General features: G+C 62.0%; 54 protein-coding genes, 7 pseudogenes and 1 riboswitch (1 of these 62 cut by a window edge). Of the genes and pseudogenes, 37 read left to right on the top strand and 24 right to left on the bottom strand.

Annotated elements, in window-relative coordinates; genetic code table 11:
• A partial coding sequence (locus tag U0C82_RS17625; RefSeq protein ID WP_322189007.1) for a helix-turn-helix domain-containing protein occupies positions 1 to 274 on the bottom strand: 274 nt, incomplete at its 3' end.
• 98 nt (positions 275 to 372) lie between these two features.
• Between U0C82_RS17625 and U0C82_RS17620 the strand changes: the two genes are divergently transcribed.
• Entirely contained in the window at positions 373 to 798 is a 426-nt protein-coding gene (locus U0C82_RS17620) for an outer membrane protein (RefSeq protein ID WP_322189005.1), read from the top strand.
• Positions 799 to 912: 114 nt separating this feature from the next.
• Positions 913 to 1,524, top strand: a complete 612-nt coding sequence (locus U0C82_RS17615) for a phosphatase PAP2 family protein (RefSeq protein ID WP_322189003.1) — start codon at positions 913 to 915, stop codon at positions 1,522 to 1,524.
• A 171-nt stretch (positions 1,525 to 1,695) separates the two neighbouring features.
• Here U0C82_RS17615 and U0C82_RS17610 read toward each other — a convergent pair whose 3' ends face one another.
• The 4 genes from U0C82_RS17610 to sorT form a co-directional block, all read right to left on the bottom strand.
• Positions 1,696 to 2,334: a DedA family protein gene (locus U0C82_RS17610; RefSeq protein ID WP_322189001.1), complete on the bottom strand. Its 639-nt coding sequence runs from the start codon at positions 2,332 to 2,334 to the stop codon at positions 1,696 to 1,698.
• A 458-nt stretch (positions 2,335 to 2,792) separates the two neighbouring features.
• Positions 2,793 to 3,257 carry a DUF411 domain-containing protein gene (locus U0C82_RS17605; RefSeq protein ID WP_322188999.1) on the bottom strand — a complete coding sequence of 155 codons (465 nt, stop codon included), beginning with the start codon at positions 3,255 to 3,257 and terminating at the stop codon, positions 2,793 to 2,795.
• 334 nt (positions 3,258 to 3,591) lie between these two features.
• Positions 3,592 to 3,927, bottom strand: coding sequence for a SorU family sulfite dehydrogenase c-type cytochrome subunit (sorU, locus tag U0C82_RS17600; RefSeq protein ID WP_416186715.1), 336 nt, complete (start codon positions 3,925 to 3,927; stop codon positions 3,592 to 3,594).
• 265 nt (positions 3,928 to 4,192) lie between these two features.
• Positions 4,193 to 5,374, bottom strand: a complete 1,182-nt coding sequence (sorT, locus tag U0C82_RS17595) for a SorT family sulfite dehydrogenase catalytic subunit (RefSeq protein WP_322188997.1) — start codon at positions 5,372 to 5,374, stop codon at positions 4,193 to 4,195.
• 301 nt (positions 5,375 to 5,675) lie between these two features.
• Here sorT and U0C82_RS17590 point away from each other — a divergent pair, with 301 nt between their 5' ends.
• Complete coding sequence (locus U0C82_RS17590) at positions 5,676 to 6,722, top strand: YeiH family protein (protein WP_322188995.1); 1,047 nt, start codon at positions 5,676 to 5,678, stop codon at positions 6,720 to 6,722.
• Between the two features lie 13 nt (positions 6,723 to 6,735).
• The gene (locus tag U0C82_RS17585; RefSeq protein WP_322188993.1) at positions 6,736 to 7,338 is read left to right on the top strand and encodes a uracil-DNA glycosylase; all 603 of its coding nucleotides are present in this window, start codon (positions 6,736 to 6,738) and stop codon (positions 7,336 to 7,338) included.
• Between the two features lie 305 nt (positions 7,339 to 7,643).
• Here the strand turns inward: U0C82_RS17585 and U0C82_RS17580 are convergent, their stop codons facing one another.
• From U0C82_RS17580 to U0C82_RS17570, 3 genes are all read right to left on the bottom strand, one after another.
• Positions 7,644 to 7,841, bottom strand: coding sequence for a hypothetical protein (locus U0C82_RS17580; RefSeq protein ID WP_322188991.1), 198 nt, complete (start codon positions 7,839 to 7,841; stop codon positions 7,644 to 7,646).
• Between the two features lie 630 nt (positions 7,842 to 8,471).
• Positions 8,472 to 8,957: an RNA polymerase sigma factor gene (locus U0C82_RS17575; protein ID WP_322188989.1), complete on the bottom strand. Its 486-nt coding sequence runs from the start codon at positions 8,955 to 8,957 to the stop codon at positions 8,472 to 8,474.
• 86 nt (positions 8,958 to 9,043) lie between these two features.
• Positions 9,044 to 9,865, bottom strand: coding sequence for an extracellular solute-binding protein (locus tag U0C82_RS17570; RefSeq protein WP_322188987.1), 822 nt, complete (start codon positions 9,863 to 9,865; stop codon positions 9,044 to 9,046).
• Between the two features lie 352 nt (positions 9,866 to 10,217).
• Between U0C82_RS17570 and U0C82_RS17565 the strand changes: the two genes are divergently transcribed.
• From U0C82_RS17565 to U0C82_RS17530, 9 genes and pseudogenes are all read left to right on the top strand, one after another.
• On the top strand, positions 10,218 to 11,201 hold the full coding sequence (locus U0C82_RS17565) for a malate dehydrogenase (RefSeq protein WP_322188985.1): 984 nt from the start codon (positions 10,218 to 10,220) through the stop codon (positions 11,199 to 11,201).
• Between the two features lie 158 nt (positions 11,202 to 11,359).
• A riboswitch (Fluoride riboswitch) is annotated at positions 11,360 to 11,426 on the top strand.
• Between the two features lie 86 nt (positions 11,427 to 11,512).
• Positions 11,513 to 11,851: pseudogene (gene crcB / locus U0C82_RS17560) on the top strand (fluoride efflux transporter CrcB); the annotation flags it as partial.
• A 354-nt stretch (positions 11,852 to 12,205) separates the two neighbouring features.
• Positions 12,206 to 12,511, top strand: coding sequence for a molybdopterin-dependent oxidoreductase (locus U0C82_RS17555; RefSeq protein WP_210190503.1), 306 nt, complete (start codon positions 12,206 to 12,208; stop codon positions 12,509 to 12,511).
• Positions 12,508 to 12,876 carry a molybdopterin-dependent oxidoreductase gene (locus U0C82_RS17550; protein ID WP_322188983.1) on the top strand — a complete coding sequence of 123 codons (369 nt, stop codon included), beginning with the start codon at positions 12,508 to 12,510 and terminating at the stop codon, positions 12,874 to 12,876. The genes U0C82_RS17555 and U0C82_RS17550 overlap by 4 nt, the downstream gene beginning before the upstream one ends.
• Before the next feature lie 66 nt (positions 12,877 to 12,942).
• On the top strand, positions 12,943 to 13,290 hold the full coding sequence (locus tag U0C82_RS17545; RefSeq protein ID WP_322188981.1) for a molybdopterin-binding protein: 348 nt from the start codon (positions 12,943 to 12,945) through the stop codon (positions 13,288 to 13,290).
• A 9-nt stretch (positions 13,291 to 13,299) separates the two neighbouring features.
• Positions 13,300 to 13,704, top strand: a complete 405-nt coding sequence (locus U0C82_RS17540) for a YidH family protein (protein ID WP_322188979.1) — start codon at positions 13,300 to 13,302, stop codon at positions 13,702 to 13,704.
• Between the two features lie 329 nt (positions 13,705 to 14,033).
• Positions 14,034 to 14,654, top strand: a complete 621-nt coding sequence (locus U0C82_RS17535) for an IS110 family transposase (RefSeq protein ID WP_322188977.1) — start codon at positions 14,034 to 14,036, stop codon at positions 14,652 to 14,654.
• Between the two features lie 28 nt (positions 14,655 to 14,682).
• Positions 14,683 to 15,075 (top strand): annotated as a pseudogene (locus U0C82_RS18995) (transposase); the annotation flags it as partial.
• A gap of 148 nt (positions 15,076 to 15,223) precedes the next feature.
• Positions 15,224 to 15,511, top strand: a pseudogene (locus U0C82_RS17530) (multicopper oxidase domain-containing protein); the annotation flags it as partial.
• On the opposite strand, the gene U0C82_RS18990 reads toward U0C82_RS17530, so the two are convergent.
• From U0C82_RS18990 to U0C82_RS17510, 4 genes are all read right to left on the bottom strand, one after another.
• Positions 15,510 to 15,806 (bottom strand): iron transporter, encoded by a 297-nt coding sequence (locus U0C82_RS18990; protein ID WP_416186716.1) that lies wholly within the window; start codon positions 15,804 to 15,806, stop codon positions 15,510 to 15,512. The pseudogene U0C82_RS17530 and the gene U0C82_RS18990 sit on opposite strands and share 2 nt — an antisense overlap.
• A gap of 577 nt (positions 15,807 to 16,383) precedes the next feature.
• Entirely contained in the window at positions 16,384 to 16,509 is a 126-nt protein-coding gene (locus tag U0C82_RS17520; protein WP_280173790.1) for a hypothetical protein, read from the bottom strand.
• A 112-nt stretch (positions 16,510 to 16,621) separates the two neighbouring features.
• Complete coding sequence (locus U0C82_RS17515) at positions 16,622 to 17,011, bottom strand: type II toxin-antitoxin system VapC family toxin (RefSeq protein WP_322188973.1); 390 nt, start codon at positions 17,009 to 17,011, stop codon at positions 16,622 to 16,624.
• Positions 17,011 to 17,289: an AbrB/MazE/SpoVT family DNA-binding domain-containing protein gene (locus tag U0C82_RS17510; RefSeq protein WP_244556902.1), complete on the bottom strand. Its 279-nt coding sequence runs from the start codon at positions 17,287 to 17,289 to the stop codon at positions 17,011 to 17,013. Before U0C82_RS17510 ends, U0C82_RS17515 begins: the two co-directional genes overlap by 1 nt.
• Before the next feature lie 260 nt (positions 17,290 to 17,549).
• Between U0C82_RS17510 and U0C82_RS17505 the strand changes: the two are divergent.
• From U0C82_RS17505 to U0C82_RS17490, 4 genes and pseudogenes are all read left to right on the top strand, one after another.
• A pseudogene (locus U0C82_RS17505) lies at positions 17,550 to 18,134 on the top strand (recombinase family protein); the annotation flags it as partial.
• A 199-nt stretch (positions 18,135 to 18,333) separates the two neighbouring features.
• Positions 18,334 to 18,771, top strand: coding sequence for a hypothetical protein (locus tag U0C82_RS17500; RefSeq protein WP_322188971.1), 438 nt, complete (start codon positions 18,334 to 18,336; stop codon positions 18,769 to 18,771).
• Between the two features lie 256 nt (positions 18,772 to 19,027).
• A complete protein-coding gene (locus U0C82_RS17495) occupies positions 19,028 to 19,309 on the top strand; it encodes a type II toxin-antitoxin system RelE/ParE family toxin (protein ID WP_322188969.1) in 282 nt (93 codons plus the stop codon).
• The gene (locus U0C82_RS17490; RefSeq protein WP_416186714.1) at positions 19,284 to 19,628 is read left to right on the top strand and encodes a HigA family addiction module antitoxin; all 345 of its coding nucleotides are present in this window, start codon (positions 19,284 to 19,286) and stop codon (positions 19,626 to 19,628) included. The genes U0C82_RS17495 and U0C82_RS17490 overlap by 26 nt, the downstream gene beginning before the upstream one ends.
• A 50-nt stretch (positions 19,629 to 19,678) precedes the next feature.
• Here the strand turns inward: U0C82_RS17490 and U0C82_RS17485 are convergent.
• Positions 19,679 to 19,984: pseudogene (locus U0C82_RS17485) on the bottom strand (transposase); the annotation flags it as partial.
• A 226-nt stretch (positions 19,985 to 20,210) separates the two neighbouring features.
• On the opposite strand from U0C82_RS17485, the gene U0C82_RS17480 reads away from it, so the two are divergent.
• Positions 20,211 to 20,561 (top strand): antitoxin Xre/MbcA/ParS toxin-binding domain-containing protein, encoded by a 351-nt coding sequence (locus U0C82_RS17480; protein WP_322189013.1) that lies wholly within the window; start codon positions 20,211 to 20,213, stop codon positions 20,559 to 20,561.
• A 49-nt stretch (positions 20,562 to 20,610) separates the two neighbouring features.
• Positions 20,611 to 21,120 (top strand): RES family NAD+ phosphorylase, encoded by a 510-nt coding sequence (locus U0C82_RS17475; RefSeq protein ID WP_322188965.1) that lies wholly within the window; start codon positions 20,611 to 20,613, stop codon positions 21,118 to 21,120.
• 104 nt (positions 21,121 to 21,224) lie between these two features.
• On the opposite strand, the gene U0C82_RS17470 is transcribed toward U0C82_RS17475, so the two are convergent.
• The 6 genes and pseudogenes from U0C82_RS17470 to U0C82_RS17450 form a co-directional block, all read right to left on the bottom strand.
• Entirely contained in the window at positions 21,225 to 21,449 is a 225-nt protein-coding gene (locus tag U0C82_RS17470; protein ID WP_416186713.1) for an integrase core domain-containing protein, read from the bottom strand.
• 82 nt (positions 21,450 to 21,531) lie between these two features.
• Positions 21,532 to 21,753: pseudogene (locus tag U0C82_RS17465) on the bottom strand (IS110 family transposase); the annotation flags it as partial.
• A 35-nt stretch (positions 21,754 to 21,788) separates the two neighbouring features.
• Positions 21,789 to 21,881 (bottom strand): annotated as a pseudogene (locus U0C82_RS18985) (hypothetical protein); the annotation flags it as partial.
• 110 nt (positions 21,882 to 21,991) lie between these two features.
• The gene (locus U0C82_RS18980; protein ID WP_416186712.1) at positions 21,992 to 22,303 is read right to left on the bottom strand and encodes a transposase; all 312 of its coding nucleotides are present in this window, start codon (positions 22,301 to 22,303) and stop codon (positions 21,992 to 21,994) included.
• 272 nt (positions 22,304 to 22,575) lie between these two features.
• Entirely contained in the window at positions 22,576 to 23,169 is a 594-nt protein-coding gene (locus U0C82_RS17455) for a hypothetical protein (RefSeq protein WP_322188963.1), read from the bottom strand.
• Positions 23,170 to 23,323: 154 nt separating this feature from the next.
• Complete coding sequence (locus U0C82_RS17450; protein WP_322188961.1) at positions 23,324 to 23,608, bottom strand: hypothetical protein; 285 nt, start codon at positions 23,606 to 23,608, stop codon at positions 23,324 to 23,326.
• Positions 23,609 to 23,805: 197 nt separating this feature from the next.
• On the opposite strand from U0C82_RS17450, the gene U0C82_RS17445 reads away from it, so the two are divergent.
• From U0C82_RS17445 to U0C82_RS17415, 7 genes are all read left to right on the top strand, one after another.
• A complete protein-coding gene (locus U0C82_RS17445; RefSeq protein ID WP_322188959.1) occupies positions 23,806 to 24,162 on the top strand; it encodes a hypothetical protein in 357 nt (118 codons plus the stop codon).
• 67 nt (positions 24,163 to 24,229) lie between these two features.
• Positions 24,230 to 24,892 carry a lytic transglycosylase domain-containing protein gene (locus U0C82_RS17440; RefSeq protein ID WP_322188958.1) on the top strand — a complete coding sequence of 221 codons (663 nt, stop codon included), beginning with the start codon at positions 24,230 to 24,232 and terminating at the stop codon, positions 24,890 to 24,892.
• A complete protein-coding gene (locus U0C82_RS17435; protein WP_322188956.1) occupies positions 24,889 to 25,182 on the top strand; it encodes a TrbC/VirB2 family protein in 294 nt (97 codons plus the stop codon). The genes U0C82_RS17440 and U0C82_RS17435 overlap by 4 nt, the downstream gene beginning before the upstream one ends.
• A gap of 18 nt (positions 25,183 to 25,200) precedes the next feature.
• Positions 25,201 to 25,479 carry a VirB3 family type IV secretion system protein gene (locus U0C82_RS17430; RefSeq protein WP_322188954.1) on the top strand — a complete coding sequence of 93 codons (279 nt, stop codon included), beginning with the start codon at positions 25,201 to 25,203 and terminating at the stop codon, positions 25,477 to 25,479.
• The gene (locus U0C82_RS17425; RefSeq protein WP_322188952.1) at positions 25,469 to 27,826 is read left to right on the top strand and encodes a VirB4 family type IV secretion/conjugal transfer ATPase; all 2,358 of its coding nucleotides are present in this window, start codon (positions 25,469 to 25,471) and stop codon (positions 27,824 to 27,826) included. Before U0C82_RS17430 ends, U0C82_RS17425 begins: the two co-directional genes overlap by 11 nt.
• Complete coding sequence (locus tag U0C82_RS17420; RefSeq protein ID WP_322188950.1) at positions 27,823 to 28,002, top strand: hypothetical protein; 180 nt, start codon at positions 27,823 to 27,825, stop codon at positions 28,000 to 28,002. Before U0C82_RS17425 ends, U0C82_RS17420 begins: the two co-directional genes overlap by 4 nt.
• Entirely contained in the window at positions 27,995 to 29,194 is a 1,200-nt protein-coding gene (locus U0C82_RS17415; protein ID WP_322188948.1) for a lytic transglycosylase domain-containing protein, read from the top strand. The genes U0C82_RS17420 and U0C82_RS17415 overlap by 8 nt, the downstream gene beginning before the upstream one ends.
• Here U0C82_RS17415 and rhlB read toward each other — a convergent pair.
• Positions 29,187 to 29,399, bottom strand: a complete 213-nt coding sequence (gene rhlB, locus U0C82_RS18975; protein WP_416186711.1) for an ATP-dependent RNA helicase RhlB — start codon at positions 29,397 to 29,399, stop codon at positions 29,187 to 29,189. The two genes, U0C82_RS17415 and rhlB, sit on opposite strands and share 8 nt — an antisense overlap.
• On the opposite strand from rhlB, the gene U0C82_RS17410 reads away from it, so the two are divergent.
• From U0C82_RS17410 to U0C82_RS17370, 10 genes are all read left to right on the top strand, one after another.
• Positions 29,380 to 30,078 carry a type IV secretion system protein gene (locus U0C82_RS17410; protein WP_322188946.1) on the top strand — a complete coding sequence of 233 codons (699 nt, stop codon included), beginning with the start codon at positions 29,380 to 29,382 and terminating at the stop codon, positions 30,076 to 30,078. The two genes, rhlB and U0C82_RS17410, sit on opposite strands and share 20 nt — an antisense overlap.
• A 126-nt stretch (positions 30,079 to 30,204) precedes the next feature.
• A complete protein-coding gene (locus U0C82_RS17405) occupies positions 30,205 to 30,882 on the top strand; it encodes a VirB8 family type IV secretion system protein (RefSeq protein WP_322188944.1) in 678 nt (225 codons plus the stop codon).
• A complete protein-coding gene (locus U0C82_RS17400; RefSeq protein WP_322188942.1) occupies positions 30,882 to 31,607 on the top strand; it encodes a TrbG/VirB9 family P-type conjugative transfer protein in 726 nt (241 codons plus the stop codon). The genes U0C82_RS17405 and U0C82_RS17400 overlap by 1 nt, the downstream gene beginning before the upstream one ends.
• On the top strand, positions 31,604 to 32,953 hold the full coding sequence (locus U0C82_RS17395) for a TraB/TrbI/VirB10 family type IV secretion system protein (RefSeq protein WP_322188940.1): 1,350 nt from the start codon (positions 31,604 to 31,606) through the stop codon (positions 32,951 to 32,953). Before U0C82_RS17400 ends, U0C82_RS17395 begins: the two co-directional genes overlap by 4 nt.
• Positions 32,953 to 33,948, top strand: coding sequence for an ATPase, T2SS/T4P/T4SS family (locus tag U0C82_RS17390; protein WP_322188938.1), 996 nt, complete (start codon positions 32,953 to 32,955; stop codon positions 33,946 to 33,948). The genes U0C82_RS17395 and U0C82_RS17390 overlap by 1 nt, the downstream gene beginning before the upstream one ends.
• Positions 33,878 to 34,117 carry a DUF4177 domain-containing protein gene (locus U0C82_RS19060; RefSeq protein WP_472924705.1) on the top strand — a complete coding sequence of 80 codons (240 nt, stop codon included), beginning with the start codon at positions 33,878 to 33,880 and terminating at the stop codon, positions 34,115 to 34,117. Before U0C82_RS17390 ends, U0C82_RS19060 begins: the two co-directional genes overlap by 71 nt.
• A gap of 44 nt (positions 34,118 to 34,161) precedes the next feature.
• Positions 34,162 to 35,178 (top strand): TrbL/VirB6 family protein, encoded by a 1,017-nt coding sequence (locus tag U0C82_RS17385; RefSeq protein WP_322188936.1) that lies wholly within the window; start codon positions 34,162 to 34,164, stop codon positions 35,176 to 35,178.
• Between the two features lie 204 nt (positions 35,179 to 35,382).
• Complete coding sequence (locus U0C82_RS17380; RefSeq protein WP_322188934.1) at positions 35,383 to 35,898, top strand: DUF6932 family protein; 516 nt, start codon at positions 35,383 to 35,385, stop codon at positions 35,896 to 35,898.
• Entirely contained in the window at positions 35,895 to 37,184 is a 1,290-nt protein-coding gene (locus U0C82_RS17375) for a helix-turn-helix domain-containing protein (protein WP_322188932.1), read from the top strand. The genes U0C82_RS17380 and U0C82_RS17375 overlap by 4 nt, the downstream gene beginning before the upstream one ends.
• Entirely contained in the window at positions 37,171 to 38,262 is a 1,092-nt protein-coding gene (locus U0C82_RS17370; RefSeq protein ID WP_322188930.1) for a beta family protein, read from the top strand. Before U0C82_RS17375 ends, U0C82_RS17370 begins: the two co-directional genes overlap by 14 nt.
• Here the strand turns inward: U0C82_RS17370 and U0C82_RS17365 are convergent.
• The 4 genes from U0C82_RS17365 to U0C82_RS17350 form a co-directional block, all read right to left on the bottom strand.
• Complete coding sequence (locus U0C82_RS17365; protein WP_322188929.1) at positions 38,216 to 38,830, bottom strand: sce7726 family protein; 615 nt, start codon at positions 38,828 to 38,830, stop codon at positions 38,216 to 38,218. The two genes, U0C82_RS17370 and U0C82_RS17365, sit on opposite strands and share 47 nt — an antisense overlap.
• Before the next feature lie 227 nt (positions 38,831 to 39,057).
• Entirely contained in the window at positions 39,058 to 41,121 is a 2,064-nt protein-coding gene (locus U0C82_RS17360) for a type IV secretory system conjugative DNA transfer family protein (RefSeq protein WP_322188927.1), read from the bottom strand.
• Positions 41,114 to 42,868: a relaxase/mobilization nuclease domain-containing protein gene (locus tag U0C82_RS17355; RefSeq protein ID WP_322188925.1), complete on the bottom strand. Its 1,755-nt coding sequence runs from the start codon at positions 42,866 to 42,868 to the stop codon at positions 41,114 to 41,116. Before U0C82_RS17355 ends, U0C82_RS17360 begins: the two co-directional genes overlap by 8 nt.
• Positions 42,869 to 43,014: 146 nt before the next feature.
• A complete protein-coding gene (locus tag U0C82_RS17350; RefSeq protein ID WP_322188924.1) occupies positions 43,015 to 43,644 on the bottom strand; it encodes a hypothetical protein in 630 nt (209 codons plus the stop codon).
• Between the two features lie 660 nt (positions 43,645 to 44,304).
• Between U0C82_RS17350 and U0C82_RS17345 the strand changes: the two genes are divergently transcribed.
• A protein-coding gene (locus U0C82_RS17345; RefSeq protein WP_322188923.1) for a nucleotide-binding protein crosses the window boundary here: on the top strand, positions 44,305 to 44,830 show its 5' portion. The gene runs 170 nt beyond the window's last position; 526 of the gene's 696 nt are visible here — the first part of the coding sequence; the start codon lies at positions 44,305 to 44,307; its stop codon lies beyond the right edge, outside the window.

Here is a 44,830-nt window from a genome sequence, read left to right as displayed (position 1 = left end):
TGAACCCAAGAGCGACGAGATCGGCATGCAAGTGGGTCAAAGGCCGGCGTTGCTTGCGTGACTTCGATGCTTCCGTCTTCAGCCAGGCCGCGAGCTTGTCGGCGAACGGGTCCAGCTTGCTCGCCCGTTCCGGCACCGAGAACTTCGGCTCGATCGTGCCGGCCTTCAGATACTTCTTGATGGTGTTGCGGGAGAGCCCGGTCCGCCTGGCGATCTCCCGGATCGGCAGCTTCTCTCGCAAAGCCAGGCGGTGGATGACGTTCAAAAGTCCCACGTGGATCACTCCATAGCCCCCTTCGCTCTCGCTCGGGGGAAAGGCTCACATGGGTCAAATCTCAGTGGAAATCAGGCAGCTTCCCGGGTCAGTTCCGGGTGGAAATCAACAATCGAGGGTTTTCCGTCGGTGGCGTGAACTTCTCCACCAAGGACAGGATCGACTATCTGGGGACTGTCAGGGGCCGTATCGGTTATGCCTTCGACGATCTGCTTGTCTACGGCACCGGCGGCTTCGCCTACGCCGGGAGAAGCCAGTCGACCAGTGTTTTCGGTCCCTTTGACGGGGCCTTCTCCGAGAACAAGGACAAGTTCGACACCGGTTACACGGTCGGCGGTGGCATCGAATATCTCATCGATCCACATGTCTCGCTCGGGCTCGAATACCCCTACACCGACCTCGGCAAGAGCGACTGGTCGGCGACGGGGCGGAACGCTGCTGGCATCGTCGACTTCAACGCTAAAACGAACGACCGGACCGATTTCAGCACCCTCTGGGCGACGATCTCCTATCGCTTCGACTGACGGTTGGGTCTTAGTGCGGCGCATCCTGCGCCGCACCGTTACCGATCCGTATAGTTCCGGCCACGCGGCAGCGAACCTTTTCCGCGATCATCGGGCATCCATCGAGAGGATGTCATGCCTACCCAGTTCGACCTTTCACTGTTCCCTTTCATTCACGGCTTCGCCGCCGAAACGTTGGCGCCGTTCGAAACCGGAGCGGCGGACTGGCTGATCGCGCTCGTTCCGTTCGTCCTGATCGCGCTCTGGCTTCGCGACAGGAACGGTGACCGGACAGACGGAGCCACTGCGGCGATCGCCGCAGGCATGGCTCTGGCCTTGTCCGGACTGATCTCGTTTCTCGTTTTCGAACCGAGACCCTTCATGATCGGTCTTGCGGGGAACGTCCTCGACCATGCCGCCGACAGTTCGTTCCCGAGCGACCACGTGGCCGTCATGGCAGCGGTGACCGCGAGCCTCACCTTTGCCGGGCGTTCCCGGATCGCCGCGATCCTCGCGACGGCGACCGTTTTCGTTGGCTGGTCGCGGGTCGCTCTCGGCGTGCATTTCCCGACAGATGTCGTTGCCGGCGCGTCGATCGGCGTCTGTGCAGCGGGGTTTCTCCGATCCGGCTTGCTAAGCCCGTTCGTCGCGTTCGTCGTCCGCGTCGGAGAAACGGTGTCCGCAATGATGGGGCTCGACAAGGTCTCCGACTTCATCCGCAAACCTTCCTTTCTCCGCTCCCGTTGAGATTGTCTATGCCGCTAAGCCGTATCGACCTGCTCGCACTTGCCGTAGCCTCCGGTTTCGCGGGCGAAGAAGCAAAATGGTTGCTCTCGCTGGGTGGCGATCCGCGCACCCCCGTCGAGACGACCGACCGAGGTTCCGCCTCTTCGGGTCGGTTTAGCGCTCGCGCCGAACCTACGATGCTTTCTCATCCGTTCGATGCTCCCGCTGTTTCTTCTGCCGTCGCCCGAACGTGACGACCCGGTAGACGTAGCCGAGGACAAGGAACGCGACGACCGCCTGCGTGACGGGATCGAGCCAGCCGGCAACAAGGTCGTACTGGGACTGGAGAACGTAGCCCGCGAGCGTCAGGAACGTAGTCCATATTACCGTTCCGAGCGCCGACCAGGCTAGGAACCGCACCATTCCCATCCGATTGATTCCCGCCGGCACAGAGATCAGGGTTCGCACGGTCGGGATGAGCCTTCCGAAGAAGACCGCGCTCGCGCCATAGCGTCGGAACCACGACGATGCCGTGTCGACATCGTCGGAAGTCATGGTCAGCCATCGCCCGTGGCGATCTGCGAGGCGCTTGAGCCGGTCGAGCTTGAAGTAATACCCGGCGTAGTACCAAGGTAAGGCACCGAGAAGAGAGCCGATCGTGCCCGCGACCAGCACGCCGATCAGCGACAGATCGCCCTCGGCGGCGGAAAAGCCGGCGAGCGGCATGATGAGTTCGGAGGGAATCGGCGGAAAGATGTTCTCCGCGAACATCAAGAACGCGATGCCAAGATAGCCCGATTGCGTGATAAACCCCGTGATCCAGTCGAACATTGTCTTAGCCCCCGCTGTAAATTTTTTATAAAAATAAGATTATCTATCAAGCGTTCCACATTCGAAGTATACGAATTGGTATAGTTCTAGCTGCCCGCGTTTCTTCGAATGCGAGGGCGGAGCCCATCCAGCCCCCCGAAAAGACCGGTTTCGTACATGCTTAGAAAGTCAGAAGCGCAGAAGATCTCGTAGCAGCATTGCGCCCGATCGCCGGCGCTTCGATTGCCGCAGAGATCGCATGAAAGCAGGATTCGCTGTAATATTAATTCACGCCGAAACCGCGCGATGTAACGGTACGGACCAGCGATTTGTCTCTGGCATTGGTAAGCCTTTCATACCCAAACCAATGGGGTTCTTCGCAAGGAGGCTGTCCGACCGGGACTCGCAGGTAGCTGCTCGCAGATCCACTGCCTGTCCGCATTTAAGGGACATGGTGGCCATGAAATCTATGCGAAGGCTCAACGCGGATAGCTCGCGAACACCTCGGTGGAGCCGTCCGCTTTGACGAGGAGTACGTCGTAAGGCGTGTCGCCGGATCCCATCCCCGGCGCATCCGCCGGCATGCCAGGAACCGACAGACCGACCGCGTCGGGACGTTCGGCAAGAAGCCGCTTGATCTCCGCCACCGGCACGTGGCCTTCGATGGCGTAACCGCCGACGAGGCCGGTGTGACAGGAGGCGTGCTGCGGCGAGAAACCCGCCTCCTTCTTCTTGGCGTAGAGGTCAGCCGAGGCGAGGTGCTCGACCGTCACGTCGTAGCCGGCGTCCTCGACATGGCGGACCCAGGCGGCGCAGCAGCCGCAGGTCGGCGACGAATAGACCTTCATTACCTCCCCGGCTTCGGCAAGAAACGTCGTCGAGAAAAATGCGATCGCACCGGCGCCAAGAAGGGCTCCGAGGGTCGTCTTCTTCGTAGCTGTCATGATCGGTTTTCCTTAGAATGAATGTCTCTATAGGGCTCGGTCTCTACTGATGGGAGAGACCGAGCTTGCAGTGTCGGATCGGAGGACCTGGCGCCTTGTCGCATCGGGCCCCCGCCGAGGCGTCACTTCATCTCTATGACGGTCAGCTTGCCGCGGACGCGCTCGGCAATGGACTTGACCGTCTGGCACGCCTTCGCCTTTGCGAGCATCGCCGGTCCCGGTCCCGGTCCCGCCGTCGCCGATGCTCAAGAGCCGTATACAAAACCAATGGTCCGATGACGTCCCAACGTTGTGCGCTTCGACTGATCCGAAACGGCGGGCCTAGCGCCATGCGCTACTTCTTTCCGGCGACCTCTGCCACATAGGCCGAAACAGTCGCGATCTTGTCGGCCGTCAGGCTGTCTGCGAACGCCGGCATCACGCCGATACCGCTCTTGACGGCCGCGGCGACGCGGTCCGCGCTCGGTTTCAACTCGTCGAGGTTCGGGCCGACGGCACCGGACGCATCGGCATCGGCGAGCGTGTGGCAGACGGCACAGGCTGGTTCGGCCTTCTTGGTGAAGATTTCACGACCCTCCTCGACATTGACCGAGGGATCGGCGGCAAGGGTTGGGAAACTCGCGAAACACATCGCAAGAACGGCGAAGAGTGGTGTCGATCTGATGGGCATAGCTTTCAGGTCCTTTCGAAAGCGATTTAAGGGGTCCGTCCGTGACATTCGGCGAAGGTGCGCGGGAACCAGGCGTGCATGGCAGCAGCGTCCCGCCACTCGGTCGCGGAGCAGCTTCGGGAGTGCATCGAATGTCGGTCGTCATACCCTACGTCGGGTTCGGGCCTCTGGCATACGAGGCCCGAACCCAATGATGAAGAGCAAGATGCTCGAGGGTGATGGCGTCTTTAGGCGATAGAGCACCGGCCAGTTTCGCGGCGCAGCGTCAGCTGACGGTCACGTCCACCGCGTGAGCCCGCCAGCCGTTGTTGCCGTAGCCGCGCTCGTTGGGTGGGAAGTCCTCTGGTTGAGACAGCCCGTCCGCCGCCGTCGCCCGGCTCGCGAGCGTGTGCTCCCCTGCAGGAAGATCGGCGATCAATGCGAACGGTCTCCAGGCGTAAGGACCCATATCGGGTCCAAGGAACCGGGCTTCCGCCCAGGTCTCGCCACCGTCGGTCGAGACTTCGATGGTCTTGAGCTCGCTGACGCCACCCATGGCGACACCATGGATCTGCACCTTTCCGGCGGACGCTTTTTCGAGCGGACCGGTGATCCAGGATTTGACACTCATCTTGAACATCGAGGGCTGCGAGGGATCGCCTTCGACACCGATCGGGCGCACGCGGTAGCCGGTCTGTTGGATCTTCGCCGGCGACTGATCCGCAGTGAGCGCGAGGCGCTTGATATACTTGATGTTGTTGACCCCGAAATAGCCGGGCACGATCAGTCGCAGCGGACCGCCATGGGCGAGCGGAACCGGCTCGCCGTTCATCTCCCAGGCGAGGATTGCGCGCTCCATAGCGTCGATCGGGACCGAACGCTCGACCTGGACCGTCTCAGGTGGCAGGCCCGCAGGGATCTCCTCGCCGCCCGTACCGGTGAGCCATTGACGACCCTCCGCAGCACCTCCCATCGCCTCGGCGAGAACCCGTACGGGAACGCCGGTCCACACGACGTTGCCGGCTGCACCCGTCGCCCACTGCGAGCCGCTCGTTTCGTGATCGAAGAAGGCTCGACCGTTGCCGGAACACTGGAGAACGCACACCACGGTCTCGACGCCGAGGGTCTTCATCTCACCGACGGTCATCGAACCCGGGTTGGCGAACCCTTCGAACTGGACCTCCCAGGCATCGCGATCGGCGACGATGTCCTCGGACGGCGCCGGCAGGTTGTTGCGGATGTAGAGATCGCTCGAGGGCGTGACGAGCGCGTCGCCCTGGGCGGCACGCTTGGTTTCCAGCGTCTGGTCGGTGTGGACGATGAGATCGTCGGCGTCCTTCCATGAGGCGTAGGCCGGAAGCTTTCCACCGTCCTGTGCGGACGCTGGCATGCCGTAGGCCGCGACCCCTGCAAGCCCTGCGGCACCCATTAGGAATTGGCGGCGCTTGATGGCGAGTGTGTCGATCATGGTTTCCTCCCTTTATCCAAGCCGGAGCCGCCTTTTTCGACCGATTAACCCCGGGGCGTTGTCGTCTAGGCCCTGGCGAATTGCTTCGGCAAAATCGCAACTCCTCACTTTAGACGCGCGAGGCACGCCGATTATTCCTCAGACGATAGAATGGGACGGTTTTTTCGAACAACGGGAATAATCGGCGACGCTGACGCGTCGGCACGAACAGGAGATCGCTTCGCCGAACGGACCGATCGCCATAGACCGAGACCGCTCCCGCGACTTTCGTTAGAGCCAGGGCAAACATTTGGGATCAATCATGACCGATGCCAGTGAAACGACAGCCTCGTCGGGAGCAGGTTTCTGGACCGGGCTCCTCCTCACCGCCGGCATTGCTGCCGCGTCTTTCGCCCTGCGTGCCATTCCCGGCGTCGACGTTCTGTCGCCACTGATCCTGTCGATCCTCATCGGGATGGCGCTGCACAACACGGTCGGCACGCCGGCGGCGGCCAAGCCCGGCGTCCAGTTCTCGCTTAAGGTCATCCTCAAGGCGGGCATCGTGCTGCTCGGCCTGCAGCTCACCTTTTCCCAGGTCGTCGAGGTCGGCTGGCTCGGCGTCGCGATCATCACCGTGACGCTGGTCGCGACCTTCGTCTTCACCAAGTGGCTCGGCGCACGCCTCGGCATCGATCGCAAGCTGACCGAACTCATCGCCGCAGGGACGGCCGTCTGCGGGGCCTCGGCGGTGATCGCGACGAACACCGTAACGCGCGGCAAGGACGAGGACGTCGCCTATGCCGTCGCCTGCGTGACGGTATTCGGCTCGCTGTCCATGGTTCTGATCCCGCTGATCGAGACGACCGTCCTCAAGCTTGGTCCGATCGACTACGGTCTCTGGTCCGGCGCGACGATCCACGAGGTTGCGCAGGTCGTGGCGGCCGCCTTCCAGCAGGGCGAGGCTGCGGGCCATTACGGCACCATCGCCAAGCTCACACGCGTCATGCTGCTCGCGCCGCTCGTCCTTGCGCTTGGCTATCTGGCGCACGAGCGGACGTCGGGTTCTGGCGAGAAACAATCCAGCGAGGACAAGTCCGGTGGTGGCGTGCCGATCCCCTGGTTCGTGTTCGGCTTCGTGGCGATGGTCGCGGTCGCCTCCACCGGTGTCGTACCAGCTGCCGCGGAGCCCTGGCACCAGGGACTGACCCAGTTTCTCCTCGCCATGGCGCTCGCCGCGATGGGGCTCGAGACCGACATCCGCAAGCTGGTTGCCGAAGGCGCACGCCCGGCGATCCTCGGTGCGGCGTCCTGGATTTTCATTGTCGTCCTCGGGCTCGGTCTCGTCGTCGCGACCGGTGCCGGTCGATGATCGAGGAGGAAGCGTGACCGCACCCGTCTCGTCTCAGGTGGAACGGACTGCACGGCTCACCGCCTGCGGTGAGGTCCACATGGCGCGGCTCAACCTCTATTGGTGGAGCCTTCGAAGCCGCGGCTGGGACGTGCCCCATTTCGACCCGTTGGACGGCGGAAGCGATGCTAAGCTGCTCGTCCTGCTGGAGAGGCCGGCGCGGCGGGGAACGGCACCGCGCTTCGTCTCGCGCGACAACCCGTCGCCGACGCAACGAAGTCTGCGACGTTTTCTGTCCGAAGCCGGGATCGAGCGAAAGACGACGGTGCTGTGGAACCTCGTCCCTTGGCTTCCACCGATTTCGAGCAAGCGAAACCTTTCCCCGCGCCGGGCCGAGATCGAAGGCGGGCTCGTAGAAATTCCGCGGTTTCTAAACTGTCTTCCCCATTTGCGCGGGGTTCTGCTCGCGGGTCGGACCGCAGCCTGCGCGGCCCCGGTAGTCGCAGAATGCCGGCCAGAGCTCACGGTCTTCCGGATGCCTCATCCCTCGCCGATCCTTCTCGCCACCGATCCCCGTTACGCGACGACGATCGCCGATACGCTTACGAGGGTTGCGCAATTTTTGGAGTTCAGGTGACGAGCGTCTTATCAAGACAGTGAGATCGCCGGGCGCAAAAGCGGCTTCAAAATTTTCCGATCGCCAAGCGCATGTGACCCAGGACATTACAGTAACAGGAAAGGCCTACTCCCCGAGGTGTCCAAGCCGTCCGAGCCTTCGATCGACAGCGACGGGTTGGGCCAACGTCCCTGACCACCGGGCACTGAGACAGGTTTCGGTCATATTCGTCCATACCTGACCGAAAGTCTCTGATCACTCGGAGATGGGCAAGCGGAAACATTGGGCTCAATTTTCCGACGGACCGGTGAACAACCGCCGAAGTCTCAAGCGCAGCGAGGCGCAGCGTCGATCCGGTTCCGGAGTTCGGCAAAGACGACGTGCCCTTTGTCGCGGCGCGTGACGAGGCGCAGATAGGTCTCGATCGCTGCGAACCGCTCCCTCGCCATGCTTCCCGCGATTATCTCGTAGGTCTTTCCGCCCGCGGACCATTGGGCGGAAAGGTTCGTCCCGGCTCCGGTCAAGATGGGATCGCTACCGTAAAAAAGGCTGAGCCGGCATGCGTTCGGGCCGGCATAGTGGACAAAGCTCCCGTCCCTGGTCTCTGCCGTCGCAACGATCTCCATGCCGGCAATCGAAAGATCCGGAAAGGGTCCGTCGGTGGCCGCGGCCGGTCGCAGTGTGTCGGTTCCCCGCGGATGTGAAGGGACGGACAAGAAGCGCCCGTGCATGCCGACAAGGGTCGTGGGCCCGTCTGCGGCGCGAAGGAAAAGCCCGGCCGCGACGACAACCAGGGCAAGGCAGGCTGCGAGCGCAAGACCTAAGCCTCGCGACCTCAGGAACGTTGTCGGTCGCCCGGTCCTCTGAAAGATTCCGAGGACGTCCTGTCCGTTCGGGCTGCTTCCGGATTGTGAAACCGAAAGCGGAGCTATGCCGGGCCGCATGCGACGAAGCGCAGCTGTCTGTGCGTCCAGCTTTTCGAGCATCGCCGCGAGCGCCGGCTCCCGGCGCAGCCTTTCCTCAAAGGCGGCCGCCTCCCCCGGCGCCATTTCGCCGTCCATGTAGGCGGACAGGCTGTCCCAGTCCCAATCGGGCAGGTCACCGCTGTCCGCGCCATCCGTTTGCAACGACATCTTCTTTCCGCGCTCCAGTTGTCAGCGGTCCGGGCCGTCGATCCGTTCGCGCAGCGCGCGGCGCGCGCGGCTGATCCGGCTCATCACCGTTCCTCGCGGCACGCCGAGGACCGACGCCGCCTCGTCGTATCTCAGTCCCATGACGTCGATCAGGAACAGGATCTCACGGGTCTGTGGCGGCAGCGCCTCGAAGGCCATGCGGACCAGCATGTCTTCGTGCGAGTTCGCGCGCGTGACGTCATCTTCGCGGACCCCCGCTTCACGTTCGAAATAGTCCCTGCGTACCTTCGAGCGCCTTGCCGCATCCGTTCTGAGATTGCGGACCACCCGGAACATCCAAGGCCGCAGCTCCTCGATCGCGCCGGGCGGATCGGCGGCGGTCAGCGCCCGGGTCACGGCCTCCTGCACCACGTCCTCCCCGTCCTCACGTCGTTCGCAGATCGAGCGGGCGTAGGCGTTCAGTTCCGGTAGGAGGCGTTCGAGATGAGTGCGGAGCGCCGTCGACATGGACCGGCTATAGCGCCGGTCCGATCCTTTCCGCAATGCAAGGAGTACCAGTGTCGCAAATCGTTCCGCTGCGTGGTCGCGGCAGATTAGCGCTGCCAGCCCTCGGTCGCCATGATCGTCTGGGCCTTCTCCGATACGAGGAAATCGAGGAACTCCTGCGCCGTCGGATCGGCCTTCGGCGAGATCACCACGTTGACATCCCGCCAGATCGTCCGGTTCTCCTCGACGTCGACCATGTCGAGAACGTCCTGATGGGTCAGCGGCCAGTTCGGCCAGGTGATCCAGGCATCGGCGTCCTTTTCCTTGAACTGGGCGAAACTCGCGCCCGAACCGAGGGCGTAAGCGACGATGTTCTTCCGGAACCGTGCGATGTCGTTGAGGCGTCCGAGCCGTCCCGCAACGTCCTCCCAAGTTCCTGTCCCGGATGTGTTGTAGACGCCGGCACCTTCCGTCACGACGATCTTCATGCCGTCCGCTAGAAGGTCGTCGAAGCCTTCGATACCCTTCGGATTGCCGGCCTTCACCGCGATGACGGTCGGACGGATGTAGATCGGCTCGACCTCTTCATGGTCGAAGGCAGGATAGGTCAGCAGAAACGCGGTCATGGACTGCTCGGACGTGCCCCACATGATGTCGGCATCGGCCTGGGCATCGGCGGACCAGGCCGATTCCGGCCCGGCGACGATCTCGACCTCGTTCCCGGTCTCTTCCTCCCAGACGTCCGCAACCTTGCGAAATGCCGTGTGCGGACCGCCGGCGCCGTAGAGCTTGACCACGCCGTCCTTCGGCGCGTGCTCGATCGATGGATCGGCAAGGTCGGTCTTGCCGATCCGATCGGCGACGGTGTCGGCGAATGCGGGGTCTGACAGCAACGTAGCGGCGAGGGCAAGCGTAGCGGTTCGGGTCATCGTCATGGTCCTTCCCAATCGTTGTCGGAACGCGGAACCGCGCCCGTCATGGAAGGAACGGCTGGGCTGGCCCGATTATTCCAAGTCTTCCGAACCCGGTATGTGAGCCATCCGCCGCCGATCGATGTCCCTATACGCGAGGGATTGTCCTCGGCCCGGCCTCAGGGGCGGTCTTCAGGGCGGTTCCCGTGTCGTCGTGATCCCTTTCACCACACCCCCGAACTCCCCGTCGCGGTAATCGATCTGCTTTTCATATTGAAACGAGCAGCATTTCTCGTTGGTCGGATCGTCCGGGAACGCCAGGTTCCGGTCAGGACATTACGAACGACCGCTTCAGGCAGAGGACACCCGCATGACCAAAGCTCCCCTTCGCATCGCCGTCAGCGGCGCTGCCGGACAGATCTGTTATTCGCTGCTCTTCCGGATCGCCGCGGGCGACCTCTTCGGCGCGGATCGACCCGTCGCGCTTCACCTTCTCGATCTGCCGCAGGCGCAGAATGCAGTGCGTGGCGTCGTCATGGAACTCGAGGACTGCGCCTTTCCGCTTCTTTCCGACGTTGCTGTCACCGACGATCCGAACGCGGCCTTCCGCGACGTCGATGCCGCGCTCCTCGTCGGCTCGCGGCCCCGCTCGAAGGGCATGGAGCGGCGCGATCTTCTCTCGGCGAACGCGGAAATCTTCAAGACGCAAGGAGCGGCGCTCGATGCCAATGCGAAGCGCGAGGCGAAGGTGCTCGTCGTCGGCAACCCCGCCAACACCAACGCCTTCATCCTGGCCGAAAGCGCACCGAATTTCCCGCGCGACAACATCGCCTCTATGATCCGTCTCGATCACAACCGTGCGCAGGGGCAGCTTGCGGCCAAGGCGGGGGTGGGCGTCGGCGAGATCGAGAAGCTCGTCGTCTGGGGCAACCATTCGCCGACCATGTTCGCCGACTGGACGTTTGCGACCGCGAACGGGCGTCCGCTCAACGAGACGATTTCGGACGAGGCCTGGTACCGCGAAACGCTGATCCCGAAAGTCGCCCAGCGCGGCAGTGCGATCATCGAGGCGCGGGATGCCTCGTCCGCCGCCTCGGCGGCCAACGCCGCGATCGACCATCTGCGCGACTGGATGCTCGGCTCGGACGGCCGCTGGGTGTCGATGGGCCTTTCGTCGATAGGTGCCTACGGCATTCCCGAAGGCCTCTACTGCGGCGTTCCGGCAACCTGCACTGCCGGTTCGATCGAGCGGATCGAGGATCTTAAGATCGACGAGTTCCAGCGCCGGATGATCGACCGGACGGTCGCCGAACTCGTCGAGGAGCGCGACGCGGTCCGGGCGCTCCTTGCCTGATCGCCAAGGTCTGCGTCGTGTCGAACCTTCTGGTGGCCACATCGGCGGATGCCGGAATGACATCCACACGTCATCCGGCGACCGCATCGAAGCCGATAGAAGATCGTGTCGCGAGCCTCGTCTTGCCTTGGCGATCGATCGGTCGTATCTTTGCTACGATGATGGATGGGGATGGAGTCCCCCGATAACCGCCTCGTCTTCGAGGCTGATGGCTCCTACCGCACGGGCGCGTTTCGAACGGCCGGTGGTAGGGCTCTGTCGTCTGCCGCTCCGATCGTTCGTACCGCCCCACCGAACCGGAAAGGGCGCATATGAACATGCTTATCGTCATCGCAGGAGCAGGGATCGGCGGAGGCTTGCGGCACGCGACGAACCTCGCCGTCGTCCGGCTTCTTCCCGACCTCTCGTTTCCGTTGTCGACGGTGATCGTCAACGTCCTCGGCTCGTTCGCGATGGGCATCCTGATTGAGGTCTTCGCGCAACGCATTGCGAACGACCATCCGCTCAGCCTGTTCCTGACGACGGGCGTGCTCGGCGGCTTCACGACCTTCTCGACGTTCTCCCTCGACGCCATCTCCCTCTACGAACGGGGCGAATTCGTCACCGCGACACTGTACGTTCTCGGTTCAGTCCTGGCCGCGATGGCGGGCTCGTCGCGGCACTCTTTCTCATGCGCACCGTGTTCGCCGGCGAAGCGGCCTGACGAAAGAAGGGAGGGCGAGGCGATGAACGACGACAGAAAAGGGCAGGATCCGGAGGTCTCCGAGGTCGACGAACTGGTAGACTACGAGCGTCGACGCAGGGCGTCGAAGGGGGCGAGTCCCAGGCAATCAAGGTCCGTCACATCGTGGATCATCGCGGTCGTCGTACTGACCGCCGCTGCGCTGGTCATCTGGGCGGTACTCGGCTCGTGATCGACGCGATGCTTCTGCTTCGGAACGAGCCGGCGCCCCCTTTGCCCGAAGCATGCTGTTCCCCAAGCCATAACGCGAGGAATTGAAACCATGACCGAAACGTCCGTCCGCGACACCAACCATACCTTTCTGCAGAACGACGATTCCCTTAACGTCGAGACGCGGTCCGAGCGGCTTCGGGATTCCTTCCTCACCAAGCAATCGGACTTCTACATTCGCTGCCATGGCGATGTGCCGAGCCTGCCGGACGATCATCCGATCAAGATCGTCGGTGGTTCCGGTAAAGAGACGACGGTTTCGGTTGCGGACCTAAAGGCGAGATTCAAGACGCGCACCATTGCGGCGACGCTCCAGTGCGCGGGCAACCAGCGTCAAGAGATGCAGGCTACCAGATGACGACCGGCGACGGCTGGGGCATCGGGGTGATCGGCAATGCCGAGTGGACCGGCGTTGCGCTCCGTGACGTGCTCGGCGGCATCGCGATCGATCCGTCCACAGCTCATGTCGCCTTCCGTTGCGCTGACGCGACCACGGTCGCAGGCGAGAAAACGAAATTCGGGATTTCGATCCCGATCGAGAAGGCGTTGCACGCGGACACGCTGCTCGCCTGGGCGATGAACGGCGAGCCGCTGTCACCGGAACATGGCGCGCCGCTGCACCTCGTGGTCCCGGGCTATGCGGGCGTGCGCAACGCCAAATGGGTCGAGACGATCGAATTGCGTTCGGCCCCGTGCGAGGCGCCGACGCAGAGCCGGGACTAGAAGCATTTCCATCCCTCCGTCTCGCAGGACGAAGCCGACTGAGACACCGCCCTGAAGATCAACGAGATGCCGGTCAACTCGGCGATCTGGATTCCCTCCGACGGCGCTTCGCTCCCGGCCGGTCCTATTCTTATCGCGGGGTACGCCATCGCGTATGGCCGCGCAGTCGCGCGGGTTGACGTCTTGAGCGATGATGGAAAGACTTGGCGTTCCGCGGAGATCGACGAAACGGGCACGCCTCAGACTTGGGTCCAGTGGTCCGCCGAGTTTGAGTTGGAAGCCGGAAAACACCAGCTAGTTATCCGCGCGGTAGACGATGCGGGTCAAGGTCAGTCCGATAGCACGGAAGGCATCTGGAACTTCGCTGGCTATCTCTGCACGAGTTGGCACCGCATCCACGTCACGGTCGCATGAGGTTCGATCGTGCCCGAGGATGACGCGGTCGCCTCGCGGACGGAACTGGCCGGCGACCGCACGGACCTTGCCGAAGATCGAACGATCCTGGCGAATGAACGCACGTTCGCCAGTTGGCAGCGCACGGCACTCGGCGCGATCGGTGTCGGGATCGCCTTCAATGGACTCTTCAACGAGATCGATCCGACCTGGGTCGCCAAGGCCGTCGCGACGCGGTTCATCGTCCTCGGCCTGTTCATCGCCGCGACCGTGCAGCTGAAGGCCTCGATGGTCTCGCATCGCCCGGAAGCCCATTGGATCAGCGCGGTCCAGACATCCAGCTTCTGGATCATGACGATCACCTTATGGATCGGAGGTCTCGGCCTGATCGCTGCGATCTGGCTCATCACCTATCCGGGATACGCCTTGCGATGAGACATTTTCTCGTACGCAAACGGGCAGGCAGCGTTTTTAGTCTTCCGCACGAAACCTGCCGGTCCGGTTTTGGCCGATCGGCCAGAGCGCGCTTTGCGTACCCATTCGGACCCACAGGGGACGCTTGTCTTATGACTTTCTGTGCCGATCAGGCAAACATGAACCGCCGCGGAAAGGGGTCCTATCTTTTTCGCGGCGGCGAGGGATGGATCGCCCGGACGCTGGCCGTTTGACGGGCCGAATTAGAGTTTGATCACCCTCGTCTTTTCTCGAAGGCCTGACGGATACCCGGACTCTGGTTCCGGACGACAAGCAGAGGCTCGGAAAAGATGACAGAGGCTACCATCGGCATCGACATCTCGAAAGACAGGATCGACGTTCACCGTCTGCCGGGTGGCGAGAGCCGGCAGTTCGCCAACGACAAGACCGGCCTCAGGGCCTTTCTGCGTGGGGTGGAGCGAAGCGGTGAGCCACCCGCCCGAATCGTCTTCGAGGCCACCGGTGCTTATCACCGCGCTCTGGAACGCCGGCTCGCCGAGGCCGGGCTTCCCGTCGTCAAGGTCAATCCGCGAAACGCTCGGCGCTTTGCCGAGGCGGCCGGACGGCTCGCCAAGACCGACCGGATCGACGCGGCGTTCCTGGCCCGGATGGGAGTTGCCCTCTCGCTCGAACCATGTGCTGTTCTGAGCCAGACCTTGAGCGATCTCAAGCAGATGATCGTCGCGCGCGAGGCGCTGATCAAGGACCGGACCGCGGCGAAGAACCGGGCGAAGGTCATGACGATCGCTGTCCTGAAGCGTCAGAATGCCGAGCGGCTGAAGCAGATCGAACGCCAGCTCGTTGCGCTCGACACTGAGATCGAGGCGCAGATCGCGGCCGAGCCCGATCTTGCGCCGCGTCTGGGCACCGATCGGACAGCGCCCGACCGCCGTTTTCCGTCCTCGCTATGAATGGCTGTAGGTCACCGCATTCGTCTCACCACAAACCGGGAACAGCTTTTTCTATCTGTCGAACGGCGTCTCGAAACGCCTGTTCGAAGAACTCCTGGCGCTGCTTGCCAGAGAAGCCGGAACTGGACCGGACGAAATCATCATCGTCGTTCTCGACAATGCTGGGTGGCACGCTCCGCCCGATCTTGCCATACCTCCGGGCGTCCGGCTGGCTTTCCTGCCGCCCTACACGCCGGAACTTCAGCCCGCCGAGACCCTCTGGGTCCTCGTCGACGAGCCCATCGTCAACCGATCGCTCGATACCCTCACCGAACTCGACGCCCTCGTCGCAAAGCTGTGCGTCCCTCTGACAACCCAAACCGACCGAATAAAAAGCCGCACCGGATACAATTGGTGGTCCAAAATCTCAAACCCGAGCTAATCCCCCGGATTTGGTATAACTCTCTGATGAAGAAACGGATTTGTCCAAGAACCGATTTCCGCTTCTCGGTCCGATGCCTGAACTCTCCAGAAAAACAATTCGGGTTCCACACAACTGAGGCTCGCCCATGACGAAGCAAGTCCAGATCTGCACCGACGGCGGCTGACTGCGCCCGGAAGCACGCTGGCCGGAGGTGACGATCGACATTCCCGTCGGCGCGATGCGCGCCTACGAGTTCGATGCGGTCCATCCCGGCGACTGGGCGCTCCATTGCCACAAGTCGCACAGTGCGATGAACGCCGTGGGTTACGACGTGCCGACCTTCATCGGCGCGGACAAGTCGGCAGTGGCGCGTAAGGTCAAGCTGCTGCAACCGGACTATATGCCGATGGGCACCGACGGCATAGCGGATACGGCCGAGATGTCGATCGCTGTCATTCGTGCCCGGTTTCGATCCTGATCTTCTCGAAAGTAACCTCGACCGGATCGGCGTAGCGCTTGCCGTTCTTCTCGTCATGACGCGGAAATGTCGGCGGCGCGATCTTGACGCTGAGGTCGTAGACGCCGTCACCTGGAAGCTTCAGGTCCCGGCCGTAGTGATAGAGCCCGGGATGCCAAAGGAATTCCGGCTTGAAACGCACGATCTCCTGGCCCTCCAGCGACAGCGTGCAGTCGATGTCGAGATAGGGGATGAAGCGGTGATCGGCCGCGTCGAGGACAGCGATCTCCATGTGACAGTTCATGTCGGATGGAGCCTCGATCCATTCGAGCTTTCCGTCCTTGCGGTGGAACATGCCTTCGGCGCGTTCCTGTGCAAAGGCGACGATATAATCGTTGGCCCGCATCTTGCCGCCGGTGTCGGCGACCTTCTCTGCCATGTAGTCGAGCGAGGCAAGATATTTCGCACCCTCTTCCTTGGCCATTTTTAGTTGGTTCTGGTCGGCCTCGTCGCTCGGCTTTGCCGGCGGCATCTTTGCGTCAACTCCGGTCGCTTCGGTCATCGCGTTTCTCCCTTGGGAATTGTCGGCCCACATGCAGCAAACAGGCGCAGCGTCGTCTTCGTTCCAGTTCGATTCCCCAATCGTTTCGATCTCGGATGAATGGGTCTTCGCGATCTGTCGCCGCCGGATGGCGGCGTACGGGATCGGACAGGCAACCGGGGAAGAGATTACGGCCGCTGGCACGATCGGTAGTTCCGCAACACTACATCGCTGGCTGAGAAAGCGGTCGCCGTCGTGAAATACCTAGGCGCCACGAGGGCCTGATCAAAATCCGATAAGACCACGCGACGGGTCCGAATACGGATGATCAACGGCGCAGATACTTGGTGGCTGCCGCCGCGCAGAGGCCGAGAACGATCAGAAACACGATAGCGCCGAGACCCGTGCCAAGCGCCATTCCTCCCATCTGCCCGATGCCCTTCATCGGCAACATGTTGTCTGTCAGAGGTCGGCAAATGAACGGTCACTTCCTACGAGTATCGCTTTGAAAGGGACATTCGTCTTGCAGCCAGTAAAAGCCGAAACCGGGACAATGCAGTAGATCGTCAGCGGACCAGGACAACCTTGACGCCGAGTTCGGCTTCCACGTCTTTCCATGCTCGGTCCGCTGTCACGGCAGGTACATCGAGTTGGCGGGCAAGAGCAAGGCAAGCGCGATCGCCGTGGCTGAGTCCGAGATGAACCGTCGCACTGCGCATGAGACCGGCCTCCATGGCGAGTTCGGCATCGAGCGCTCGCACATCGAGACGGAGCGCTTCGACCAGTCGAGGAACCGCCTCGGCAGGCACTCCTTTGTCGACGCTCTTCGAAACGACTTCCTGAAGGTTGATCGCGGAGATCGCGGCGTCGCGAAGCCAGCGTCTGGCTTCTGCAGCGCCGGTCTCCTCGTTGAGATCCACGAACACGGCCGAGGTGTCGACGACGCAAGACGGCATTAGGATGTCTCGCCTTCGGCAGACCGGTTTCCAAGATCGCGGTCATTCTCTTCGCGTCGGTCAGCGATGACCTCGTCCGCAATTTCTGTTCCTGGTGCCACGTATTCTCGAAAGATGGCTCTGGCTCGATCCAAGGCAGCGTCCGGAGTGGTGAGATGAACTTCACCATCGACCAGTTCGGCCATCACGTGACCGCCCTTCTGCACTCCGAGCTTCTCACGCAATGCGACAGGCAGGACTAGACGACCATTTGGGAGAACATTTACACGGATCATCATACTGCCCTTTCTCAATATATGGGGCCTAGACCTAGTGTGTCTTCTGGTGGCTCACTGGTCAAGATGTATTAGAGTGACCGAAAATAGAATATGACCAATCACCTGCCTTAGTCAAGAATGGTACGCTCATATGTGACCGATTCTGAGCATCTCTGTGGAAAACGCTCGAAACCCTGCTTGATCGAATTGAGGGCATGCCCGATAAGTTCGGGTGCGTTTTCGATGCAGTTCCGCAATCCAGAGCCAGTCGTCTTCTCTCCATGTCCCGCATCTTCGCCTACGCGCGCGTGTCGACAATCGAGCAGACCACCAACAACCAGCTTGGCGAGATCCGCTCCGCCGGCTTCGAGGTCCAGCCGCGTCGGGTGATCGCGGAGACGGTGTCGGGATCGGTGGCGGCTTCCGAGCGGCCCGGGTTCTCCAAACTCGTCGACCGGCTGGAGGAGGGCGACATCCTCGTCGTCACCAAGCTCGACCGGCTCGGCCGCAACGCGATGGATGTCAGGAAGACCGTCGACGAACTGGCCGAACTCGGCATCAAGGTCCACTGCCTCGCCCTCGGCGGTGTGGACCTGACGAGCCCGGCGGGCCGAATGACCATGGGCGTCATCAACGCGGTCGCCGAGTTCGAGCGCGATCTTCTCATCGAACGCACCCAGGCCGGACTCGAACGGGCCAAAGCCGAAGGCAAGGTCCTCGGCCGACCGCCGCGCCTGACGCCGAGCCAGCAGCAGTCGGTCGTCGCCAAACTTGCCGAAGGCATTTCGATCTCGCGGCTCGCGCGGCACTACGGCGTAAGCCGGCTGACCATCACTCGCGCGCGTGATAAATATAAAGAGAACGTCTCTGTGGACGGAGACGGCGTAGGCGGCCCCCCGCAAGCCGAGACCGGCGCGGACGCGGACAGTGTCGGGCGAGATGGCGTACATCGAGACGCCGTAGGCGCTTCGGCGTTGCACGAGCCGACGGAGCCGTCCTTAGCCGGCGGGACGCGAGCCAAGCGGCGCATGAGGCCAGCGGGGCTGCGATCGAAGGAGCATGCCGATGCCGATCAAGCATGACCTGCGTGGCTTCTATCCGCTCGACTGGACCGAGCTCTCCCGTTCGGTCCGGTTCCGCCGCGCCAAGGGCCGCTGCGAGCGTTGCGCCCGGCCTCACGGCGCAACCATCTGCCATCTCGGCGACGGCCGCTGGTTCGACGAGGTAGATGCCTGCTGGCGCGACGGCAGGGGCCGAAAGCTACGCACCAACCTGCCAGCACCGGACGCCCTGCCGCCGGAGTTCGCGCCGCGCTTCACGAGGGTCTCGCTCGCCTGCGCCCATCTCAATCATGACGTTTCGAACAACGAGGCGGGAAACCTCGCCGCGCTCTGCCAGCGCTGTCACATGATCCACGACCGGCCCCACCATCTCGCCCGTCGCCGCATCACCTATCTCATGCGCCGCGCAATCGGGGACCTGTTCTCGGGCCTCTATCGATAGCTCTCCTCAGCTATGTGGTGTGCAGACGATCCGAAGCGGAAAGCATACCGGTCCGTAGCTGCGAGCCATTGAAGGGTTGTCGGGAAGGCTCGACTTTCAGGAGATATTTTTGATTTTTACGTAGTAAACGCCGTGCTTTCGTGTGGCTGCTTCTGGCGGCCTGCAGAACTCCGAAAAAAGCAGTGCGAAATAACGCGTTGCGTCATATGCTGCGAAGCGTTATATCACTTCCATACATTCTCAGCGTGCCCACCGGATGATCGTCAGTTTCAGAGACAAACAGACCGAGGCGATCGCAAGCGGACGGGCTGCTCGTAGGCTGCCCGGCGACATTCAACGCACGGCGCTGAAGAAGCTGCGACAACTGGATGCCGCGGCAGGACTGGACGATCTGCGCATTCCTCCCGGCAACCGTCTGGAGGCGCTGCAGGGCAACCGCGCCGGCCAGCACAGCGTCCGCATCAATGACCAGTGGCGCATCTGCTTTCGATGGGACGCTGGAAATGCCTACGATGTCGAAATCGTCGATTACCACTGACCTTGAGGAGGCAGCCATGAGTGTACAGACGACCCAAAACTGGCTACCCAACGTTCACCCGGGCGAGATCCTGCTCGAAGACTATCTGGAGCCCATGGGCCTGACCAAGAACGCACTCGCCACCGCAATCGGTGTGCCGGCCACGCGCATTGGTGAGCTGGTCCGCGGTCGCCGTGCGGTCACCGCCGATACCGACCTGCGCCTATCCCGGTACTTCGGCACATCCGAGGGCTTTTGGCTGCGCCTGCAGAACGCCTACGACCTGATGGAGGCGCGGCGCTCGGGCGACTATCACGAGATCGAGCCACGGGCGGCGTGAGACGATCGACCAAACCGAGACCCACCACCAGCTGGAACGGATGTTTGTGGGCGTGCGACATCCAAGGCTTCCTTGAGGATCTCGTTCTCTATGGTCTTGCAACCGAGAAGCCGTTCGAGATCGCGAAAGCGCTTCTGCAGATCTCGGACGCTGAACGTTCCAATGACGTCCTCGTCCACCTGAACTGCAGCATGGCGGCCTTCCAGCATCCGACGCTTCCGGTCAAAGAGCTGTGAGGGAGAATTCTCGGCCTGGCGAGCGACGAAGAAAACACCCATCCCGGGCTGCCTCGCCTCCTTCACGAAGCGCGCCTTCTCGCCCACTGAGCAACGGCACTGATGTTGCACCGAAGTGATGACTTCGGCCCATGAAAACGAGCCGTCCGAAGCTTTCGACGTAGTCGTACTTAGAGGCGGATGCCTATGCCTTATCGGCTATGCCGACTGTCCGGTTGGAACGGGGTGCAGTCCGAGTGCGCCGCTGACTTTCAGGACCTTGGACACGGAACGAACCCGCAGATATCTTGCGCGCCACCAGCTATGACGCTAACTTGCGTCAATTTTGATGGCTTTGAGGAACAGTATGAATCTCCAGACTGTTGAAGAAAACGGGATGTTTGCACCTCGAAGAATTGCGGAAGCGCTGCGGACGACCAACGACGAAATCGCTCGCACCGCTGGTCTCGGTCGCGACGCCGTTCAGCGAAAGTCGCGGATCGGGTCCGACCGGACCCAACGCCGTCTTCGGGAGATGATCGAAGTCCTGAACAAGGTCGAGCCGCGGTTCGGTTCGGCGCTGATCGCGTATGCCTGGTACCGGTCCGAGCCGCTTGCCGGTTTCGATGGGCAAACCGCTATGCAACTCGTCCAGGACGGACGAGCCGGCGATGTTCTAGATTATGTCGACGCGGTCGACGCCGGCGTTTTCGCCTGATGCCGGTCGCAATGCCCCACGTTGCCGTGGACCCGTCGAAGGGCAGGATTTGCTGAAAGAAGCCCGTTACGAGGGCCTTCTTTATCGCACGCTCAATCCGGTCTACGCCCGCGAGCCTCTTTCCGGCCGTGGCGCGGCGATCCATGGCGGCCGCTTCAACGCCCGAGGTCGCGAGGCACTCTATCTCTCGCTCTCACCTGACGTCGCCTTGCGCGAAGCCAATCAGGTCGGAACGCTTCAGCCGACGACATTGGTCGCTTATCGCGCAAATCTTCGTCCTGTTTTCGATACGCGCGATCGGCAAGCTCTTGATGGCTACGGAATGAGCGCGGACGACCTTGCCAACCCGGATTGGCGGGACCGAATGTTGAAGCGCCTCGATGTCCAGACGCAGGATTTTGCCGAACGGCTTTTGGCCAATTGTTTTGCTGGCCTGCTCGTCCGGAGTTTCGCCCGCGGTGCGCCCCCGACCGCGCTTAATCTTGTTTTATGGCGCTGGAACACGGGTGCGGACGATCGGCTTAAAGTCATCGGCGACGAAAAACGCCTATCGCAATGAATCAAAATTGCCCAGAACAAAGGGCTTACGAGGGATATTGAAAGAGGTGGTCCCGGTTGTCTGAACAGTCTCGCCGGTTTGGATAAGTGGATCGCCTGCGGGTTTCAGGCCGCGGCGGACAGCGGCTGTTTGAAGTAGATGGCGTCGGGCGCATTGCCGCCGAGGCGGGAATGCGGACGTCGTGCGTTGTAAAAGCTCAGATAACGGCCGATCGAGGCGCGGGCTTCGCCGACACTGTCGTAGGCTCTGAGATAAACCTCCTCGTATTTGATCGTCCGCCACAGTCGCTCGACGAAGACGTTGTCGCGCCAAGCGCCCTTGCCGTCCATGGAGATTTGGATCTCGTGCGCTTTCAGAACCGTGATGAAGTCGGCGCTGGTGAACTGGCTGCCCTGGACGCCCTTCTAAGAGTCAAGCGGCGATCTGGGACTGATTGATCTGCTTCTGGCGCCGCATGATGATGCCGAAGACTTCTCGGGCGATATAGCGCTTGAGGCTGCGAATGGCTTCCAGCTTCGAGTTGCCGGCAGCGATGCGTTTGGCAACGTAGGCCTGGGTGCGCGGGTCCAGTCGCAATCGTCCGATCGCGATAATGTGGATGGCGCTGTTGGCCGCGCGATCACCGCCTCGATGCCCATCCGCTTCATCAGCGTTGCGACATGCCGGCGACCGACGGCGAAGCCTTCCCCTTTCAAGAGCCCTTGCATCATCCGGCTTCCCGCGAACGGGAAGTCCAGATGCAACTCGTCAATCCGTCTCATGAGCGTCAGATCGGCTTCGCTCGCCGGCGTTGGCTCGTAGTAGATCGCGCCGCGGCTGATGCCGAGTTCCCGGGCCTGCGCCGCGAGTGGAAGGGCGTGAGACCGCTCGATCATCGCTTTGCGCTCGACAACCGTCCGCCCTTGACGAGCGCATGCTCTAAAAAATCGTTGGTCAGCGTCAGCTCCCCGATCTTGGCGTGAAGCGTCTTCACGTCGACCGTCGGCGGGGCACTCGACGAGGAGGTCGAACTGAAAACATCGGCGGCCTTCTCGAGCAGTTGGGCGCGCCACTGGCCGATCTGGTTCTGGTGGACGTCGTACTGCTGGGAAAGTTCGGCCAGCGTCTTCTCGCCTCGTACGGCGGCAAGCGCCACCTTCGCTTTAAACGCCGGGCTGTGATTGCGGCGGGGTCTCTTCGTCATCGTCTCTCCTCATCGCGGCCATCCTGGCCGCCTTCAAGCAGACAATCCACTTATCCCGCTGTTCAAAAATCCGAGGCCACCTCTGAACGCTCCTTCGTTTCGTCGAACCAAGGTAGCCGGCCAGGCGAACCTGAACGGCCTTCACCGATCGACATCCCAGAGTACGCGCCCCGATCGATATCTCTTAAAGTAGCATTTCTATATCTTTATGAAAACCGCAGCAGGGTTAGACAGGCCGCCTTCGTAGATCACCTCGTTTCTGCTTTTCACATTCAATAATCGATCGCCTCGAAATCACGCCGACCTTCGATGTCCCGCCACTCGATGACGACGGCGCGCTCGTAGACGCTCGGGCAGTCCTCGTCGCCGAAGAGGCGAGCGGCGGGATAGGAGGTAGGCAGGCTGGATGCGCCGGTCGGAACCCAGCGGTAGTCGCCTTCGGCATCGTAGAACGCGGTTCGGATGGAAGAGAAGCGCCGGCAAATCGGCTCGCCGTTCGGGTCCAGCATGTCGGTTTCGTACTGGACAAGCCTCTGGATGTCGCTGACGCGGATCGACCGGATGGCGTCGAAGGCGGGTGCTCCGAAATTCACTCGACCTCCGCCACCACCTGACGAAGGCAGGCCCGACAGTCCTGTACCCACTGGACAGCGCCAGATCTGAAGCGGCGGCTCGATCGGCGTCGGCGTGATCCTGCGGATGACCTCGGCTTTTGCGGCGCTGCATTCGGCCGAGGCCGGCCATCCACCGGAGAGGCAGAGCAGGATCGCGCAGTCGATCGGATAGGCTTTGCTTTCGGTCGCCGTCGCGCCAAGCGTCATTGCAGCTGCAAGTGAGATGGCGGAGGCCGTCTTGATCGCGGACATCATGGTCTCTCCCAAACGGTGTGAAAGCAATTACAATATACAGTTTTTGTTGCTGCTCAATCCGCTCTGCCGCGATGAATCAGTCGCGGCATCGAGTGATGCTATGCTGTGACGCCTGGTCGATCTCATCTGTTCGCCTTCAAGACACGTCTCTTCATTCGACGAGATCGAGGAACCGCCGATAGTCTCTCGTGACGCCTTTTGACTCCTCGAAACCGCGGCGGCGTTCTTCGTCGAGACAAGCGATATAGACCGCAATCTCGGTCAAATACCTCTCGAAGTCGTCTCGCAGCAGGTCTTCATATCGCTCGATGACCTGCGGTTCCGCGGGCACGAACGGCTTTTCAGGCGGAACGCACACAGTCGCCATCGCAGCGCTCAAGCCGTAAGCGGCGAAGACAATCGTAAAAGTAAGAGCGTTGCACGCGCGCAACGGCATGGATCGCGATCCCTTCAAATTCAGGCGCTCGGACGGTTCACGTAACGCGGGGTGACGGGCTAGGTTGGCGCTGTCGGCGGCAGGGCAGGCTCGGACCAGCCCTTGCCGACATGATATGTATTTTGTAGCGGGGCTGCGTCTTGTCTAGGCGCGTCCCGTTCGGCCCAACGAACCGAAGAGGAGAGCGCCAGGTCGTGATGTTCGAGCGAGCCCCCAATGTCGTCGTCGAAGATGCCTTCCGATCTCTCATCAGGCGCGGATATCGTGCCGAGGTCGTCTGCGAAGAAAGCGCCGTCCGCAAGAACCACACCTGGTGCGGCGTCTGGTTCGTGCGCGTCATCTCCGACGAGACCGGCGAAGAGTTCATCCTCGTCACCGAGCGGGGGAAGAACGCGATCGGCCCGAAGCTTCAGCCGCGCTTGTTCAAAACGATGCTCGGGCTCTGCAGCCTCCTCTACGATGCAGGCCACCGCTTTTGCGATATTCCGTTCAACGCCGGGACGCGGGCGCTTCAGCGCAAAGTTCCGCCCGCTTCCGACGACAGCGCGGACTGACGCTTTTGTTGGCGCAGTTCTTCTCGCCAGCTTTCTCCTATTTCCGAACGCCGCTTCTGCCGAAGGCATGGTGTTTTCCATGCGCGGGGACGGTGCACTTCGCGCGCAGACCCATCAGGCCGCGTTCTCGAAGACCTACGGCGACGCCAGTCGTGAGGACCGGTCGGGTCTCTTCATCTTCGGTGAGAGTGATGAAGACGACGGTGCCGATGGCGGGGCCAACGAAGCCTCAGTGAACCCGTCTTCAGGCGATCGAGCTTCCATGTCTCCGCGTTCCGCGATTGCTGCCGCACCGACGCCGCCTGCCGCCATTCTCGCGGCGATCGACGACACCGCGATCCGCTACGGCTCGCATCCGGCACTGCGCAGCGCTGGCCTGACGGTCTCCGACTGGCGAAGGGTCTTCCGCGCCAACATCGAGATCGAGAGCGCTTACGATCCAACGGCCACCAGTTCCGTCGGAGCGCTCGGTCTTGGCCAACTGATGCCAGAAACTGCCGCCGATCTCGGTGTCGATCCCGCTGATGTCGTCCAGAACCTCGATGGCTCGGCTCGTTACCTGCTCGCCATGCTGAACCGCTTCGGCGACGAGGAGCTGGCGGTCGCTGCGTACAACGCCGGGCCCGAGGCGGTCGCGCGCCATGGCGGCATTCCTCCCTTCGAAGAAACCCGAAACCACGTCGTCCGCGTCATGGCGGTCGCCGAACGTTTAGCTGGAGAAACACGATGACATCTCGCCTCAACACGCTTTTGCCCGTCTTGATATTCGCTCTCATGGCAAGTGAGCCGGCGCTCGCCCAGGCGCTCGATCTCTCGCCGGTCCAGGCACTGCTGCAGGGCCTGATCGACATCATCACCGGACCGCTCGGGATCGCCATAGGCACGCTGGCGCTGATCGGTGTCTTTCTCTCCTGGCTCTTCGGCATCGTCGATTTCCGCCAGGCGATGTGGACGATCGTCGGAATCGCGGGCGTTGCCGCGGCGCCGACCATTGTCGGCTCGATCTGGTCGACGACGTAAGCGGCGGCATTCGGCATCATGGCAGAACAATCGCCCGTCTATCTCGGCCTCGTGCGGCCCGCCAAACTCCTCGGCCTTCCGATGATGTACGCCATGGTCTGGCTGTTCGCGTCCGTCCTCCTGTTCCTCTGGATCCAGAGCTGGATCGTGCTCGTCCTCTCCGCTCTCGCCTATCCGGCAATCTGGAAAGCGGCGGACTGGGACCCGCATTTCCTCGACGTGGTCGCCGTCAGCCTGCAGGAGACGCGGCCGACGCCGAACCGCGCGCACCATGGAGGCGACAGCTATGCTCCATGACGCTTCGCTGCCGCACGGGCTTCTGCCGAGCTGGGCCGCGAAGGAGACGGAACTCGCCTTACTCCTTCCTTACGTTTCTCTGGTCGACGATGTCACGATCCGAACGCGGGGCAACGAGCTCTTCCAGTCGATCCGGCTGTCGGGCATCGACAGCCATACGACGGACGACGCCGTCCTCGACAAGACACGAGACCTGTTTGCAAAGATCGTGGCGCAGAGTGGTTCGGACTTCGCGTTCTATCTCCATAAGGTCTCGAAGCGGGTCGATCACGGCCTCCCGCCGATTGATTGCGAGAGTTTCGCATCCGCAGTCGACGATCTGTGGCGCGCGCATCTCGACGGATCACGCCTCCGCGAGAAGACGCTGACGCTCACCGTCATCAAACGCCCGACACTTGGCTCTAGGCTGCCCTTCCGGCGATCGAAGTCGGTGAACCGGCTGCGTGGCGAGACGCAGAAATCGCTGCGCCGGCTGAACGAGGTCGTCGACTTCATCCTCTCGACTTTCGCTGCAATGGAGCCTCGGCGCTTGTCCGCGTCTAGCGGCGAACTGCTCGGCTTTCTCGGCGCGCTCAACACCGGGCGCGAGACGCCGCTCTATCGCGGATCGTCCTATGGGTATGTCGCCCAAGACGTCGCGACCACGCGCGTCACGTTCCGCGGGCCGACTTTCGCACTTTCCGAAGGCGTTGTCGGCAACCGCGTCGGCGCCTCCTACGCCATCAAGAGCTATCCGCAGGCCTCGACCGCGACGATGTTCGACGAGCTCGATCTGCCCATCGACATGGTCGTCACCCATTCCTTCACCGGCATCAATTCGAACCTCATGGCCGGACGGATCACGCGCGAGATGCGCATGCGGCGGGCGGCCGATGACGGCGCGATATCGCTACTCGAAGAAATGCCCGCCGCCCTCGACGACCTTGAAACCGGACGTCTCAGCTTCGGCGAGCATCACATGACGGCGACGGTCTTCGCCAAGAGTGAGGCCGAGCTCGAGGCGATCGGCGCGGAAATCCGCAACATCGGATCGACGCAAGGGCTGACGCTGATTAACGAGAGCCTTGCGGCCAAGACCCACTTCTTCGCCCAGCATCCGGGCAACGCCGCCAAGCGCAGCCGGAAGGCCGCTATTACCAACCGAAACTTCGCCGATTTCGCGGCCTTCCACCGGACGCAGATGGGGAAACCCGGCGCGGATACGCCGTGGGGCGCGCCGGTGACGTTGCTTCCGACGGTCGGCCGCGGCGGCTTCCGGTTCAACTTCCACGAACGGGGCACGCCCGACGCCGAGCCAACCGGCGGCCATACGCTGATCCTCGGACGTCCTGGGTCCGGCAAGTCTGTGCTTGCAGCGTTCCTGATGACCCAAGCGAAGCGCTTGGGCGCCCGGCTCTTCGTCTTCGATTATCGCCGCGGCATGGAAATGGCTGTCCGGGCGAATGGCGGCCGATACGCCGCGATCAACGCGTCCGAGCCGACTGGTCTCAATCCGCTCAGAACCGAAGTCGACGCCCGTGGTCAGGCCTGGCTCGCCGACTGGCTGGCCGCTCTCGTCCACCGGTCCGACACCCCGCTCTCGCCGGTCCAGATCAATCGCATTCAGGAGGTCGTCCGGCAGAACGCCGAGGCGGACGAGAGTTTGCGGAACTGGGACGATCTCGCTTCGCTCTTCGTCTCGGCCGACGACGAAGGCGATATCCACGAGCGCCTGCGCGAATGGACGCGCGATGGCCGCTACGGCTGGATCTTCGGCCAGAGCTTTGAGGACACCTTCTCGCTCGGAGGCGATACTGTCGGCTTCGATCTCACCGACATTCTCGACAGCGAGAGCGAGAAGGAGCGGATGGCGGTCCTTTCCTATCTCTTCCGGCGCGTCGAGCGCGTCATCGAAGACCGGCGGCGGACGATCATCGTCATCGACGAGGCGTGGAAGGCGCTCGACAATGGCTACTTCGCCGAACGCCTGAGCAACTGGCTGGTGACGGCGCGCAAACAGAACGCCGTCGTCGTCATGATGACCCAGTATGCCAGCCAGCTCGAACGCACGCGCACGGGCAAGACGATCGTCGAGGCCGTCCCGACGCAGATCCTCCTGCCGAACATCCGCGCGAAAGCCGACGATTACGCCATGCTCGGGCTTCCGGAGAAGGAGCTTGACGTTCTTCTTAATTCGGGAAGCCATTCGCGGCTCGCTCTCGTCCGAGACGACCAAGGCTCCGTCGTCGTCGATGCGGACCTCAGTGCCCTCGGTCCCCTCCTCACCATTCTCGGCGGCATGGAAAAGGGCGAGGAGCTCGCCGGCGCCGACTATCGCAGTCGTCCCGACTTCTGGAGGCTTCCGTGACAATCACCCTGATGAAGCTCGCTAAATTCACATTGCTCTCCGTGGTCGCGATGGGTCTTGCCGGTTGCGGTTCGACCCCACCGAAGGCGAACTGCTTCAGCTACGCCTCCGAGGACGAGGGTCCCTGCCAGTTCGAACCGCTCGGCCCCACGCGTTGGGATCAGTTCGATGGCTGAGCGCTTTCTCTCATCCTCGAGAGCGCTCGCTCTTAAAGTCGGCTTCGCGGCGGTGCTGACCGTTCACGCCCTACCGGCCTTCGCTCAGGGCGTTCCGGTGTTCGATCCGGGCGTCTTCGCCAAGCGAGAGGCGGCGCTCGAACAGGGCGAGGCCGATCTCGCTCGCCAACGCGCGCAACTGTCGAAGGCGGATCGGCTCAACGCCCTGGAAGCCGAGCAGCTTGACGCTCTCAACTTCGTTCATTCGACGACGGTCACTGGCGGCAGCGACATCGCCGCGATGATCGACGATCTCGAAGCGGGTGGGGAGGCCGGAGACTACGATGGCGGTGGCCGTGGCGCCGACGCGGACGAACTCTACGGCGCGAACGACCCGAACCCCGGCGCAGCGCGCCTATTCGGTGACGCGAACGGCAATGTCGAAGAGCTGATCATCAAGGCAGCGAAGGAAACCCATGGTCTCGCCGGTGTCGGTAAGGCGGGCCTGTCGCTTGTCCAATGGCGATGCCTGATGCAGGCGCTGATCTGGCAGGAAAGCCGCTTCTCGATCGGCGCGAAATCGCCGGTCGGGGCCTTCGGTCTCACTCAGATCATGCCGGCGACGGCGAGCGATCTCGGCATCAACCCGCAGTACTATGACAGCCCTTATCTGCAGGTGACCGGCGGCGCCCGGTATCTGGCGCAGATGCTGGCGATGTTCGACGGCAACATCGTCCACGGCCTCGCCGCCTACAATGCCGGTCCGGGTAATGTTCAGGCCTATGGCGGCGTCCCGCCGTTTGCGGAGACCCGGCACTACGTCGAGGTCATCCCGCGCCGTTACAACCAGTATCTCGCGAAGGTCGGCGGCATCGACGCCCTCGGTACCATCGAGCCATCGCTGCTCGCCAATTCGAACCTCAGCTTATCGGCCGACGGCGCGCGCTTCTACGGCGCGGAGAGCCGGACGACGATCGAGGGCGCGGTCGAACGCATTCGATCGATCATCACCCAGGTCGGCGAAACCGAAACGCTCAAAGAGTCCTACGATCTCAACACCTATGCCCGGACCGAACTCGCCCGCCTGGTCGCGCTTCGGACCCGTCTCAAGGCCGCGCGGACCAAGCCGCTGTCGGCAGATGAGATCGCGATGGCGAGCCGGATGGCCCGCGAGCGCGCCTTCATGAGTTTCGAGCTTCAGGAGATCAATTGATGCAGGTCTTTGCCAAGAACGGAACGCTCGCGTCGACAGCCCGCGGTGATCGCTCGGTTCTGCGCTTCCGGGGTGAGCGGCGATCGTCCTCGGCGCATTCGATATTCACCGCAGCCGCGTTCGCCGGCGCGGTGCTCGTCTTGCCAATCGCGTCCGTCTCTCCGACTGCCGCGCAAGGTGTTCCGGTGGTCGACACCCAGAACATCGCCCAAGAGATCCGCCAGTTCCAGCAAATGCTGGAAGACTTCGGCATCCAGACCGATCAGCTCGACCGGCTCGTCGAACAGATCGACCTCCTTCAGGATCAGATCGATCAGCTCGAGGAAACCTATGCCGCGCTCAGCGGCGCGAGCGATATCGTCCAGATGGCGATGGACCGCGATCTGAACGGCCTGCTCGATGCCGAGTTCGGCGACATGGTCGAGCTCGCGGGCGATATCGCGAAGGGCGACTATTCCGGTCTCATCGGAAGCGCGGCCCCACGGCTGAAGACCCAGATGGAGACCGTCCTCAACGATGCCGGCTTCGACGAGGACACGATCCGCGAGATGGCGACAAGTGGCGAAGTCACCGCCCGCAATACGGCGACCCGCGCAACGACTGGCGCAGTCATGTCGGCGGCGGCCGAGAACAGCCACGCCGATGCCGGAAAATCCCTCGAACGCGTCGACGAACTCGTCTCGATGATCGCGGATCAGGAGACCCTGAAACAGAGCGTCGACCACAACACGCGCGTGACGGCAGAACTCGCAATCGCGCTCACCCGCATGTGGGAGCTCGAAGCGATCCAGACGGTCGGCGCCGGCCAGAGTGGCGTCGTCGACGCTGCGACCATCGCCGAAGAACAGCGCTTTATGGATTTTACCTTGCCGGACCTCGACTGACAGAACTTAGGAAATCAGGCGAGCGCAGGCTGCCGAGCGTGCAGCGGCGACGAAGGCGATTGCGACCGCAAGCGGGCCCTTTCTTACGCACGCGAGAACAGCCGCAAAGACGACGGAACAGATGGAATGAACGAAACTCTCGAAGAAGAGCTGGTCTATGGCGCGCGGCGGCGTGAGCGGCTTTGGCAGACCCTCGCCTTCACCGGCCTTGCCTTCGGCGTCGTCGGTTGCCTTGCTGCGGCGAGCATCGCCGTACTCGACGTCGATCCGCCACCTGTCGTCGTGCCCTTCGATTCCGAGACCGGCGTCGCGCTTCCGAATGCATCCGTCGAGGCGGTGTCGATCTTGGAGCGGCCCGCCGTCATCCAGGCGCAGGTCTTCCGCTATGTGACGGCGCGCGAGACCTACAACCAGCTCGACAACGATCTGCGCATCCGGCGCGTCCTGTCGATGTCGGACGGCAACGCCGACGCCTCGCTTCGCGCGCTCTGGACCAGCGGTCACGAGGACTATCCGCCGACCAGTTACGGAACGGATGCGCGCCTCGAGGTTGAGATCGGCTCGATCCAGCTTCTGACGAACAACCGCGCACAGGTGCGTTTCCGCAAGCACCTTTCGTCCCAGAGGGGCAGCCGGACCGGCCAGTTCACCGCAAACCTTCTTTTCGAGTTTCGGCCCGAGACGAGCCGGACCATCGACGATGTCTGGCAGAACCCGTTTGGGTTCACCGTCGTCGAATACGGCGTGACCTCCGATCGAATGGAGCCGGACGCGGCAGAAGCGAAGAATGGAGGAGACGCGTGATGTCGCCATCCTTGTCCTTCCGGCTCGTTGGGCCGCTCGTCCTGACGGCTGTGACGGTCGCCGCAGCACCGCCCGCTTTTGCAGAATCCCGTCCGGCCAGCGGCCGCTATGACGAGCGGGTGCGTGAGGCGACCTATCGCGACGGTGAGGTCTACCGCATTAACGTGGCGATGACCCACGTCACCAGCGTCGAGTTCGGCGAGGGCGAGACCATCCGTTCGATCATCGCCGGCGATACCGAAGGCTTCCAGCTCGACGGCGTTCCAGGCGGGCGCGCCTTCGCTATCAAGCCGGCAGCCCGAGGCGTTTCCACCAACATCACCGTCTACACCAACCGGCGCAGCTACTACTTCAATGTGCGGGAAGCAGCGCATCCGCATTACGTCGTCCGGTTCTCCTATCCGAACACGAACGCCAAACCGCAGAACGCCGTCGCCCGGCGTGCGCCGAACTATAACTACGGCGCCAGCGGCTCGTCCGAGATCACGCCGAACGCGGTCTGGGACGACGGGACCTTCACCTACTTCCAGTTTGCGAAAAACGCGCCCATCCCTGCGATCTTTCGCGTCTCGGCCAATGGCGAGCGCTCCGTCAACGCGCTGGCGACCGAGCAGGACGTCGTCCGCGTCTCCGGCGTGAGCGGACGCTGGGTCCTGCGTCTCGGCGATCAGGTCATCTGTATCCAGGCTCTGCCTCAGGCTTTGGTGGCAGGAGCGGTCGGATGAGTGAGAACGACGATCAGACCAACGCCGCCGAGAGCCTGGACGAACGCCTGAAGGCGCTCAAAGCAGGCAGGAGAGAAACAGGCCGAACAGGACAGGCGCGGATGTCGCCGATCGCCGCGATCGGCGTGACAGCCAGTCTCGTCATCGTCGGCGGTCTCGCAGTCTTTTCGACGCTGGATGAAGCCGAAGAGCCGATGGCGACCAGCGCGCCCGCGGAGTTCCAGCCTGCCGGCAAGGGCTTCGGGTCGCTCGATATTCCTGAGCCTGTCCTCCAGCCAGCGCCGGAGCCTGAGATCGTCGAGACCAAAATACCGACCGTCGATCCTGCGCTGATGACCGAGATCGCCGGCCTTAAGTCCGAGCTCGATCGCCTGAGGAATGCGCCGCAGCCTACACCGGACACCAGCGAGCAGGATGCGGCGATCGCCGATCTCGTCGCCCAGCTCGACAATCTGCGGGCTGAAAGCGCCGAGGCGCAGGAAGAACTGCAGCGCCGGCTCGACGAGCGCGACCGCCAGCTGCGCCGCTTGTCCTCCGAACTCGAAATGGCCCAGCTCCAGTCCGGACCGACGCAGACAGGTCCGTCAGAAGAAGACCTGCGTCTCGCCGAGCTCGAACGACGCCGGCAAGAAGCGGCCGCCTTCCAGAATGCGCGTGATGCTAGCGACATGATCGCCTTCGGCGGCGTCTCAGTGGGATCAGCAAACGGCGGCGACGAACAAGGTCTTTCGCGCGATGCCGCCTTCGTGCGCAAGGGCGCGGCGACCGCCAAGGTCACCCAGGCCGAAGTGATCGCCAATCCATCGCACACCGTCCCACAGGGAACACTGATCCAGGCCTCCCTCGAAACCGCGCTCGACAGCTCGCTTCCCGGCGATATCCGCGCGATCGTCTCGGAGAACGTTCATGCCTTCGACGGCTCGCGCGTTCTGATCCCGCGCGGTTCGCGCCTCGTCGGGCGCTATCAATCTGATATCGATCTGGCGCAGGAGCGCGTCACCATCGCCTGGGACCGGATCATCCTGCCCTCGAACCAGAGCGTTCAGATCAGCGCCTATGGCGGCGATCAGCTTGGACGCGCCGGCGTCACCGGGGACGTCGACAAGCACTTCCTCGAGCGCTTCGGATCGGCGGCGCTCCTGTCGATCGTCAGCGCCGGTCCGTCGCTTGCGACAGCAAGCCTGACGAACCCGGATGTCGCGGACACTGTCGAAGACGTCGGAGGAGATTTCGGCGGCTCGACGCGTAACGCCATCGACGAGAGCCTCTCGATCGAACCGACGATCCGGGTCCCGCAAGGTGCAGCGATCACCGTCATGGTCGACCGCGACCTGGAAATCTTTTGATGCCGGCTTCGGGCTATCTCGAAAGCTCGATCGACCGGATCGAAGCGGCGCGCCAGGACGACGTCATCGAACTCGCGATCAATCCGGACGGTCGTGTCTGGGGCGAGTTCCAGGGTGACCATTTCATGCGTCCGCTCGAGACACGCCTGACCGAAACCCAGGCGAAAGACCTCGGCAATCAGATCGCCTCGGCCGCTCAGGTCACCATGAGCAAGGCAAAACCGATCGTCTCCGTCAGCATCGCCTATCGCGGCCGCCCCGTCCGCGCGCAGGTCATGGTTCCGCCAGTCGTCATCGAAGGCGCATCGATCGCGCTTCGTTTCTTTCCGAAACTCGCCCTCGACGCAGTCGAGCTGACGTTTCTCTATGGCGAAGAGCGAAGCCTCGAAGAACGCCGGCGTGCCCGGACCCGTCAGCTACGTGCCCTTGTCGAAAGCGGCGACATCAAGCAGTGCCTGCGCTTCTGTGTCGAACACAAGCTCAACATGATCGTCGCCGGCGGCACCTCGACCGGCAAGACGGTCGCGGCGCGCAAGATTCTATCCTTGGTGCCCGAAGACGAGCGGATCGTCACCATCGAGGAAGCCGCCGAACTCCTGCCCGCTCAACCGAACGCCGTTGCGCTGATCTCAAACCGAGAGGTTCCGGCACTGTCCGCCGATGCCCTCCTGACGGCGACCCTGCGGATGCGCCCCGATCGGATCGTTCTCGGCGAAGTGCGCGGCTGCGAGGCGCTGACCTTCCTCGAAGCGATCAACACCGGCCATGGCGGCTCGATGACGACGCTCCACGCCGAAACGCCGCAGCTCGCAATCCAGCGCCTCGCCATCGCCGCCCTCAAGGCCGAGCTGCCGATGACCTATGCCGACATCCATCGCTACATCGAAAACTCGATCGACGTGGTCATCCAGACAGGACGCTCCGATGGCGCGCGCGGCATCACCGAATTCTATCTGCCAGCTGCAAACGCGAACGATGAGGCCCATCATGCCTAAATTTGAGTATCGGGTCGAAACGATGAAGGCTGAGAAGTCAGAGAAGCGCGTTACGGAAACGCTGAACGCGCTCGGGGCCGATGGATGGGAACTGGTCTCCGTCGAAGAGCCCTATTCAACGCATTTGCTCATGCTCTTCTTCAAAAGACCGTGTGCTGTGGCTCGCTAGAACGACCATCCGTGAAGAAACTCAAGAGATAAGAGTAGTTTACGATGTCGGTCGTCACTTATTTCGTCGAAACGACAGACGGCTATCTCGCTGACGCCGCTGAGACCCAGTTCGGCGCGCTCGCAGCGACGGTTGGAACACTCGGCTCGTTGGCCTGCACGATCGTCCTGATTTTCGTTGCCATCAACCTCGTCTTCCAGTGGCGCTCGCTCGATGGAAGGCAGACATTCTGGCTCTGCGTGAAGATGGTGCTGATCGCGATCTTCGCGCAGAGCTGGACGCAGTTCGATGCGTTCTCCTCAGCGCTCTTGAACGGCGTAGATTCCGTCGCCGGCTCGCTTATCGCCTCGGTCGGCGGCGGCGAACCAGGCCCATCTGGCACCTTCGCCGAAGAGTTCGACGAGCTCCTCGAAACACTGACCGAAGCCCTCGATGCGACCAGCCAGGAAGCCAACTGGTTCGCCGGCGCGATGCTCGATATTGTCGGCGTGCTTCTCGTCAGCCTCCTCGGCGGCATCGCCGCCTTCATCCTCATCTTCTCCCGGCTCGTCGTGACGCTCATGATCTCGCTCGCGCCGATCATGATTTTCCTGACACTCTTCGAAGTGACGAAGGACTACTTCCTGCGCTGGTTGTCCGGAACGATCTCCTTCGCGCTCTACCCGGTGATCGTCGCTGGCATGTTTGCGACGATTATCGGTGTCGGCAATTCCCTCATCGCTTCCCTTGGCAATCCGGAAGACGCCTCGACGATTGGTCAGGTACTCCCACTCTTCATGCTGATCCTGATGGCAAAAGGCTTCATCCTGTCGACGCCCTTCATTGTCCGAAGCATCTCCGGCAACGTCGTCATGCCGGCCATGGTCCCGATGGGGGATGGAGCCATGCGTTTCGGTGCAGGTCTGGTCAACACAAAGGGCTCTTCAAATAGGGAAAAGCTTGGAGCTCGGACCGTGCCCGAGCTTGCCGGCGCCTACACTAGGGGCGCCGTCGTAGGAGCCGGCACGCAGGTTCAGCGGATGGTGGAACGATCGCGCCGAATTGCGTCGGCCGGAAAGTAGCGAAGCTCCTTTAACGATGGGCGCGATGTAGACCGGCGAATTTTGGGAGGAGGGGCCGAAAGCGGAAGGGCGGCTCTCAGCCTTCGTCGGCGGATAGCTGCCGTTCCATTCCTCGCCCCCTCTTCGCCCTTTGAGCCACGGCAAGGAATGAGCCATCAGCGGAAGGTCGGCTGTCCGATCGACGCGGATTAAGGGCCATATACATTGACAGCAAAGCAATACAACATTATTGTTGTAATCATGATACCCAATCACGTTGATCTCGCCGGCTCTCCATGGCCAGTTCTACCTGCCGGCATTCACAGCGCGTCCCTTGCGGACGTTCAGGCGCGCTTCGCTTCGAATCCCAAGCGTAGGGTGCAATTCAGAGGGCTCGTCGCCGCGTTGTATAATCTACGTGGTGCTGGGTGCCAGCGAGCCTTCCTAGATGGGAGCTTCGTAACGGCCAAGCCTAGGCCCGGCGACTTCGACGCGTGTTGGGATCCTACGGGTGTCGATCGAGCTTTCCTCGATCCGGTGCTGCTTACTTTCGAGAACAACAGAGCGGCGCAGAAGGCCAAGTACCACGGAGAACTGTTCCCCTCCACGATCCCGGCGGATCGAGCCGGAACCATCTTCGTCGAGTTCTTCCAGGTCGATCGCTTCACCGGTGCTGCGAAAGGCATTGTCGCGATCGACCTCACGGCCGACCCGATGCTACAACCCACGGTGACGTCATGATTTACAGCGACAAGCAGTACACCATATCAGAAGCCCAATTAGTTAGGCTCCGCGATGCGCTCGCAGCCGCTGAATCTGAAGCCGAAGACACGGCCGCGGATCAACGCTGGCTGCGCCATGCCCAGACTGATGCTATCAGAAGCCAAATTGCGACACTTGAGGCCGAACTTTCTCACTACGATCTTCTCAAGTCGGGTGAGATCACGTTCGCCAAATCCCACTCGCTGGAGAATTTGCCATCCGTACTCGTTCAGGCTCGGATCGCAGCCGGGATGAGCCAGACTGATCTTGCCGAGCGACTCGGCATGAAGGCCCAGCAAATCCAACGTTATGAGGCGTCAGAGTACTCAGGCGCAAGCTTCAGCCGGCTGATCGACGTATGCGAAGCCTTGAATGTGCATGCTACCGGACTGTTCGAGCGTGACGATATGTCCAAAGGAGCAGTCTTTTCATGGTCGGACGTCGATGACGTCGTATGGAAGCAACTTCCCGCTCGGGAGATGGCCAGGCGCGGTTGGTTCGACGTGCCACGCAAGGGCGACGTGCATCAGCTCGCCCGTAAGTATTTCATGCAAGCCGCCGGCGCACAGTTCGCGAGCGCCTACCATCGCAAGAAGATGCACGGAAGTTCGATGCCGAACGAGTACGCGCTGCTCGCATGGCAAGCGCGTATCCTGGAACGTGCCAGAGCCATCGTAGAAACGCACAATCCACCGAATTTCGTCGCCGATGATCGCTGGGTCGCCGATCTGATAGCACTCACGCGCCGCAGGGACGGTCCCAAACGCGCGCAGGCGTTGCTTCTATCCAAGGGCATTATCCTAGTCACGGAGAAGCACCTGTCGGGTACATACCTCGACGGAGGAGCCATGCTTGATCGGAACAGCCGGCCCGTCATTGGCCTCACGCTGCGCTTCGATCGCCTTGATAACTTCTGGTTCGTGCTCTTACACGAGCTGGGGCATGTGTTCCTGCACCTCATGGACGGGCTACGCTATGACTTCTTCGACGAGGAGGAGACGTCGGGCAACGATAAAGTCGAGCGAGAAGCCGATGAGTTCGCGCTTGATAGTCTCATACCCGAAGCGAAGTGGGACGAGTGCTTATCGCGCTTCGCGCTGTCCGAAGAGGCGGTGCGGATAGACGCCAAGAACCTTGGGATCGACGCCAGCATTATCGCCGGGCGCATCCGCAAGGAGCGAGGCGACTACACCATTCTCAACGGGCTGATCGGGCAGGGTCAGGTCGCGTCGCAATTCGAGGATGACGGCGATGAACTTGTCTGAAGATACCTACGTGCCCGCGTTGAGATGGCGACAGGGGGAATACCAAGCTCTTTTCCGCCTGTCGTCCGCAGTGAAGGACCGCGTGATGCCCCTTATCACTATCCCGCCCGTCGAGTTCGACTTTGAGCTTTGGCAACCCAAGAAGTCCGTCCACGAGCACGTCCATCCCTTCATCGCAAGGTTCGACACGAAGTGGGGCAAGCGACCGGCTTGGATCGCCCTGGACGCGAAGATCGCAAAGGGTCGGATGGACGATGGCTCGCACCCGCTCGACTACGTGATAGACGGGCTTCGCCCGAAGGGCGCCATCGCGATCCCTGCGCTACCACTAGAAGTCGATTCTGACACCATGAACGCAGCGGCACGCGCTGTAGCCGCGGATAGTCAGGGCGCGGCCGTCCTTCTCCGCCTCGAAGACCTTATGAGCAGCAACCCACGTAAGGCGATCGTGAGTTTCGCAGCTGGACTTGCCATTGGCCTCGACGAGTTGGACGTGATTGTCGACCTGCGCGCGCGCAATTTTGAGCCCTACAAGGTGTTTGCGACGGCCCTGACGGTCGCTCTGAAGCGTTTGGGTAACCTCTTTGAGGTCCGCAACCTTGTCCTTTTGGGAACGGCGATCCCAGATTCTTTCGCCCATCTCGCTAGGGGGTCGGACGAAATCCCGCGGCACGACTGGTTGTTCTTCAAAGAGCTGATTGTCGCAATGCCGGCTTCGATGCGGCGGCCAATCTACGGAGACCACACGATCGTGCACCCCGAGTTTACAGCGATGGACATGCGTAAGGTAAAGGCGGCGGGTAAGATCGTTTACACGACGCCCGAGACTTGGGCGACACGGAAGGGCGGCGCGTTCCGGGATAACCCTGCCCAAATGCACGACCACTGCGCCGAGGTGGTCAAAGATCCAGCCTTTGTCTTTCGCGGGGCGGGCTTCTCCTACGGCGACAAGTACATCGCTGATTGTGCGGTAAAGGCAGAGAGCCCAAGCAATCTCTCGCGCTGGAAGGATGTCGCGATCAACCATCACATCACGACCGTGGCGGATGACCTCTCCACCCTGTTCGCGACGCCATAGCGGCTCTGATCGCCGATGCCAATTCTTGAACCGGTACTTCGTCCGCGATCACGCGGTACAGTTCCTTCCGAGGTGCGTTCACTTCGGCGTTCGAGGCGCCCCTAGCACGCAACAAGTCCTGAGCTTCAGGGTGCCAAAGCAGGTGCGCCAGCATGAACGCATCAAGGTTTGGATTCAACCGCGCACGTCGACGGCTGTAGAACGTCATTCCGCCTCGTGGACCCTCAACGATCTCTGTCAGGCCACACCAATTCGGAGCGATCGCGGCTGCGGCGTCGAGATGACGAGTGGCAACAACTAGCGTGAGCTTTTGAAGTGCATTCACGTAAGTCGCAAGCTGTCGCGGGAGGCGATCGAGCGTGTCGCCAGCGCTCTTGATTTCGTAGCCGTGCAGATGTCCGTTAAAGACGGCAAGGTCAATCCGACTGCGAGCATGAGCTAAACCCAACTCGTTTATTACCAGAACGTCATCGCGGCCGCGATGATGACGCAAGTGGCGGTCCCGTAGCGCAGTTCGGATCTCGCGTTCGTTGTTCGTCCTTTTGTCACGCACCCGTGTTGGTCCCATCCTCGTCAGGTTCTCACGAAAAACATAGCTTTGATCCAGCGTCCAGAGAGCGGCCTGAGTTCGTCACGAAACCCTTAGAGAGGGTGAACGCCATTAGGTGATCGAGCAAGAACAAAAGATTGCTGTCATCAATCGTTTCTTCCGTAAATGTCTGCTCTTGCGACTGCGTAATGACAATCTGCACGTCCAAGATGGGCGCGGAGCTGCCGTCTCTGTACGGGCCTCGATCACACTTCGGCATCCGCGCGGTTCATAAGATCCTGCAGGCTGCTGGTTGCCAGCTCGAGCGAAACGCGATCGTCCTCGTTTTCCGCGACGAGCGTCCGAACGAGCTGTCGTGGACTGCTTCCGGCCTCGATCACATGAGAGTCGCCGATTATTCCAACTCGCTTTCTCTTCGGAACACGAAGCACACGTGGAACGTCGTCGGAAGCATCGGCAATCGCGGAATCTCTCGAACCGCCACCTCCTAGGGAAGCCCTTGCTGATAGCTGTGTTTCAGGCGCCCGCCCTTTCGCTCGATATCGCGATTTCGGTCGGATCAGACGAGTTGGCGCGTCATCGCCGCTGTCTGCTTCTATTAGGGCGCCGTCTTCGCGGCTCTCACTTTGCGCTTCGTGTTCGATAAGCGGCTCTGCATTCTCCTCCGACAACGGATACTCGCCGCTTTGCGCGGCATGGATCTGCCTGAACGGCCTGTCCTTGAAATATTCCACCCGCTTCGCCCGGATGGGCATCTGAGCGTCGATGACGAGGACAATGTCGTCGAGCGGCATGCGCCTGGCATCGTCCTCGGTGAGGAGCGCGGTCTCCTCGGTGCGTTCGGACGCGCTTCGCCCCTTGAACGGATTGGCGCCGATCGAGCGCGACTTCGTGACGACGCGCTTGGTCGTCGTGCCGACCGCCTTCGTCAGTTCCTCGATCGTCTTCTCGTCCGACGGCGTCAGGTAGAGCTTCACCCCCGCATTGCTCTGGAGCGCGCGACGGGTGTTTTCGCCATAGATCTCGTCGAGCGCCGGAATGCTCTGGGTGACGATCGCCAGATGGCCGCGGTAGGAGCGAAGCGTCTCGATCGAGTCCGTCACGATCGGCATCTTCCCGAGCCGGTTGAACTCGTCGAGCATGATCATCACCGGCCAGGGTTCGTCCTTTCCCGGCTCGTTCTCTTGGAGCGCGGCGATGAGATCGGAGAAGAACAGCCGGATGAGCGAGGCGAGCGGCTTCACCATCAGCGGCTCGACGACGAGGTAGACCGAGAAGGGTCTCTTTCGGATCGCCCTGAAGTCGAAGTCGGAGACGGCGGTCGCGGCGTCGATCGCCGGATTGCTCCACTGATCAAGCCCCGACGTCATCAGAAGCGAGATGTACGAGGTCAGCGTGTCGTTGTTTGTGGAGGCCATGCGGACGAAAATCTGCTTGGCGGCATGGTTCTTCACCTCCTGAGCCCGGAGATTGTACTCCTTCTGCTTGTCGCCGCCGGAGACTGCGATCTTGTAGATCTCGCCGAGGGTCGGGACGCCGCGCTCGAAGGCGAGGAGGCCGGCGGCGACGAAGATGTCGATGCCGCCTTTCAGGAGCCCGCGGACATGATCGCTGTCGGCCTGGAGGAAGAGCGTTGCGAGAAGTTGCAGCTCCATCTGCTGGCGATGCGGGTTCTCCATCTCGGAAATCCGCTTCAGCGGGTTGTAGCGATGGGTGCGACCGGAGCGCCAATCAGTCGGCGCAAAGCGGAAGACTTCATCGCCTTGCGCCTTTCGATGGCGGGCCGTAGCTTCGAAATTCTCGCCCTTCACGTCAAGGACGACTGCGCTGCCCTTGAAGGTGAGAAGGTTCGGGATGACGAAGCCGACCGTCTTGCCGCGGCCCGTCGGCGCGACGAGAAGTGCGTGCGGAAAGCGGGTCGATGTGATCAGCTGCGACTGGCCAAAGCGCGAATTCGTCTTGCCGAGAACGAAGCCGGTTCCGAGAGGACCGAAGAAGCCGCTCCGCTTCATTTCACGTCGGGTCTGCCAATGGGTCCGCCCGTATTTCGTGAGGGCGTCGCCGGCAAGGAGCGCACTCACCATGATGCCAGCGACCGCCGAGACCCCGACGATCAGGTTCGCGACGATGAAGGCGTCGGGCCGAGCAGTTTGGAGCGAGGCATAGTTGCGCAGGATGAACGTCGGATCGGCATCGACGGGAAGAGCAGGCTCGGTGAGCGTCAGATAGATCGTTGCCAGAACCACGCCGATCGCCGCGCCGATCAGCCCAAGCGAAAGAACCGCGGCGAAGACAGAGCCCTTACCCATGCCGTGTTCCCGGCTCGTTATGGCTTTCGCCATGGCGCTCGCGAGCCCGGTTGACTTCGGTCTCCGCGATCTCGCGCATGACATCCTGCGCCGCGCCGCCGGTCGCGGTCGCGGCATCGGATTGCAGATAGGCTTTGGCGAGGTAGAGCCGGTCCAGGCGGTCATCAGCAAGATCGGCCAAGGCGCTCTCGTCGCCCTGCTTCACAGTTTCGATTGCGGTCTCATCGAGATGTTCTTCGACCGCTTCCCGGAAGCGGGCGCCGTCGGCCTCGTTTTCGAATGGATTCATCGCGCTGTTTGCCCGCATCGCTGAGAGCGTGTCTCGGAGGACCGCATCGGTCTCGTCGGCGTAGGTTCGCGCTTCTTCGCTCGTTGATGCGCGCTCGCTGGCGACGAGGTTCGCGTCGGTGACGGCGGCTGCCTCGGTCGCCCCGTCGTTGCGCAGGACGCCAGCGCGATGCAACGCATCGCCGAGCGCGACATGCATGTCGTTCAACCGCTCGGTCGCGATGTCCCGGTGATCGTCGCGTTCGAGATCGAGCCGATCGGTCTGCGCGATCGCCCAAAGATCGTCGGCGAGCCACTGACGTTCCAGCGCCGCGCTGTTCGCCCCTGTCTCGATCCGCGCGATGACCCGATCCGCATCGATGCCGGTGCCCTCGAGCGCGGTCTCGACCTGCGCCCGAACATCCGCCTCCGACAGCCTTACGAGAACGTCGCGTTCGATATTGGTGTCGGAATAGACGCCCGCGTCGGACGGGATCTCGTTCAGCCTATGCGACTGCGGCCCGATCGGCTGCATATGCGCGATGCCGGCATAGATGTCGGTGAGCTCGCGTTCGAACGCTGCCCGTTTTGCCGGCTCCATGGCTTCCGCCATTGTCTCGGCGCAGGTCGCCTGATCGGCGAACCGGCTCGAAAGCTCTTCGAGAGAATGGGTTTCGGACATTGTGATTGCTCCGTCCGGTTGGAGAGGTTGCCCGCGTGACAGAAGCTCGGCCGCTCGGCCAAGCGCTTCAGCAACTCGGGTTCGGTTCTCGTGTGTCGCTTCGTTCGAGAGCGAGCGGTAGAGCCGTGCGACGAGACCGATCTCGTGCCGCGCCCGCTCGGCGTCGCCTCCGGTCCGCTGACGCTCGACCGGCACCCTGCCCTCGTCCTTCGCCTGGTAGACCTCGCGGACCGTTGGCTTGTAGCTGTGAACGCCGCGATCGATGCGGCGCGTCGCTTCCAGGCGCACGCTGACCTTTTCGGCCTCCTCGACCATTGCCTCGCGGAAGGCGTCGTAATTGAAGTGATGGTCGCGCTTCAGATAGAAGAACTCGCCGTCCGGCGATCGCCGGTTCAGGATGATGTGCGCGTGCGGATGGGCACGGTCCTCGTGGACCGCGATCAGGTAATCGAACTGACGGCCTTCCTGACCGAAGAAGCGCTCCCCCATCCGGCTGGCGATCGTGCGGACGTCCTCGCCCTTCGTGCCGATCGGAAACGCCATGATCATGTGCGTCGTATGGCCAAGCTTCGGGCTGAAGCGCTCGTTCCATGCGCCGGAGAACCGATCCGCGACTTTCGCGATCTGATCGGCGTTCAGCTCGGACTTACCGTCGTAGACGCTGCGGCTGTCGACAATGTGCGTCGACTTGGTCGTGAGGTATGTCAGCTGTGCGACGAGCGCGGACCGCGTGCGGCAGCCGCTGTTCCTAACCGGCTTGAAGATTGCAGGAAAATGGCCGCTGGCTGCGCGCGTCATCTGCTGCTGACGGCGAGCGTGATGGCCTGCTCCGCGCGTCCGCCCCCAGCCCTCTTCGAACAGCGTGCCGGTGACCGCCGCGACAGCTGACGCTGACGACGGGGATGAGGCAGGACGCCCTGAAGGCCTGGCGGACATCGTCCCGCTCATTGCGAGACCCCTTTGGCGACGGCCTTGCCATCGCTACCCTGGTCAAGACCGTCACCATCGCCGTCCCGCAATGCCGTCAACGCCGCGTTTAATCGCAATTCAACATGCGATTGCTGGCGCTCGATCATGCGAGCAAGCTGATCGCCATAGTCCGTGACCATGCCAGCGAGCTCGCGGATTTCGGCAAGATCGCCATCCGCGAAGGCCGGTTGCTGGGCGCGCAGGTTCGCCTCGTGCATCCGTTTTGCAATCTGGCTGACATTATTGCCGACCCGGTTCAGCGCCACCCGCATGCCGTGAAGCCGATCCTTCAGGTCCTGATCGGTGACGAATAGACCATTCGCCGCATGGATCAGTGAGCGTAGCCCCTCCCCTCGCCGCTCAATCCGGTGGCGCTCGAGCACCCGGTCGAAGGCGTCGACTTCATTCTTCGTCATGCGAACGTTGACGATCTGCGTGCGCGCGCCGGAGGCGATCTTCGCGTCCTCCTCGCCCTTCGCGGCGTAATAGATCGTCCGCTTGGTGACGCGGTAACGTTCTGAGAGCGCCTGCGCGCTGGTCCCTTGCCTGAACGCCTTGGCGATCGCCAGGCGCTGGTTGCGGGTGAGTTTCGGATGATGGGCCACCTTGTGAAGTAAACACCCCTATTTCTTGCTATCATCTCATCCACTCCCCGCAACCAAACGAATGACCTCAGCCAGAGCAACCCGCGATGGCTTCCGAACGGCCGTTCCGCCGGCCTCCGTGACCGCGATCCCGCAAAACTGAGAACTGCCGAATGCCGAAAGGCGGATGCCAAAGCGCGAAAGGCGAATGGCAGGTGCGAGGTGGCTGGTGGAAAGAGGCAAATGCCGAAAGGCGTGTGGACGCTCCCGAATGGCGAAAGGACAATGTGGCCTGCAGGGTGACGAACGGCGCGTGCCTCATGACGACTGATCAATGTCCAATGCCGAGTGCCGAGTGCCGAGGGAGGAAAGGCAAATGGCGTCTGGAAACTGCAAGACGTCGACTGACGATTGATAACGGGAATATGGAGGGTGTCGGCTGCGGAACGCCGAAAGGCCATTGCCGCCTGCCGCAAGGCATCTGACCGGTGACGGATGGCGAATGCGTTCAGGAGAGTGCCGCATACCACCTGCCTGTTGCCGAATGGTGATACCTGCTCGGCCGATTCAGCCGACCCGGTTGCATGACCCCCTTACGAACTGGCACCCCACGTGCGAGCGCATCGCAACCCGCGACTGCGCTCGTTCAGTCGAAGTGCATGACCCGTGAAGGAGATCGCCATGAAGGTGATAACCGCTCTGGCGAGGAAGGGCGGCTGCGGAAAGACGAGCCTGATCCGAGCCCTGACGAGCGCCGCCCTGTCGAACAATCAGAGATGCCTCGTTCTCGACGCCGACCCACAACTGTCGCTCGTCCGCTGGGCAAAACGCCTCAAAATCGATCGGGATGATCTGACGATTCAGCCGATCTCGGCTGTCGAGGACCTCGACGGCATTCTCGACGCGGCCCATGACGACGGAACGGTCGATACCGTCTTCATCGACACGAAGGGCGAGGCCGGTCCCTGGGCCGACTATGTCGTCGAACAGAGCGATCATATCGTCTGCCCGATGGTGCCGACCGAGACCGATCTCGACATCACCGCCGACACCTTCAACTACTACTGCGAGGCTCGGAAGCGGACCGAAGATCCGGACGGTCTGCCGACCTTTTCCGTCGTCCTGACCCGTATGCCATCCCGCCCGAAGAAGTCGCAGGTTCTCGCCGCGCGGCAAGCCTATGAGCGCTTCCCGATCCTCGATGAGA

The sequence above is a fragment of the Fulvimarina uroteuthidis genome, from assembly GCF_034321785.1.
Taxonomy (GTDB): domain Bacteria; phylum Pseudomonadota; class Alphaproteobacteria; order Rhizobiales; family Rhizobiaceae; genus Fulvimarina; species Fulvimarina uroteuthidis.
This window is presented reverse-complemented; position numbering and strand designations above follow the sequence as displayed.

Bases quoted from the DNA above. Each gene is read 5' to 3' on its own strand.
- U0C82_RS17615 (WP_322189003.1), top strand. From the start codon at position 913: ATGCCTACCCAGTTCGACCTTTCACTGTTCCCTTTCATTCACGGCTTC.
- U0C82_RS17610 (WP_322189001.1), bottom strand. From the start codon at position 2,334: ATGTTCGACTGGATCACGGGGTTTATCACGCAATCGGGCTATCTTGGC.
- U0C82_RS17605 (WP_322188999.1), bottom strand. From the start codon at position 3,257: ATGACAGCTACGAAGAAGACGACCCTCGGAGCCCTTCTTGGCGCCGGT.
- sorU (WP_416186715.1), bottom strand. From the start codon at position 3,927: ATGCCCATCAGATCGACACCACTCTTCGCCGTTCTTGCGATGTGTTTC.
- sorT (WP_322188997.1), bottom strand. From the start codon at position 5,374: ATGATCGACACACTCGCCATCAAGCGCCGCCAATTCCTAATGGGTGCC.
- U0C82_RS17590 (WP_322188995.1), top strand. From the start codon at position 5,676: ATGACCGATGCCAGTGAAACGACAGCCTCGTCGGGAGCAGGTTTCTGG.
- U0C82_RS17575 (WP_322188989.1), bottom strand. From the start codon at position 8,957: ATGTCGACGGCGCTCCGCACTCATCTCGAACGCCTCCTACCGGAACTG.
- U0C82_RS17570 (WP_322188987.1), bottom strand. From the start codon at position 9,865: ATGACCCGAACCGCTACGCTTGCCCTCGCCGCTACGTTGCTGTCAGAC.
- U0C82_RS17565 (WP_322188985.1), top strand. From the start codon at position 10,218: ATGACCAAAGCTCCCCTTCGCATCGCCGTCAGCGGCGCTGCCGGACAG.
- U0C82_RS17555 (WP_210190503.1), top strand. From the start codon at position 12,206: ATGACCGAAACGTCCGTCCGCGACACCAACCATACCTTTCTGCAGAAC.
- U0C82_RS17550 (WP_322188983.1), top strand. From the start codon at position 12,508: ATGACGACCGGCGACGGCTGGGGCATCGGGGTGATCGGCAATGCCGAG.
- U0C82_RS17545 (WP_322188981.1), top strand. From the start codon at position 12,943: ATGCCGGTCAACTCGGCGATCTGGATTCCCTCCGACGGCGCTTCGCTC.
- U0C82_RS17535 (WP_322188977.1), top strand. From the start codon at position 14,034: ATGACAGAGGCTACCATCGGCATCGACATCTCGAAAGACAGGATCGAC.
- U0C82_RS18990 (WP_416186716.1), bottom strand. From the start codon at position 15,806: ATGGAGATCGCTGTCCTCGACGCGGCCGATCACCGCTTCATCCCCTAT.
- U0C82_RS17520 (WP_280173790.1), bottom strand. From the start codon at position 16,509: ATGTTGCCGATGAAGGGCATCGGGCAGATGGGAGGAATGGCGCTTGGC.
- U0C82_RS17515 (WP_322188973.1), bottom strand. From the start codon at position 17,011: ATGCCGTCTTGCGTCGTCGACACCTCGGCCGTGTTCGTGGATCTCAAC.
- U0C82_RS17510 (WP_244556902.1), bottom strand. From the start codon at position 17,289: ATGATGATCCGTGTAAATGTTCTCCCAAATGGTCGTCTAGTCCTGCCT.
- U0C82_RS17500 (WP_322188971.1), top strand. From the start codon at position 18,334: ATGCCGATCAAGCATGACCTGCGTGGCTTCTATCCGCTCGACTGGACC.
- U0C82_RS17495 (WP_322188969.1), top strand. From the start codon at position 19,028: ATGATCGTCAGTTTCAGAGACAAACAGACCGAGGCGATCGCAAGCGGA.
- U0C82_RS17490 (WP_416186714.1), top strand. From the start codon at position 19,284: ATGTCGAAATCGTCGATTACCACTGACCTTGAGGAGGCAGCCATGAGT.
- U0C82_RS17480 (WP_322189013.1), top strand. From the start codon at position 20,211: ATGAATCTCCAGACTGTTGAAGAAAACGGGATGTTTGCACCTCGAAGA.
- U0C82_RS17470 (WP_416186713.1), bottom strand. From the start codon at position 21,449: ATGGACGGCAAGGGCGCTTGGCGCGACAACGTCTTCGTCGAGCGACTG.
- U0C82_RS18980 (WP_416186712.1), bottom strand. From the start codon at position 22,303: ATGACGAAGAGACCCCGCCGCAATCACAGCCCGGCGTTTAAAGCGAAG.
- U0C82_RS17455 (WP_322188963.1), bottom strand. From the start codon at position 23,169: ATGTCCGCGATCAAGACGGCCTCCGCCATCTCACTTGCAGCTGCAATG.
- U0C82_RS17450 (WP_322188961.1), bottom strand. From the start codon at position 23,608: ATGCCGTTGCGCGCGTGCAACGCTCTTACTTTTACGATTGTCTTCGCC.
- U0C82_RS17445 (WP_322188959.1), top strand. From the start codon at position 23,806: ATGTTCGAGCGAGCCCCCAATGTCGTCGTCGAAGATGCCTTCCGATCT.
- U0C82_RS17440 (WP_322188958.1), top strand. From the start codon at position 24,230: ATGGTGTTTTCCATGCGCGGGGACGGTGCACTTCGCGCGCAGACCCAT.
- U0C82_RS17435 (WP_322188956.1), top strand. From the start codon at position 24,889: ATGACATCTCGCCTCAACACGCTTTTGCCCGTCTTGATATTCGCTCTC.
- U0C82_RS17430 (WP_322188954.1), top strand. From the start codon at position 25,201: ATGGCAGAACAATCGCCCGTCTATCTCGGCCTCGTGCGGCCCGCCAAA.
- U0C82_RS17425 (WP_322188952.1), top strand. From the start codon at position 25,469: ATGCTCCATGACGCTTCGCTGCCGCACGGGCTTCTGCCGAGCTGGGCC.
- U0C82_RS17415 (WP_322188948.1), top strand. From the start codon at position 27,995: ATGGCTGAGCGCTTTCTCTCATCCTCGAGAGCGCTCGCTCTTAAAGTC.
- rhlB (WP_416186711.1), bottom strand. From the start codon at position 29,399: ATGTTCTGGGTGTCGACCACCGGAACACCTTGCGCGGCAGTCGGAGAG.
- U0C82_RS17405 (WP_322188944.1), top strand. From the start codon at position 30,205: ATGAACGAAACTCTCGAAGAAGAGCTGGTCTATGGCGCGCGGCGGCGT.
- U0C82_RS17400 (WP_322188942.1), top strand. From the start codon at position 30,882: ATGTCGCCATCCTTGTCCTTCCGGCTCGTTGGGCCGCTCGTCCTGACG.
- U0C82_RS17395 (WP_322188940.1), top strand. From the start codon at position 31,604: ATGAGTGAGAACGACGATCAGACCAACGCCGCCGAGAGCCTGGACGAA.
- U0C82_RS17390 (WP_322188938.1), top strand. From the start codon at position 32,953: ATGCCGGCTTCGGGCTATCTCGAAAGCTCGATCGACCGGATCGAAGCG.
- U0C82_RS19060 (WP_472924705.1), top strand. From the start codon at position 33,878: ATGGCGCGCGCGGCATCACCGAATTCTATCTGCCAGCTGCAAACGCGA.
- U0C82_RS17385 (WP_322188936.1), top strand. From the start codon at position 34,162: ATGTCGGTCGTCACTTATTTCGTCGAAACGACAGACGGCTATCTCGCT.
- U0C82_RS17375 (WP_322188932.1), top strand. From the start codon at position 35,895: ATGATTTACAGCGACAAGCAGTACACCATATCAGAAGCCCAATTAGTT.
- U0C82_RS17370 (WP_322188930.1), top strand. From the start codon at position 37,171: ATGAACTTGTCTGAAGATACCTACGTGCCCGCGTTGAGATGGCGACAG.
- U0C82_RS17365 (WP_322188929.1), bottom strand. From the start codon at position 38,830: ATGGGACCAACACGGGTGCGTGACAAAAGGACGAACAACGAACGCGAG.
- U0C82_RS17360 (WP_322188927.1), bottom strand. From the start codon at position 41,121: ATGGGTAAGGGCTCTGTCTTCGCCGCGGTTCTTTCGCTTGGGCTGATC.
- U0C82_RS17355 (WP_322188925.1), bottom strand. From the start codon at position 42,868: ATGACGCGCGCAGCCAGCGGCCATTTTCCTGCAATCTTCAAGCCGGTT.